The sequence below is a fragment of the Pseudomonas sp. NFACC37-1 genome (genome assembly GCF_900101575.1).
Taxonomy (GTDB): Bacteria; Pseudomonadota; Gammaproteobacteria; order Pseudomonadales; family Pseudomonadaceae; genus Aquipseudomonas; species Aquipseudomonas fluorescens_AA.
In genome coordinates this window covers 57,672-114,116 of sequence record NZ_FMUZ01000015.1, presented here as the reverse complement: position 1 = coordinate 114,116, position 56,445 = coordinate 57,672, and the positions used below count along the sequence as shown (strand labels likewise).

Annotated in this window: 50 protein-coding genes and 2 riboswitches (2 of these 52 running past the window's edge); of the genes, 26 read left to right on the top strand and 24 right to left on the bottom strand. The window is 62.1% G+C overall.

The annotated features are described in order from the left end of the window. The 3 genes from BLP82_RS17085 to BLP82_RS17075 form a co-directional block, all read left to right on the top strand. A protein-coding gene (locus BLP82_RS17085) for a hypothetical protein (RefSeq protein ID WP_092170430.1) crosses the window boundary here: on the top strand, positions 1-368 show its 3' portion. It extends 244 nt beyond the left edge of the window; only the last 368 of its 612 coding nucleotides appear in the window; the start codon falls outside the window, past its left edge; its stop codon occupies positions 366-368. 72 nt (positions 369-440) lie between these two features. Next, complete coding sequence (locus tag BLP82_RS17080; RefSeq protein WP_092170426.1) at positions 441-1,064, top strand: cytochrome b/b6 domain-containing protein; 624 nt, start codon at positions 441-443, stop codon at positions 1,062-1,064. Next, the gene (locus BLP82_RS17075; RefSeq protein WP_092170422.1) at positions 1,057-1,827 is read left to right on the top strand and encodes a molybdopterin-dependent oxidoreductase; all 771 of its coding nucleotides are present in this window, start codon (positions 1,057-1,059) and stop codon (positions 1,825-1,827) included. Before BLP82_RS17080 ends, BLP82_RS17075 begins: the two co-directional genes overlap by 8 nt. A 49-nt stretch (positions 1,828-1,876) precedes the next feature. Here the strand turns inward: BLP82_RS17075 and BLP82_RS17070 are convergent, their stop codons facing one another. Then, positions 1,877-3,889, bottom strand: a complete 2,013-nt coding sequence (locus BLP82_RS17070; RefSeq protein ID WP_092170418.1) for a DKNYY domain-containing protein — start codon at positions 3,887-3,889, stop codon at positions 1,877-1,879. A gap of 124 nt (positions 3,890-4,013) precedes the next feature. On the opposite strand from BLP82_RS17070, the gene BLP82_RS17065 reads away from it, so the two are divergent. Beyond that, entirely contained in the window at positions 4,014-4,250 is a 237-nt protein-coding gene (locus tag BLP82_RS17065; RefSeq protein ID WP_072405200.1) for a type II toxin-antitoxin system ParD family antitoxin, read from the top strand. Further along, positions 4,247-4,564 (top strand): type II toxin-antitoxin system RelE/ParE family toxin, encoded by a 318-nt coding sequence (locus BLP82_RS17060; RefSeq protein WP_063320410.1) that lies wholly within the window; start codon positions 4,247-4,249, stop codon positions 4,562-4,564. Before BLP82_RS17065 ends, BLP82_RS17060 begins: the two co-directional genes overlap by 4 nt. 274 nt (positions 4,565-4,838) lie before the next feature. Here BLP82_RS17060 and BLP82_RS17055 read toward each other — a convergent pair whose 3' ends face one another. From BLP82_RS17055 to BLP82_RS17040, 4 genes are all read right to left on the bottom strand, one after another. After that, positions 4,839-5,102 (bottom strand): hypothetical protein, encoded by a 264-nt coding sequence (locus BLP82_RS17055; protein ID WP_092170414.1) that lies wholly within the window; start codon positions 5,100-5,102, stop codon positions 4,839-4,841. A gap of 186 nt (positions 5,103-5,288) precedes the next feature. Beyond that, positions 5,289-6,425 (bottom strand): FAD-binding oxidoreductase, encoded by a 1,137-nt coding sequence (locus BLP82_RS17050; protein WP_092170487.1) that lies wholly within the window; start codon positions 6,423-6,425, stop codon positions 5,289-5,291. 9 nt (positions 6,426-6,434) lie between these two features. Continuing rightward, complete coding sequence (locus tag BLP82_RS17045; protein WP_092170409.1) at positions 6,435-7,691, bottom strand: aromatic ring-hydroxylating oxygenase subunit alpha; 1,257 nt, start codon at positions 7,689-7,691, stop codon at positions 6,435-6,437. Between the two features lie 139 nt (positions 7,692-7,830). Next, a complete protein-coding gene (locus BLP82_RS17040; RefSeq protein WP_092170404.1) occupies positions 7,831-8,769 on the bottom strand; it encodes a LysR substrate-binding domain-containing protein in 939 nt (312 codons plus the stop codon). Positions 8,770-9,137: 368 nt separating this feature from the next. Here BLP82_RS17040 and BLP82_RS17035 point away from each other — a divergent pair, with 368 nt between their 5' ends. Continuing rightward, positions 9,138-9,842, top strand: a complete 705-nt coding sequence (locus BLP82_RS17035; protein ID WP_060738128.1) for a TetR/AcrR family transcriptional regulator — start codon at positions 9,138-9,140, stop codon at positions 9,840-9,842. Next, positions 9,832-10,617, top strand: a complete 786-nt coding sequence (locus tag BLP82_RS17030) for a pyrroline-5-carboxylate reductase family protein (RefSeq protein ID WP_092170399.1) — start codon at positions 9,832-9,834, stop codon at positions 10,615-10,617. The genes BLP82_RS17035 and BLP82_RS17030 overlap by 11 nt, the downstream gene beginning before the upstream one ends. A 98-nt stretch (positions 10,618-10,715) precedes the next feature. On the opposite strand, the gene BLP82_RS17025 is transcribed toward BLP82_RS17030, so the two are convergent. Continuing rightward, on the bottom strand, positions 10,716-11,237 hold the full coding sequence (locus BLP82_RS17025) for a DUF4142 domain-containing protein (protein ID WP_092170395.1): 522 nt from the start codon (positions 11,235-11,237) through the stop codon (positions 10,716-10,718). 217 nt (positions 11,238-11,454) lie between these two features. Between BLP82_RS17025 and BLP82_RS17020 the strand changes: the two genes are divergently transcribed. Beyond that, entirely contained in the window at positions 11,455-11,697 is a 243-nt protein-coding gene (locus BLP82_RS17020; RefSeq protein WP_092170391.1) for an HP1242/YdcH family protein, read from the top strand. A 216-nt stretch (positions 11,698-11,913) separates the two neighbouring features. Here the strand turns inward: BLP82_RS17020 and BLP82_RS17015 are convergent, their stop codons facing one another. The 4 genes from BLP82_RS17015 to BLP82_RS17000 form a co-directional block, all read right to left on the bottom strand. After that, positions 11,914-12,777 carry a LysR family transcriptional regulator gene (locus BLP82_RS17015; RefSeq protein ID WP_092170387.1) on the bottom strand — a complete coding sequence of 288 codons (864 nt, stop codon included), beginning with the start codon at positions 12,775-12,777 and terminating at the stop codon, positions 11,914-11,916. 64 nt (positions 12,778-12,841) lie between these two features. Beyond that, on the bottom strand, positions 12,842-14,560 hold the full coding sequence (locus BLP82_RS17010; protein ID WP_092170383.1) for a hydrogenase maturation protein: 1,719 nt from the start codon (positions 14,558-14,560) through the stop codon (positions 12,842-12,844). A gap of 217 nt (positions 14,561-14,777) precedes the next feature. Beyond that, positions 14,778-15,092 carry an SCP2 sterol-binding domain-containing protein gene (locus BLP82_RS17005; protein WP_060738123.1) on the bottom strand — a complete coding sequence of 105 codons (315 nt, stop codon included), beginning with the start codon at positions 15,090-15,092 and terminating at the stop codon, positions 14,778-14,780. A gap of 51 nt (positions 15,093-15,143) precedes the next feature. Continuing rightward, complete coding sequence (locus BLP82_RS17000; protein WP_092170378.1) at positions 15,144-15,854, bottom strand: histidine phosphatase family protein; 711 nt, start codon at positions 15,852-15,854, stop codon at positions 15,144-15,146. 226 nt (positions 15,855-16,080) lie between these two features. Between BLP82_RS17000 and sohB the strand changes: the two genes are divergently transcribed. Further along, positions 16,081-17,112, top strand: a complete 1,032-nt coding sequence (sohB, locus tag BLP82_RS16995) for a protease SohB (protein WP_092170373.1) — start codon at positions 16,081-16,083, stop codon at positions 17,110-17,112. A gap of 107 nt (positions 17,113-17,219) precedes the next feature. Here the strand turns inward: sohB and BLP82_RS16990 are convergent, their stop codons facing one another. From BLP82_RS16990 to metH, 4 genes are all read right to left on the bottom strand, one after another. Then, positions 17,220-17,714: a DUF934 domain-containing protein gene (locus BLP82_RS16990; RefSeq protein ID WP_063322008.1), complete on the bottom strand. Its 495-nt coding sequence runs from the start codon at positions 17,712-17,714 to the stop codon at positions 17,220-17,222. Next, positions 17,698-19,356, bottom strand: a complete 1,659-nt coding sequence (locus tag BLP82_RS16985; RefSeq protein ID WP_092170368.1) for a nitrite/sulfite reductase — start codon at positions 19,354-19,356, stop codon at positions 17,698-17,700. Before BLP82_RS16985 ends, BLP82_RS16990 begins: the two co-directional genes overlap by 17 nt. A gap of 546 nt (positions 19,357-19,902) precedes the next feature. After that, positions 19,903-20,121: a DUF2970 domain-containing protein gene (locus BLP82_RS16980; protein WP_092170364.1), complete on the bottom strand. Its 219-nt coding sequence runs from the start codon at positions 20,119-20,121 to the stop codon at positions 19,903-19,905. A 141-nt stretch (positions 20,122-20,262) separates the two neighbouring features. Beyond that, the gene (metH, locus tag BLP82_RS16975; RefSeq protein ID WP_092170360.1) at positions 20,263-23,973 is read right to left on the bottom strand and encodes a methionine synthase; all 3,711 of its coding nucleotides are present in this window, start codon (positions 23,971-23,973) and stop codon (positions 20,263-20,265) included. 156 nt (positions 23,974-24,129) lie between these two features. Between metH and BLP82_RS16970 the strand changes: the two genes are divergently transcribed. Continuing rightward, positions 24,130-26,421: a fatty acid cis/trans isomerase gene (locus BLP82_RS16970; protein WP_092170355.1), complete on the top strand. Its 2,292-nt coding sequence runs from the start codon at positions 24,130-24,132 to the stop codon at positions 26,419-26,421. A 115-nt stretch (positions 26,422-26,536) separates the two neighbouring features. Further along, a complete protein-coding gene (gene nfuA / locus BLP82_RS16965) occupies positions 26,537-27,121 on the top strand; it encodes a Fe-S biogenesis protein NfuA (protein WP_003182850.1) in 585 nt (194 codons plus the stop codon). Positions 27,122-27,326: 205 nt separating this feature from the next. Here nfuA and cobM read toward each other — a convergent pair whose 3' ends face one another. The 4 genes from cobM to BLP82_RS16940 all read right to left on the bottom strand — a co-directional run bounded on the left by cobM (position 27,327) and on the right by BLP82_RS16940 (position 29,447). Next, positions 27,327-28,073, bottom strand: a complete 747-nt coding sequence (cobM, locus tag BLP82_RS16955; RefSeq protein WP_092170346.1) for a precorrin-4 C(11)-methyltransferase — start codon at positions 28,071-28,073, stop codon at positions 27,327-27,329. A 77-nt stretch (positions 28,074-28,150) separates the two neighbouring features. Next, on the bottom strand, positions 28,151-28,555 hold the full coding sequence (locus tag BLP82_RS16950; protein ID WP_092170342.1) for a cobalamin biosynthesis protein: 405 nt from the start codon (positions 28,553-28,555) through the stop codon (positions 28,151-28,153). After that, on the bottom strand, positions 28,552-29,247 hold the full coding sequence (locus BLP82_RS16945) for a CbtA family protein (protein ID WP_092170337.1): 696 nt from the start codon (positions 29,245-29,247) through the stop codon (positions 28,552-28,554). Before BLP82_RS16945 ends, BLP82_RS16950 begins: the two co-directional genes overlap by 4 nt. Before the next feature lie 11 nt (positions 29,248-29,258). Then, the gene (locus BLP82_RS16940; RefSeq protein ID WP_014338677.1) at positions 29,259-29,447 is read right to left on the bottom strand and encodes a CbtB domain-containing protein; all 189 of its coding nucleotides are present in this window, start codon (positions 29,445-29,447) and stop codon (positions 29,259-29,261) included. Between the two features lie 100 nt (positions 29,448-29,547). Then, positions 29,548-29,771: riboswitch (cobalamin riboswitch) on the bottom strand. A 112-nt stretch (positions 29,772-29,883) separates the two neighbouring features. Continuing rightward, a riboswitch (cobalamin riboswitch) is annotated at positions 29,884-30,099 on the top strand. Positions 30,100-30,196: 97 nt separating this feature from the next. On the opposite strand from BLP82_RS16940, the gene cobW reads away from it, so the two are divergent. The 14 genes from cobW (at position 30,197) to BLP82_RS16870 (ending at position 46,203) form a co-directional block, all read left to right on the top strand. Continuing rightward, positions 30,197-31,261 carry a cobalamin biosynthesis protein CobW gene (cobW, locus tag BLP82_RS16935; protein WP_060738114.1) on the top strand — a complete coding sequence of 355 codons (1,065 nt, stop codon included), beginning with the start codon at positions 30,197-30,199 and terminating at the stop codon, positions 31,259-31,261. Between the two features lie 3 nt (positions 31,262-31,264). Continuing rightward, complete coding sequence (cobN, locus tag BLP82_RS16930) at positions 31,265-35,038, top strand: cobaltochelatase subunit CobN (protein WP_092170334.1); 3,774 nt, start codon at positions 31,265-31,267, stop codon at positions 35,036-35,038. Between the two features lie 210 nt (positions 35,039-35,248). Beyond that, positions 35,249-36,247 (top strand): magnesium chelatase ATPase subunit I, encoded by a 999-nt coding sequence (locus tag BLP82_RS16925; RefSeq protein ID WP_092170330.1) that lies wholly within the window; start codon positions 35,249-35,251, stop codon positions 36,245-36,247. A gap of 53 nt (positions 36,248-36,300) precedes the next feature. Beyond that, complete coding sequence (locus tag BLP82_RS16920) at positions 36,301-36,906, top strand: vWA domain-containing protein (RefSeq protein ID WP_256574163.1); 606 nt, start codon at positions 36,301-36,303, stop codon at positions 36,904-36,906. A 193-nt stretch (positions 36,907-37,099) separates the two neighbouring features. Continuing rightward, on the top strand, positions 37,100-38,746 hold the full coding sequence (locus BLP82_RS16915; protein ID WP_092170325.1) for a phospholipase D-like domain-containing protein: 1,647 nt from the start codon (positions 37,100-37,102) through the stop codon (positions 38,744-38,746). Between the two features lie 55 nt (positions 38,747-38,801). Further along, positions 38,802-39,143, top strand: a complete 342-nt coding sequence (locus BLP82_RS16910) for a YdcA family protein (RefSeq protein ID WP_092170322.1) — start codon at positions 38,802-38,804, stop codon at positions 39,141-39,143. Positions 39,144-39,538: 395 nt separating this feature from the next. Then, the gene (locus BLP82_RS16905; protein WP_063321992.1) at positions 39,539-40,387 is read left to right on the top strand and encodes a transporter substrate-binding domain-containing protein; all 849 of its coding nucleotides are present in this window, start codon (positions 39,539-39,541) and stop codon (positions 40,385-40,387) included. A 54-nt stretch (positions 40,388-40,441) separates the two neighbouring features. Then, on the top strand, positions 40,442-41,104 hold the full coding sequence (locus BLP82_RS16900; protein ID WP_018608019.1) for an amino acid ABC transporter permease: 663 nt from the start codon (positions 40,442-40,444) through the stop codon (positions 41,102-41,104). Between the two features lie 9 nt (positions 41,105-41,113). Continuing rightward, positions 41,114-41,776 (top strand): amino acid ABC transporter permease, encoded by a 663-nt coding sequence (locus BLP82_RS16895; protein ID WP_092170319.1) that lies wholly within the window; start codon positions 41,114-41,116, stop codon positions 41,774-41,776. Further along, positions 41,773-42,564 (top strand): amino acid ABC transporter ATP-binding protein, encoded by a 792-nt coding sequence (locus BLP82_RS16890; RefSeq protein ID WP_092170316.1) that lies wholly within the window; start codon positions 41,773-41,775, stop codon positions 42,562-42,564. Before BLP82_RS16895 ends, BLP82_RS16890 begins: the two co-directional genes overlap by 4 nt. A 25-nt stretch (positions 42,565-42,589) precedes the next feature. Next, positions 42,590-42,976: a RidA family protein gene (locus BLP82_RS16885; protein WP_092170313.1), complete on the top strand. Its 387-nt coding sequence runs from the start codon at positions 42,590-42,592 to the stop codon at positions 42,974-42,976. A gap of 128 nt (positions 42,977-43,104) precedes the next feature. Continuing rightward, the gene (locus BLP82_RS16880; protein ID WP_058543922.1) at positions 43,105-43,869 is read left to right on the top strand and encodes an IclR family transcriptional regulator; all 765 of its coding nucleotides are present in this window, start codon (positions 43,105-43,107) and stop codon (positions 43,867-43,869) included. A 41-nt stretch (positions 43,870-43,910) separates the two neighbouring features. Further along, positions 43,911-45,128: an amino acid deaminase gene (locus BLP82_RS16875; protein WP_092170308.1), complete on the top strand. Its 1,218-nt coding sequence runs from the start codon at positions 43,911-43,913 to the stop codon at positions 45,126-45,128. A 154-nt stretch (positions 45,129-45,282) separates the two neighbouring features. After that, positions 45,283-46,203: a sugar kinase gene (locus BLP82_RS16870; protein WP_092170304.1), complete on the top strand. Its 921-nt coding sequence runs from the start codon at positions 45,283-45,285 to the stop codon at positions 46,201-46,203. Between the two features lie 123 nt (positions 46,204-46,326). Here the strand turns inward: BLP82_RS16870 and BLP82_RS16865 are convergent, their stop codons facing one another. After that, positions 46,327-46,602 (bottom strand): peptidylprolyl isomerase, encoded by a 276-nt coding sequence (locus tag BLP82_RS16865; RefSeq protein WP_003182808.1) that lies wholly within the window; start codon positions 46,600-46,602, stop codon positions 46,327-46,329. Positions 46,603-46,650: 48 nt separating this feature from the next. After that, a complete protein-coding gene (locus BLP82_RS16860) occupies positions 46,651-49,188 on the bottom strand; it encodes a hybrid sensor histidine kinase/response regulator (protein WP_092170299.1) in 2,538 nt (845 codons plus the stop codon). 132 nt (positions 49,189-49,320) lie between these two features. On the opposite strand from BLP82_RS16860, the gene BLP82_RS16855 reads away from it, so the two are divergent. After that, positions 49,321-50,439 carry a PilT/PilU family type 4a pilus ATPase gene (locus BLP82_RS16855; protein ID WP_092170479.1) on the top strand — a complete coding sequence of 373 codons (1,119 nt, stop codon included), beginning with the start codon at positions 49,321-49,323 and terminating at the stop codon, positions 50,437-50,439. A 168-nt stretch (positions 50,440-50,607) separates the two neighbouring features. Here BLP82_RS16855 and BLP82_RS16850 read toward each other — a convergent pair whose 3' ends face one another. From BLP82_RS16850 to BLP82_RS16835, 4 genes are all read right to left on the bottom strand, one after another. Further along, on the bottom strand, positions 50,608-52,563 hold the full coding sequence (locus tag BLP82_RS16850) for an acetoacetate--CoA ligase (protein WP_092170295.1): 1,956 nt from the start codon (positions 52,561-52,563) through the stop codon (positions 50,608-50,610). Positions 52,564-52,789: 226 nt separating this feature from the next. Beyond that, positions 52,790-53,566, bottom strand: a complete 777-nt coding sequence (locus BLP82_RS16845; RefSeq protein WP_092170292.1) for a 3-hydroxybutyrate dehydrogenase — start codon at positions 53,564-53,566, stop codon at positions 52,790-52,792. Positions 53,567-53,573: 7 nt separating this feature from the next. Next, positions 53,574-54,965 carry a GntP family permease gene (locus tag BLP82_RS16840; RefSeq protein WP_092170288.1) on the bottom strand — a complete coding sequence of 464 codons (1,392 nt, stop codon included), beginning with the start codon at positions 54,963-54,965 and terminating at the stop codon, positions 53,574-53,576. Positions 54,966-55,257: 292 nt separating this feature from the next. Further along, positions 55,258-56,445: the 3' portion of a sigma-54 interaction domain-containing protein gene (locus BLP82_RS16835; protein WP_092170285.1), read on the bottom strand. 228 nt of this gene lie beyond the right edge of the window; only the last 1,188 of its 1,416 coding nucleotides appear in the window; its start codon lies off the right edge, out of view; it ends in the stop codon at positions 55,258-55,260.

Below are 56,445 nucleotides of genomic sequence, written 5' to 3'. Positions count from 1 at the left end.
TGGGCTCTGCAGCCATTCCACAGGCCGACGGTTCGCTGAAGGCGCTGGAAGTCACCGTATTCGAGTCCAGCCTCAAGGGCAGCGGTGAAGGTCACTATGGTTGGCAAAATGCGGATGGCAGCACAGGCACCATGACCAACGGCACCGTGGGCAAATTGTCCAAAGCCAATGGCCGCACGCTGACCGTCAATTACAAGGGCGGCGAGAAGCAACTCGTCGTGCCGCAAGATGTACCCATCGCCTACGTGGAACCAGGCAAAGCCAATGAGTTGGTCAAAGGCGCGAAAATTGTCGTGTTCCCGGCCGAGGGTGGCACAACCGCACGCGGTATTGCCGTCGGTAAGGATGGGTTCCAGCCACCGATGTAATCACCTGAACAGGTTGGAGCGACGCCGTCCGGCATCGCTCCAGCGCACGGATGGTTTCTGAGTGGGAAAAACATGAGTAAAGAATCAATCCATTCCTGGCCTGTCCGCCTCGCCCATTGGCTCAACGCCATCAGCATGACCTGCATGTTCATGAGCGGTTGGGCGATTTACAACGCCTCTCCGTTGTTCGCCTTCAAGTTTCCGGTGGCGTTGACGGTGGGCGGCTGGCTTGGCGGCTCACTGGCCTGGCACTTTGCGTTTATGTGGCTGCTGTTCATCAACGGCCTTGTCTATGTGCTGTACGGATTGATCAGCCGCCATTTCAAACGTGATTGGTTGCCGATCAGCCTCCCAGCGCTAAAACATGATTTGACCGATGCACTGCGTTTTCGACTGGTGCACGAGAAGGGCGTTTACAACGCGGTGCAGCGCTTGATGTATTGGATGGTGCTGGCGGCAGGGGTACTGGTCGTCGTCTCGGGGCTGGCGATCTGGAAGCCCATCCAACTGCAAGAACTGGTCGCGCTCCTGGGCGGCTACGACATTGCCCGGTACGTGCATTTCGCGGCGATGGTGGTGATTGGCGCGTTCGTGATTGTGCATTTGATCTTGGTGATGCTGGTGCCGAAGACCTTGCTGCCCATGATCACGGGCGGTGTACGGCCCATTGAAAGCGGAAAAACCGACCATGATTGAGCCCGAAAAACGCGCTATTCAGCGCATCAAGCTTGAGCCCGCACAGCAGCTTCAGTTGGAAAACGTCCAGCGCCGGAACTTTCTTCGGGGTGGCTTGACCATCGGCGCGATGGCGATGCTGAGCGGTTGTAACCTGCAGGACGGCGATCAGGTCGATAAGGTGCTGTGGGCGATGTCGCGCTGGAACGACCGGGTTCAGGCCTGGCTGTTCAGTGGGCAGAAACTGGCGCCGACCTTCACCAAGGCGCAAATGACCACGCCATTTCCATTCAATGCATTCTACGGTCAGGACGATATCCCGGAAGTGGATCTGCCCAGTTATTCGCTGGCCGTCTCCGGACGGGTACGGGACAAGGCGCCGTGGACCCTCGAAGGCTTGCGCAAACTGCCGCAGCGCACTGACATTACGCGTCTGATCTGTGTTGAAGGCTGGAGCGCCATCGGGCAGTGGGGGGGCGTGCCGCTGAAAACCTTCCTGGAACACATCGGGGCCGACACCACGGCTAACTTTGTCGGCTTCAAGTGTGCCGACCGTTATTACTCCAGCCTGGACATGCCGACGGCATTGCATCCGCAAACGCTACTGGCACTTGATTACGGTGAAGTCGCCTTGCCGCCGGAGTATGGCTATCCACTACGGGTTCGAGTACCGACCAAGCTGGGCTTCAAAAACCCCAAGCACATCGTTGAGATTTTCGTCAGTCATGATAATCCAGGCGGATATTGGGAAGATCAGGGCTATAACTGGTTTAGCGGGATCTGATGAAGCAAACGTGTGAACAACTGGAAAAGGCTACAGTCGATACCCTCTGTTACGCCGGCAGACCAAGCGATTCCCGATACTGCGCTTCATCGACCTCGGTCAGCGTCGCATAACCGTCGTAATGGTAGACCCGATGCCTGTCACGGGCGTAGCGCTCATTCAGGAACTCGAGGGTGGCCAGGTCGATCCGCTTGGCGCTCAACGGGCGTCGATGGCAGAACAATTTGCGCGTGCCCAACTGCAAAAAATCAGGGTGGGGCACGCGGACCTCATCGGGGTCGAACGCCACGTCCAGCGGCTTGCCTTCCGAGAAGATCAGCGTAGGGCTGACAGCATAAGTGCCGAGAATGCGGGTATCCGAAGGAGGTAGCTTTTTTTTCGCCTCGCCGTAGTAATACACCGTGTCCTGATCCTTGGCCCAGCCATGGCCGCAGGATTCGAACGTAGCCGCTTGGGCCCTACGAATCGGTTCCGGGGGATGGTAAAAAACCCGGTGGCAGAACACCGTCTTGCCGTCGGTCAGGTAGGGTGGGCCGAGTGAGCGAAAATGTTCCGCCGATTCCGGGGAAAAACGTTCGGGGACTTCCGTGTCGGCGTTATGGAATGGGATCAGATACAAACCGTTGGCATCGCCGCACAGATGCGTGTCCAGCAATTTGAAACTCGCTGCGTCCAGCCCGTTGATCACACGTCCATGGAAGTACACCTGGTCACCCAGTTCGAAACCGAGACCGATGGCCTGTAGCGGCAACGTGTCCGTGTATGTTTGCGCGGCTTCAGGTGGTGCCTGCAAGCGGTGCCACCAATACCCTTGCAACTGTGGATGGGCTTCGAAGTAAGGCGCCCACGCCGCTTGCATGGCCGCATCGATGATGCCGCCAGAGCCCAGCGGGCCGTGCTTGTCACCTGCCAGCACGGGCGAGTCATCCTGGTCATTACGACAGGGCTGGGTCACGACGAAGCTCTCCACGTCGACATCGAGGCGTTTCTGGCGCCTGTAGACGTGTTGGTGATCACGGTAGTAATCGAACCCCAAGTGACGAAAACTCGGGCCATGGGCATCGCGCAGGCGGGTCCCGGCGGCGTAGACGTACTGGTCGTCCACGGCAAAATACTCATCCTCGTATTCGCGGGCGCTGAGCACGCGACCGCACGCATCGAATGCTGGCTGCCAGCACTGGAGCAGGTGGAAGTCTCCCACGTAGCGAATGGTTTTTCCGGTCAGGTAATAGGCGCGTTGCTTGTCCTTGGCGTAGCGTTCGTTAAGCACGGTGAAGGTCGCCAGGTCGGCATTGTCGATGCGGTAGAAGTATTCATAGGCAATGCTCGAGCCTTGCTGCGCTTGCACGATGATCGACTGCCCATCGGTTCCCCAGCGTTGGGCGAGCATCCGGAAGGCGTCCGGGTTGGCGACCGGCAGCGGCGTGCCGTCCTTCTGGTGCAGGGGCTTGAAGCCCCTATAGACTTGATCGTCGATCACTCGATAGGACGGGTGGTTGCAATAGCGCACCCGCGCCGTGGCGCTGGCGATAATGTGCCCCTGCAAAAAGAGATGCGCACCGTCGCAGAACAGCGCGGACGCTGAAGTCACCGAGGCCGGGGACGAGGCCAGCAGGGCCAGCCTGTCGGGTTGCGCCTCGTGGATTTGGGTGATCGCGTACTCGCCGAACCAATAGGCACCGGTTGCGTCACGCCAGTACTGGTGGCCGAGGCTTTCCAGGCCCTTGTCGAACCGAAACGGCAAGGGCTGCAGCGCATGGTAGCCGTGGCGCTCCCGGTAGGCCGGAAGCAGGTAGTAATCACGCAGGGCTTCGCGCAACACCCAAGGGTTGCGTCGATGCCGCCAAACCGGCTGACCGGCCAGCAAGGGCGAGTGCGGATAGCGCCCCGCGCTGGCACATTGTGCCAACTCGCCGGGCTGTGTGCCTTGAGGGTTGAGCATGATGTACACATCAGGCACTTGCCCATCGCCCAGCAGCACACCGTCCATGAATGCGAAGCCTTGATGCCATTCAAGGTTCAGCGGTTCCCAGTCAGCAATAGCAGTCTCTATGTCTGTCATGTCATTGCGATCTGCACGTTTCATGGTTGGCCAAAGACGACAAGCTTCACCCGAGTTCGACCCCTGGCGAGGCTGGCCCAAGAGTGTATACTTTGGCAAATTTTGTCAAAAAACAGGCAAAGTCATGAGTACCATGAACATCTCCCTGCCGGACGCTCTCAAATCATTCATAGATGATCAGGTTAGCCAGAGAGGCTACAGCACCAGTAGCGAATATGTGCGGGAGCTGATTCGCAAGGATCAGGATCGGCAGCACCTGCGTGGCTTGATACTGGCCGGGGCGGAGTCTGCTCCCACTGCTCCTGTGAATGGCGACTACTTCGAATCCCTTCGGGCCAAGGTGCGCAAGGGGAGAGGATGAAGGCGAAACCCGTCATTGCGCGAGCTCTTGCCAGCCAGGATGTAGAGGACGCCATCAACTATTACCTAGGCGAGCAGGCAGAGCAGGCGGCACTCAATTTCATCGACGCCTTGGAAAACGCCTATATGCACATCAGCCGCCATCCGGCATCGGGTATGTCCAGGTACGCCCATGAGCTGGATGTCCCCGGATTACTCTGCTGGCCGCTGAAACGTTATCCCTATCTGGTGTTCTACGTGGAGTGCAACGAACACATTGACGTATGGCGAGTTCTACACGCCATGCGGGACATTCCTGAATGGATGTCATCATGAATCAAGCGAACCCGTTGGCGACAATGACATAGCCCAATCTGCAAAGATTGGGCTTTTTTACGCCTGAAAATAGGGACCACCAAACCAAAGATCCCCGCTGCCACGCTCAAAAAATGAACTTGAACAGCGCAATCACCACGATCAGGCCAATCAGGAAAATGATACCTACGGTGCCGCCAAGGAATTTCAACATAGTAACGCTCTCATCAGGTGGGCTTAATCGTCTAGACCACCACCGATAATGCTCGTTTCGTCGAATATTCATGCGTGATGATCAATGGACCGCAAAGGACCTTGGCACTGGCACGTGTTCGAATTTGGAAATGGTCTTGATCCAGTAGCGGCGGTAGTCCGTCTGGTCCGGTGCCAGCGGCTTGTGGCTGGACCATGGGTGTTTCTCCCTCAGGCTGGCGCGGTACGCTTCCCATTCTTTCTGCTCGGCCACTTCCCGGGCTTTGCTCCGGTCGTCGAACCAGCCCAGCACGTAGGCTTCGCCCTGGTCCGTGCCGTGCGCTATCAGCAAATAAATCTCTGTCATGACTGACCTACCGTTCTGTCCTGCGCCCCAGTGGCGGGGTCTTATCCTGGGTATCGGCCGTTATCGGCGGTTTTTGAGATTGATCGCAGAAAAACGCTGAGCCCAGAGGTGCGCCTGACGAATTTTCGAAATGGCGATAAATGGCCCCCACGCTCACTGGCGCAAGCGCTGGTGCCTGAGGCAAGGCTAAAGATCAAGGACCAAGTCTGAGGTGGGTTTGCTGCAGCACAGCAAGCGCAGGCCTTTGTCGATTTCCCGCTGCCTGATGCCGCCGTTGTGATGCATGTCCACCGTGCCCTGGAGCAGGGCCGTCTTGCAGGTGCCACAAACGCCCTGGTTGCAGGAGGAGGGCACGATCGCGCCGGCTTTCCTGGCGGCAGACAACACGGTCTGATGGCCCGGCATGCTGAACGTCTTGCCCGAGCGCGACAGGGTCACGGTGAAGACGTCCTGTTGATTGAGCGAAGCCGCCTGCTCGATCAAAGGTTCTTCATTCAGTGCGGCAATGTCGAAGCTTTCCTGGTGATAGTGGGCGAAGTCGAATGCCGCCTCCCTGAGCAGCGACTTGACCGCTTCCATGTAACCCTGGGGGCCGCAGGTAAAGATTTCCCGTTCCTGGTAGTCCGGCACGTGCTGGCTCAACAACGACAAATCGAGCCGGCCTATCGGTTGCTGCCATTGAACGGTGTCGCCGAGACCTTCGCAAACACTGATGACCCGCAACCCCGGCATGGTGGCCTGCATGCGCGTCAGTTCTCCGTGGAAGATGATGTCGGTGGGCGTGCGGGCGCTGTGCACGAAAACGATGTCGAGGTTGCCGGCCATGTCGCAGGCGGCCTGGGTCATCGACATCAGGGGCGTTACACCGGAACCGGCGGACAGGTACAACCACTTGGTCGCCGGATGGCCGACCGGTGTGAAGCTGCCCGCCGGGCCGCAGGCCCTCAGGTTGTCGCCGGGCTTGAGGTGGTCATGCAGCCAGTTCGACACCGCGCCCCCCGGTACGCGCTTGACGGTAATGGAAAACGCAAACGGCCGGGTCGGGGAGGACGACAGGGTGTAGCAGCGGGCAATGGTCTGCCCGCCAATGACCGGTGAGATCGTGATGAATTGACCGGGCTCGAAGCTCAGGGCGCTGAAGTCCGCACAGCGGAAAATGAAGGTTTTGACGTCATGGGTTTCCTGGCGCACAGCGCAGCATTGCAGGGTTTTCTGTTCACCGCTGTGCCATTGCGCACCGAACGTGCCCCAGGTGGCCGGGTCGGTAAAACGTTGGAGCACGCTGGCATGTCCAGGGCGCGTCAGGTTTTCGTAAGTCGTCATGATCATTGCTCACACGCCATGGGCGGCCAGACGCGCCGCGTACCAGCGAGAGAACTGGTCGACATAGGTTTCGGTAAAGGCCGAGAACGGCCCGGGCGTGTAGGCAGGATCCTGGGTACCGCTGTGGGTGATGCCGACGAGGCTGGCGTCCTGCTGGTTGGTCGCGACCCAGACTTCGGTCAGCTTATCCACTTGGTAATCGACGCCTTCGACGGCATCGGCATGGACCAGCCATTTGGTGCGCACCAGGGTTTTATCGGGCGCCAGCGGGATGATGTAGGAGACCACGGCATGGTCGCTCATGATGTGGGTCCACGAGTTGTGCGTCCAAAGATGCACGTCGCCCAAGTCGCGGCGCGTGAGCTCGCCAAACAGCCGGGTGCACGCCACGCGGGTGTCCAGGGTCTGGGATTCGCCGTTGCCGGCAATGGTCAGTCGCTGCGAGCGAAACTGGGTCACGGCGTCTTCGCCCAGGTGCTCGACGGCATCGCAGATATAACCTTCGCGCTCCCAGTTGGCCTTGGTCTCGGCATTGCGGCGGTGATACTCCGCCAGCGCCTGGAGTGAATCCTCCCCCAGCCCGTCGGTGCAGAAACCGAAATCTTCGGGCAGGAAAGAGGCAGTCAATTCCGGGTGGGTGGCGGCGCAGTGATAACACTCGCGGTTATTTTCGATCACCAGTTTCCAATTGCCGTTCTCGATGATTTCCGATTCGTAGGCGATCTTGGAATGGGCGAGGTCATATTGGGCGAAACGCGGTGTCATGACCTGGTCAAGGTACAGGATGTCTTCCGGCGGTTCGTCGCCCAGGCAGACGAAGACATGGGTGCCGACGACTCGAGTGTGCACCGGGATCAGGCTTTTGCATTTAGGGTCGAAGTCCTGGCCCATGTGTGCCGCATGTTTCAGGCTGCCATCCAGGTCGTATGTCCACTGGTGATAGGGGCAGACCAGCATGCCCACCGTTGACTTGCCAGCCTGTTTCAAGCGCGCCCCGCGGTGCCGGCAAACGTTGCGAAAGGCCTGCACATGCTCATCATCGTCGCGCACCAGGAGGATGGAGGATTTGCCGATATCGAGGGTGGAGACATCCCCAGGTTCGGGGACGTCGCTGGTGACCCCCACCAGAATCCAATGCCGGGTGAAAAAGATATCGACATCGGTTTCAAAAATATCCTGGCGACCAAACAAACCGCCCGGCATGCCATGGCCCGGCGTGCGGTCGGTCAGAAGTTCACGATGGGTCTTCACGGTATTAATTGTCATTATGGGTCTCGCTCAAACGCAAAGTTGATCAGGCGGCGAGTACAGTTTGGAAAGGTGGGATAAGACCGTCAACGCGCTTTATTTTCACGCTCGCATAACTTTGCGTTATGCGTAAAAGTGGTCTTGAACATCTATGTAATCAATGGCTTAGATGGCTGTCATCGCGCAGCCAATCGATCAGTGCCTGGGTGATGGGCTCAAGTTTCCGACCGTTCGGAATAACCAGGTAATAAGCGTCTTTTGGCTTGACCACGTAGGGCGTAATTCTGATCAGTTCACCACTGTTGAGCCGGTGCGCGATCAGCCGGCTCCAGCCCAGTGCAATGCCATGGCCTTGAATAGCCGCCTCGATCGCATCGTTATAGGAACTGCAGCGAAATGAATAGTTGAGCTTGGGGCGCATATCGCCCAGTTCCCGGCACCAACGGTTCCAGGTCATCCAGCCTTCCAGGGTGGAGTCCGAATCAATCAGCGCCGTGTCCAGGAAATCGGTAACGGATGAAGGGGCTGCGTTGGCGGCAAGCCAGGCGGGCGCGCAAACGGGAAACACTTCTTCATCGAACAGGAAAACCGAACTGCCATCCTCCCATTTTCCATTGCCGAAACGGATGGCCAGGTCGACGTCATCGCGGTATGAACTGGGCGAGACCTGTTGCGTCAGCAAGCGCAACTTCAACTTCGGTTGCAGGGTGCGCAGTGCAATCAACCGGGGGAGTATTCTCAAGTGAGAAAACGCTTCCGTGCAGGCGATGGTGATCTCCTGTTCACCAATGCCCTCGGCAATTTTGTCGAAGACACTGGCCATGCGATGAATGGACTCCGCGACGACCAGATGCAGGACGTAGCCTTCGTGCGTCAGCTTGATCGACCGATGAAGGCGGTGGAACAGCTTGGTCTCCAGGGTCTCTTCCAACAACCGGATCTGTTTGCTGACGGCGGCCTGCGTCACGCCCAGCTCTTGGGCGGCCAGGGTGAAACTGGCCAGCCGCGCTACGGCTTCGAATTCCAGCAACGCCGTCATCGACGGTATCAAACGCCGATAGCCCTTGACCTTTTTATCGATATCGCTGGGTTGCATAGGTGTGTTCCAACGCTGTGCCTGATGACTCACGCCATCGTAGATCAGATGAAGGGGGTGACGAAGGCAGTCGTTCCGGCATTCTTTGGCCGGATGGCGAAGTTCTTTCAGCGGCGTTCAGCAAAAAATCATAATGGCGGCTCGTTGTTGTTTTAGAGTCCTTGCCTCTTGGAGATACAACCCGGCGCGCCTCACGGACAGGTTGTTTCATGCCTGGGTCCGGCTTGTTTAATGGGGACGGTGGTCGGATCTCCATGATGCTGGACTTTAAGTACTCAAGACGGCCGGGTCAATAAAATGTACTCATGTGTACATTAAGGGATCGTCAGGGTACATTTCTATCTCGTATTTGAAGAAGGAGGCGCACGATGCCGCAGGTAGGGAAGGCCCGTAGCAAGGCCCAGGACGCAGGTTGGCGCGGCTCGCCGGAGGGTTGGCTGGAAGCGGCCTACGTGGCCCTGAAAGAGTCGGGCATCGATGCGGTTCGGGTCATGCCGCTGGCCAAGCGCCTGGGGTTGTCACGCACCAGCTTCTACTGGTTTTTCGAGGACCGTGAGCAACTGCTGGCTGCTTTGCTGTCGCGTTGGCGGGAGACCAACACGGGGGGGCTGATCCGGCAAAGTGAAAGCTATGCCGAAAGCATTTCCGAGGCGATCCTGAATGTGTTCGAGTGCTGGCTCAACCCGCAATTGTTCGATTCGCAATTCGAGTTCGCCGTGCGCAGCTGGGCGCTTCAGTCTGCTGAAGTGGCCCAAGAGGTGGCGGTGGTGGACGAGCAGCGCATGAACGCCCTGGCGAACATGTTCAAGCGCTTTGGCTACGACAGCCAAGGAGCTGATGCCCGGGCCCGAACGATCTATCTGACGCAGATCGGTTACATCACCATGAACACGACAGAGTTGATCACCGTGCGCTTCCAGCGCATCCCGCATTACGTGAGCATCTTCACCGGCAAAGTCCCCAAGCAGCGGGAGCTGGATCGTTTCTACGGGAAGTTCGGTTATGCCGAAAAAGAACCCGGGGTCTTTGTGCCCCTGACCGACACGTTCGAAGGTCACGGCGATGATCAATGAGAACGTGGGGATCATTGGCGGCACCGGCTGGTTGGGCGGCGCGATTGCCAAGGCAGTCCTGGAGAAGGGGCTGGTGCCGGCGGGCAACCTGATCATTTCCAATCGCTCGGGCAACCACCCGCTGGCTCAACAAGGTGCTTGCCTGGTCACGGACAACCAGGACCTGGTGGATCGCAGCGACGTGGTGATCATCGCCGTTCGCCCCGAGCATTTCGCCAGCCTGGGCATCAATGCGACGGGTAAGACGGTGATCTCCCTGATGGCCGGGATCACGGCGCAGGCGATTGCAACGCAGACTTCGGCTTCAGCGGTCGTGCGGGCGATGCCCAACGCGGCGGTGGAAATCGGCCAGTCCTTTACGCCTTGGTATGGGTTGGGTGCGATAGCGCTGCCGCTGAAAAGCCTCGTGCAACAGCTGTTCGAGTGCGTGGGCACTGCGGTTGAGGTCGAAAAAGAAGATTACATTGACTACCTCTCCGCGCTCTCGGGCACTGGCCCGGCCTTTCCGGCCTTGTTGATGACGGCGCTGGCCCGCCAGGCGATGCTGGCCGGCATACCGGGCGACATCGCACAGTTGGCCGCGAAAAGTGTCGTGGTCAACAGCAGCCAGTTGCTGGCGAGCCGTGATGCCCAGCAGATGATCGACGCCTTGGTGGCTTACCGGGGTGTCACGGCCGCCGCCTTGCAGGTGATGAGCCGGGGGGATTTCGAAGAACAGGTGGGAAGGGCGTTGCAGGCGGGTGCCGCGGTTGCGCGCAAGGGGCTTGAGGCCTGATAGAAGTCCGGTGTACGAAAACGGCGCCTTCCAGTCTTGGGAGAAGCGCCGTTTTTCCTTGAACGAGCCCTATGGCGGCTCAAGTAGCGGGTTTACCGTTACTTGCTAGGATGGGCCGCCTGGAGTTTCTTGGCTTCATCCAGGTGATGTTGCAGGTCCGGCAGCATCTTCTGGGCGAACGCCTTGAGTTCGGTGTTGCCAGCTTTCTTGTCGTCGGTAACGGTCTCGGCTTCTTTCTTGAACAGGGCGATGGTTTCTTCGTGGGCCTTGACCTGGTTGTTGGCGAAGGCCGCATCAAAGGACTCATCGCGCACCTCGAGAATCTTCGCCTTGGCTTTCTTCATCAACGTGGTGTCGTCGGGCACTTCGATGTCATGTTTTTTCGCCAGCGCCTTCAGCTCTTCGTTGGCCTTGGTGTGGTCGGTGATCATCTTGTTGGCGAACGCCTTGATGTCCGCCGATTGGCTTTTTTCCAAGGCCAGTTTGCTGGTTTCGATTTCCGCGAGGCCACCGGCCGCCGCTTCGTCGACGAAGTCGTTGGAAGTCGCGGCCCAGGCCATGCCCATGCTGGTACTCAGGGCAACTGCCAGGCCGAGTTGACGCAGGATGAATTTGTCCATAAGTAAGTCTCCATACAGGTTGAACGAGCGATTCTTGTCGTCTCTGATCAATGGAGGGTTATGCCCAGGCAAAGGTTTGATCGCCAAGCGATCCGGGACGACGAACGGTCACCGCTGGTCGGATTGGCGGTCGACAGAACCCCGTTCAAGAGGCCATCCTGATAATCGACGGGCGTTGAAAGGACGCCTGCCACCGATCCATCAAAGGAGGTGTTCCATGCCGGTGTCTCACGATTTGTGCCAGGATCTCAACTACACAAAAGATCAAATCCAGCAAAAACGCAGCGAGAATCCAAGGCTCGACTCGTTACTTCAACAATACTCCCAACTTGATGCCAAGGTGGTCGATGCCGAGAAGCCGTCCTCCGCCGCGCTGCCCGCCGACGTTTTGGAGACGCTCAAGAAGAAGCGATTGCTGATCAAGGACGAGATCGTGGATCACATGCAGAGCGAGTCATAGAACCCGACCCTTAGTATCGCGAAGGGCTTTTGTAGCCAGGAATTGCTCCCGCTGGGTTGCGACGGTAGGAGCTGCCGAGTGCAACGAGGCTGCGATCTTTCCACCGGCGATTGAGTCGCAAGAGAAAGATCGCCTGCTTCGCCAGCGCCTGAAAAGCGGGAGCAATCCCTGGCCATGTCAGGTTTTCATTCCAGGCAAGTCTTGCTTGAGCAGGTGTCAGGTCAATGGATCCCAGCGCTGCGACCAGTCGCTGCCGGACTTGACGATCTCTCGCAGCACATCGAATGCCTGCTGCAACGCCGCTGAATCCCGATCGCGGGAATAGACCAGGTACGTCGGGTAATTGAACTCCGGTGCCTTGGGCACCCGTTCCAGGATTCCGCTGTCCAGGTAGCTCTGTACGACCCGCGTGCGGAAGTAACCGCTGCCGCCGTTTTCCAGGATGTATTGCAGGGCCAGCGGGCCGAGGTTGAAGGTCACGGCGGCCTTGGCCTTGTCTGGCAGCGCGGTGTCGTGTTGGCGCCGGAAGTCCGCGCTCCAGTCGATATACACGTAGGGTTCGGGACGGGCGGCCAGGCGCACCAGGATGAGTTTTTCTTCCAGCAGTTGTTCTACTTGCAGGCGCGGCCAGTATTCGGGCTGATAGACCACCGCCGCATCCAGCAGGCCCAGTTCCAACTGTTGCAGCAGCTTCTCGCCATCGCGAATGTCCATGCGCAGGGCGTGACCGGGGATCTTCTGGCGCAGCTCTCCGGCCCAGGCGAGCATCAAGGGGTTGCACAGGCTGACCTCGCCTCCCAGGTGCAGGACGTTGCGATAACCCTCGGGCAGCGGCAGGTCACGGCGGGCCGCTTCCCAGGTTTGCACCAACTGGTTGGCGTAGACCACAAAGGCTTCGCCGTCGGCGGTCAAGCGGGCGCCGGCACGATTGCGCACGAACAGCGCGCAGCCGAGCTGGCTTTCGAGCTTCTGGACCCGGGCGGTGATCGCCGTTTGGGTCACGTGCAGCTTTTCGGCGGCTGCGGCGAGGCTGCCGTGGCGGACGATTTCCAGGAAAGTGCGGGCGAGGTCGATGTCCATGTTCAGGCCGATGCGGGGAAAGCGGGCATTGTAAGAGCTGCCAAGCCTTCCCCGATACCGGGAGTTACTGGACGGCCTGGGCCTGTCTTGTCCGCGCCCAGGGTGCAACCAGGCGTTCGGGCGTACCGCAGGCCTTGTGCTTGAAGACGAAACGACGGCATTTGTCGGCGAAGCCGTGGCGATTGTCCACCATGTCGAGGCGCATCTGTGCGAGTTCGTCATCGCGACACGCCTGGATCGCCGACAGGCTCCGTTCGGCCTTGCATGTCCGGATGCTTTCATAGGTCGGATCGAGCAGCGCGCGGTTGGCTCGCTGCAGCAGCCACAGGCCGAACTCGTCGGGGCAACGCGGGCCGATCTCCTGGACCATGCCGTAGCGCAACGCCTGCAAGGCGCTGATGGGCAGGCAGTTCTGGGTGAGCTTCCAAGCCATGTCCGGACCGACCGCGCGGGGCAGGCTGTAGGTCCAGTATTCAGAGCCGTACAGGCCCATGGTCGCGTAATGGGGGTTGAGCACAATGTCATGGCGCGCCAGCACGATATCGGCGGCCAGGGCCAGCATCACACCGCCGGCCCCGGCGTTCCCCGTCAGGCCGCTGACCACCAGTTGCCGGGCGCTGAACAGCTCCAGGCAAACGTCGTCGATGGCTTGTATGTTGGCCCAGGCTTCCAGGCCCGGCTCGGCGGCGGCCTGGATCACGTTCAGGTGCACGCCGTTGGAAAAGCTGCCGCGCCCACCACGGATCAACAGCACCTGGGTGTCCCGGGACTTGGCCCAGCGCAATGCCGCCGCCAGGCGCTGGCATTGCTCAGTGCTCATCGCCCCGTTATAGAACTCGAAGGTCAGCTCCCCGACATGGCCGCACTCCCGGTAACGAATGGGTTGATAGGGTTCGTCGCTGAACGGCTGCCGGTCCAGGGAACTGTCGAGCACCGGGATGCCTTCGAGGTGGTTCGACAGTACATGGCGCGCCGGGCGCTTGAAGGTCTGTTCGCCGGGTTGCGGCTTGCGGCGCAGTGCGCCGATCCACAGGCTGGCATCCCCCGTCGCCACCAGCACCGCATCGTCACGCACGGCCAACAGCTCGCCGGGCCGGCCGTGGCGAACGTCCGGATGGGCGTCGTACAGGTAAAACTGTTCGCCGGCCAGGCTTGCGAGCACGCCGGGCTGACCGTCCGCGGCGTCGATGCAACGCTTGATGAAACCGCTGCTGTCGTGCCAGCTGAAGCTGCGATCATCCTGGGTCATGTTCGGTTGCAGGCGCCCGATCACGTCATGGCGGCCATAGTCCAGTGGCACCGGGACGAAACCGCAACGGTATTTTTCCACGACCTCGCGGATGCAACGAATGGCCGCGTCGCTGACCGGACCGTTATACAGCTCCGATTTACGCAGGCCTTTGGGCAGGTCGAATTCCCACGTGGCCCACACGGGCCCGGCATCCATTTCCTCCACCGCCTGCAATGCGGTGACCCCCCAGCGTTCGGATTGCCGGGTGATCGCCCAGTCCAGGGCACTGGCACCGCGATCGCCGACAATCCCCGGATGAATGATCACCACCGGGCGCCGTGGGTTGCGCCACAACTGCTCGGGTACGCGGTCCTTGAGAAACGGACAGATCACCAAGTGGGCGCCGCTTTCTTCGATTTGCCGGCAGACCGAGGCCGGATCGGTGAACAGCACGACGCTAGGGCGATAGCCGGCCTCGCGCAGGTCCAGCCAGGCGCGTTGGGTCAGGCCGTTGAAGGCACTCGACAGCAAAATGATCTTCAGTGTGGGCATGAGTCTCTCTTCCGTGAGATGAGCAGGCGCCGGCTCCCGATGAGCCGTCCCTGGCTTGATGGAAGCGCTACATTAGCGACTGGGGGAGGAGCGACAACTGACAGGGATCAAGGTTGTGAGTGCAAGGCAGAATCAGCGGAGGGCAGAAACACGAATCCCGCCATGGGGGCGGGATTCGTTGGCAATCAAAAGGCTCGCGAGGAAGGCGAACTCAATCTCAGGCTGGGAACAGCTCGGACAGTTTCATGGCCAGCATCATGTCGCCTTCGGCGCGCAGCTTGCCACCCATGAACGCTTGCATGCCGTCGGTGCTGCCGTCGACGATGCCTTGCAGGGTTTCGCCATCCATCACCAGGGTGACCTGGGCGTCCGGGTTTTCACCTTCCTGCAGTTCGCAGGTGCTGTCCTTGACGATCAGCGAGAAATGCTTGGATTCATCGATGCGGAAACCGAATACCAGGTCCAGGCCGGCTGCGGCGGCTGGGTTGAACTTGGCTTTCATGGCTTGTACGGCGTCGGCTACGGAGGTCATGGTTTCGATCCTTATTTGGGTGGTACAGCAAGGGTCTACAGTAATCCGGACTCAGCGAAAGGTGATGAGGTCCGGGGCCTTCAACAGTTGCAGGTGGGCATGGCTGTTGAAGGAAGCCAGGGCCACCTCGCGGCCCCTGAATTTCAGGTGGTTGAGCGAGGTGTTGACGATTTGCCAGTTCAGTTCGAAGGCCTGTCGGGCCGGTATCCGGGTGATCAGGTGGAGCAGGGCGGTGATGGTGCCGCCGGAGGTGAACACGGCGATCTTGTGGGTGTTGTCGGCTTGCTCCAGGATGCGCTGCAGGCCGGCCTGGACCCGCTCGACGAACCCCAGCCAGCTTTCGAGACCGGGCGGGTCATACCGGCCGCTCAGCCAGCGCTCGACGATCAGCACGAAGATACGCTGGAATTCGGCGCGGTTCTGCGCGGCGTTGCGCAGGATATGCACCGCCTCGGGTTCCTGGGGGAGCATGTCCGGCAACAGGGCGCGAATGACCGCATCGGCATCGAACTCGTTGAACGCCGGGTCGATTTCCAATTCGGGGACCGGCATGCCGGCGGCGGACATCTGGCCCAGCGCACCGACGGCGGTATCCTGTTGGCGCCGCAGGTCACCGGAGAGGCAGCGGTCGAATACGACACCGAGCTCGGCAAGGTGGTCGCCGAGCACTTGCGCCTGGCGTACGCCATTGGGCGAGAGGACATCGTAGTCGTCCGCACCAAAGGAGGCCTGGCCATGTCGAATCAGATAGATACTGCCCACGTCCGCGTCATCCCGGTACGTTGAAGGTTTGGCGAGGTTATGGGGATGGCGGTGAGCTGTCAATGAAAAAACATACGCTTGTTTGAAATGCCCGTTGCAGCCTTGCCCTGCCTCGCTCGCGTCAAGGTAACCATAGGTTTCTTGGCTGGTCGCGACGCAGGCGCATGGGTATGCTGGGCCTGTCACGCGCCTGCGTTCAGTGGCGCATTGCATTTAAGGAGTTGCTGTGGAGTTTTTCATCGAGTACGCCGGTTTCCTGGCCAAGACCGTGACGCTGGTGATCGCCATCCTGGTGGTGCTGGCCAGTTTTGCTGCGCTGCGCAGCAAGGGGCGGCGTAAGTCGGCCGGCCAGTTGCAGGTGAGCAAACTCAACGATTTCTACAAGGGGCTGCGCGAGCGCCTGGAACAGACGTTGCTGGACAAGGATCAGCTCAAGGCCTTGCGCAAGGCCGAAGGCAAGGCTCAAAAGGCCGGGAAGAAAAACAAGGACAAGCCGGCGGCCAAGCCCCGGGTGTTCGTGCTGGACTTCGACGGTGACATCAAGGCCTCGGCCACTGAGAGCCTGCGTCATGAAATCACCGCGCTGCTGACCCTGGCGACGCCGAAGGATGAAGTGGTGCTGCGCCTGGAAAGTGGTGGCGGCATGGTCCACAGCTATGGCCTGGCCTCGTCGCAACTGGCGCGGATCCGTCAGGCTGGCGTGCCGCTGACCGTCTGCATCGACAAGGTGGCGGCCAGCGGCGGCTACATGATGGCGTGCATCGGCGAGAAGATCATCAGCGCTCCCTTCGCGATCCTGGGCTCCATCGGCGTCGTCGCGCAATTGCCCAACGTCAACCGGCTGCTGAAGAAACATGACATCGATTTCGAAGTGTTGACGGCCGGCGAATACAAACGCACGTTGACGGTGTTCGGCGAAAATACCGAGAAGGGCCGGGAGAAGTTCCAGGAAGACCTGGACATCACCCATGAACTGTTCAAGAACTTCGTGTCCAACTACCGCCCGCAACTGGCCATCGATGAAGTGGCGACCGGTGAGGTCTGGTTGGGTGTCGCGGCGCAGGGCAAGGGCTTGGTGGACGAGCTGAAAACCAGCGACGAGTACCTGGCCGAACGGGCCAAGGGTGCCGAGCTGTACCACCTGCACTACGCCGAACGCAAAAGCCTGCAGGAACGCATTGGCATGGCGGCCAGCGGTTCGGTGGATCGCGTGCTGCTCAGTTGGTGGAGCCGCCTGACCCAGCAGCGGTTCTGGTAATCCGCGCAGCCCGCTCCCACAGGGGGCTGGGCCGCCACGGTGGGGACCATCAAATGAAAAAGCCCTGAACCGGCACACCCGGATCAGGGCTTTTTCATGGGGCTGTTTCAGCGACGACGGAACAGTGGCAGCGGTTCGTCAGTGGCAGCCTGGTAGGTCACCGAGAAGTCCTTGAGGCTTTCGAGGGCCTCAAAGGGGTCTTTGTCGGCGCGCAAGGCAAAGGCGTCGAAACCGCAGCGGCGCATGTAGAACAGTTGGTCGCGCAGCACGTCGCCAATCGCCCGCAATTCACCCTTGAAACCATAGCGGTCACGCAGCAGGCGGGCGTTGGAGTAGCTGCGTCCGTCGGTGAAGGCCGGGAAGTTCAGGGCGATGACCTGCAACTGGTTGGCGTCTTCGCCGATTTCTTCCGCTTCCTCGTCGGCGTCCAGCCACACACCCAGGCCGCCGTCGCGGGCCTTGAGGGCATGGGCATGATCGCGCCACAGGGCCAGTGGCACGATCAGGTCGTCGCAGTTGGAGATGCCATCGAGGGTCGCGTCCTTGGGCAACAGGTGCCAGGTTTCGTCGATGACCTCGTTGTTCTTAATGATTCGCTGCATAGACGCGTTCCTTGAAGAGGTCGATGCCAATACGTTGGTAAGTGTCGATGAAGCGCTCGTCCGCGGTACGTTGTTCGATGTACACGTCGATCAGCTTCTCGATCACGTCAGGCATGTCATCCTGGGCAAACGACGGGCCGAGGATCTTGCCCAGGCTGGCGTCGCGGCTGCCGCTGCCGCCCAGGGAGACCTGGTAGAACTCTTCGCCTTTCTTGTCCACGCCCAGGATGCCGATGTGGCCGACGTGGTGGTGACCACAGGCGTTCATGCAGCCGGATATGTTCAGGTCCAGCTCGCCGATGTCGAACAGGTAGTCCAGGTCATCGAAACGACGCTGGATCGATTCGGCGATAGGGATCGACTTGGCGTTGGCCAGGGAGCAGAAGTCGCCGCCCGGGCAGCAGATCATGTCGGTCAGCAGGCCGATGTTCGGGGTGGCGAAACCTTGTTCGCGCAGCTCGCCCCACAGGGTGAACAACTGGCTCTGTTCAACGTCCGCCAGGATGATGTTCTGCTCGTGGGAGGTGCGCAGCTGGCCGAAACTGTAGCGCTCGGCCAGGTCGGCCACGGCGTCCAGTTGCTTGTCGGTGATGTCGCCCGGTGCCACGCCGGTGGGTTTCAGGGACAGGGTCACCGCGACATAACCCGGCTTCTTGTGGGCCAGGGTGTTGCGGGTGCGCCAGCGGGCGAAGCCCGGGTGTTCCTTGTCCAGGGCTGCCAGTTCGGCGTCCTGATTGCCCAGGGCCTTGTAGTCTGGATCGACGAAATGCTTGGCCACACGATGGACTTCGGCTTCGGTCAGGGTCGTCTGGCCGCCACGCAGGTGAGCCATCTCGGCTTCGACCTTCTCGGCGAACACTTCAGGCGTCAGGGCCTTGACCAGGATCTTGATCCGCGCCTTGTACTTGTTGTCACGACGGCCGTAGCGGTTGTACACCCGCAGGATGGCGTCGAGGTAGCTCAGCAGGTCCTGCCACGGCAGGAACTCGTTGATGAACGCGCCAACCACCGGGGTACGCCCCAGGCCGCCGCCCACGAGCACACGGAAGCCCAGTTCGCCGGCTGCGTTGTAGACCGTCTCCAGGCCGATGTCGTGGACTTCGATGGCCGCACGGTCCGAACTCGAACCGTTGATGGCGATCTTGAACTTGCGCGGCAGGTAGGCGAATTCCGGGTGGAACGTCGTCCACTGGCGAACGATTTCGCACCACGGCCGCGGGTCGATCAACTCGTCGGCCGCGACACCGGCGAACTGGTCGGTGGTGACGTTGCGCAGGCAGTTGCCGCTGGTCTGGATCGCGTGCATCTGCACGGTGGCCAGCTCGGCCAGGATCTCGGGCACATCTTCCAGGGCCGGCCAGTTGTACTGGACGTTCTGCCGGGTACTGATGTGGGCATAGCCCTTGTCATAGTCCCGGGCAATTTGCGCCAGCTTGCGCACCTGGCGTGAAGTCAGCTGGCCATAAGGCACAGCCACGCGCAGCATCGGGGCGAAGCGCTGGATATACAGGCCATTCTGCAAGCGCAGAGGGCGGAATTCTTCTTCGCTCAGCTCGCCTGCCAGATAGCGTCGGGTCTGATCACGGAACTGCTTGACGCGGTCCTCGATGATTCGCTGATCGTACTCGTCATATACGTACATATAAGTCTCGGTCTCAGGCTTGGGCCGATCAGAAACAGCTGCATGTTGGCTCGCTGGAATCGGGTTCTGCCTCGGCAATTCTGCGCGCACGGCCGCGCACTCCTAGAGGAGCCGGTGCAAGATACCTGTTTTGAGTTATGCGCAAAAGTGATGTTTGAGTATATGTAAAGAACCAAATCGACTAATGAGATTGATTATTGCCTAACCCACATTTGTCGTACGGGCAATCATCGTCTTAACTGTGGTCGAGTCCCTATGCAATCACCTACAAAACCGACAAGAGGCGATGCAATGAGCAATCCGACCAAAGCAAGGAAAAGCGACAGTACTGTTGATGCCTGGGCCATTTTGTTTCTGATTATCCTGGTGGTGGGCACCGCAGTGTTCTGGGTCAGTCACCAGTAAACGGTTTATCCCTGGCGATGAAAAACCTGTGGGAGCGAGCTTGCTCGCGATAGCGGTGGTTCAGTCGGATTGATGTCGACTGGTGCACCGTGATCGCGAGCAAGCTCGCTCCCACAGGGTCATATGTTGTGTTGGAGAGCGTTACAACCCCGCCAGATGCACCACCAGCTTGACGATGCCAAACAGCGTCAAGGCGAAAATCACCGTGAACGTGATCCCCAATATCACGAAGTGACTCGGCTTGCCGTGGGTGAAATCCCGGGCGCGGTTCTTGCCACTCTGTACGCCGAAGGCGGCGGCCAGCACGCTGTGCATCATCTGCCACAGGGTCGGCGGCTTGTTGTCGACTGGATCGTCCATAAATCCCTCGTCTGCCATGTGTGTGGGACAAGCATAGACAAAAAAAGATCGCAGGCTTCGCCGGTGCCTACGGGAACACACAAAACCCTGTAGGAACTGGCGAAGCCTGCGATCTTTTAAGGGCGCTTATTTTAAGGGGGCTTAGTTGTCGTAGCCCAGGTTCGGTGCCAGCCAACGCTCCGTCACGCTCAAATCCTGGCCCTTGCGCGCGGTGTAGCTCTGGACCTGGTCCTTGTCGATCTTGCCCACGGCGAAGTATTGCGCCTGGGGATGGGCGAAATACCAGCCGCTGACCGCTGCCGCCGGGAACATGGCGTAGTGTTCGGTGAGGAACACGCCGCTGCGGCCGGCTTTCAGTTCGCTGGCCTCGGGATCGAGCAGGCGGAACAAGGTGGCCTTCTCGGTGTGATCCGGGCAGGCCGGGTAGCCGGGGGCAGGGCGGATGCCGGTGTACTGCTCCTTGATCAGCGCCTCGTTGTCCAGGCTCTCGTCCTGGGCATAACCCCAATGCTCCTTGCGCACCTGCTGGTGCAGCCATTCGGCGCAGGCTTCGGCCAGGCGGTCGGCCAAGGCCTTGACCATGATCGAGTTGTAATCGTCGCCGGCCTCCTGATAGGCCTTGGCGACTTCTTCGGCGCCGATGCCGGCGGTGGTGATGAAGCCGCCGACGTAGTCGGTCACGCCGCTGTCCTTGGGCGCGACGAAGTCGGCCAGGGAAAAGTTCGGCTTGCCGTCGGTCTTGATGATCTGCTGGCGCAAGTGATGCAAGCGCGCCAGTGGCTTGCCATCGTCGCCGTAGACTTCCAGGTCGTCGTCATGCACCTGGTTGGCCGGCCAGAAGCCGAACACGGCGCGGGCGCTGATGAGTTTCTCGTCGATCAGCTTGCGCAGCATCGCCCGGGCATCCGCGTACAGCGCGGTGGCGGCTTCGCCGACCACTTCGTCGGTGAGGATGCGCGGGTATTTGCCGGCCAGGTCCCAGGAGATGAAGAACGGTGTCCAGTCGATGTATTCGGCCAGGACGTTCAAGTCGATGTTGTCCAGCACCTTGGCGCCGGTGAAGGTCGGCTTGACCGGCTGGTAGCTGCTCCAGTCGAACTGTGGCTTCTTGGCCACGGCAGCGGGGTAGCTCAGGCGCTCGGTGCGGGCGCTGCGGTTGGCCGTGCGCTCGCGTACTTCGATGTAGTCCTGGCGGGTTTTCTCGACGAACGCCGGCTTGAGCTCCTTGGACAGCAACTGGGTCGCCACGCCCACGGCGCGGGAGGCGTCGGTGACGTAGATCACCGCGTCGTTGCTGTACTTGGGTTCGATCTTCACCGCCGTGTGGGCCTTGGAGGTGGTGGCGCCACCGATCATCAGCGGCAGATGGAAGTCCTGGCGCTGCATCTCCCGCGCCACATGCACCATCTCATCCAGGGACGGGGTGATCAGGCCGGACAGGCCGATGATGTCGCATTTCTGCTCCTTGGCCACCTGCAGGATCTTCTCCGCTGGCACCATCACGCCCAGGTCGACGATGTCATAGCCGTTGCAACCGAGCACCACGCCGACGATGTTCTTGCCGATGTCGTGGACGTCGCCCTTGACCGTGGCCATCAGGATCTTGCCCTTGGCCTCCGGCTTGTCGCCTTTTTCCGCCTCGATGAACGGAATCAGGTGGGCCACGGCCTGCTTCATCACACGGGCGGACTTGACCACTTGGGGCAGGAACATTTTGCCGGCACCAAACAGGTCGCCGACGATGTTCATGCCAGCCATCAGCGGGCCTTCAATGACCTCGATCGGCCGGGCGAACGACAGTCGCGATTCTTCGGTGTCTTCGACGATGTGGGTGGTAATGCCCTTGACCAGCGCATGCTCCAGGCGCTTGTTCACTTCCCAGCCGCGCCATTCCTCGGTTTCCGCTTCCTTGACGCTGCCGTCGCCCTTGTACTTGTCGGCGATGGCGAGCAGGGCGTCGGTGCCTTCGGGGGTGCGGTTGAGGATCACGTCCTCCACGGCGTCACGCAGTTCCACCGGGATCTGGTCGTAGATCTCCAGTTGGCCGGCGTTGACGATGCCCATGGTCAGGCCCGCGCGGATCGCATACAGCAGGAACACCGAGTGGATCGCCTCGCGCACCGGGTTGTTGCCACGGAACGAGAACGACACGTTGGACACGCCGCCGGAGGTCAGCGCGTACGGCAGTTCGTCGCGGATGTAGGCACAGGCGTTGATGAAGTCCACGGCATAGTTGTTGTGCTCTTCGATACCGGTGGCGACGGCGAAGATGTTCGGGTCGAAGATGATGTCTTCCGGCGGGAAGCCGACTTCATTGACCAGGATGTCGTAGGAGCGCTTGCAGATTTCCTTCTTGCGCGCCTCGGTGTCGGCCTGGCCGGCTTCGTCGAAGGCCATTACCACCACGGCGGCGCCGTAGCGTTTGCACAGTTTGGCGTGGTGGATGAACTGCTCGACGCCTTCCTTCATGCTGATGGAGTTGACGATGCCCTTGCCCTGGATGCACTTGAGGCCGGCTTCGATCACTTCCCACTTGGAGGAGTCGATCATGATCGGCACGCGGGAAATGTCCGGTTCGCCGGCAATCAGATTGAGGAAGGTCACCATGGCCTTCTTCGAATCGAGCATGCCCTCGTCCATGTTGATGTCGATCACCTGGGCGCCGGCCTCGACCTGCTGCAGGGCCACTTCCAGCGCTTCGGTGTAGTTGTCCTCGCGGATCAACCGGGCGAACTTGGCGGAACCGGTGATGTTGGTCCGCTCGCCGACGTTGACGAACAAGGAGCTGCGATCGATGGTGAACGGTTCCAGGCCCGACAGGCGGCAAGCCCTCGGGATCTCTGGAATCTGTCGCGGCGCGTAGCCGGCCACGGCCTTGGCGATGGCTTCGATGTGCGCCGGGGTGGTGCCGCAGCAACCGCCGACAATGTTCAGGAAGCCGCTCTGGGCGAACTCTTCGATGACCTTGGCCGTCTCGGCCGGCAGTTCGTCGTATTCGCCGAACTCGTTGGGCAGGCCGGCGTTGGGGTGGGCCGATACGTGGGTGCTGGCCTTGTTCGACAGCTCTTCCAGGTACGGGCGCAGTTCGCTGGCGCCGAGGGCGCAGTTCAGGCCCACGGAGATCGGCTTGGCGTGGGCCACCGAGTTCCAGAAGGCTTCGGTGGTCTGGCCGGAGAGGGTGCGGCCGGAGGCGTCGGTGATGGTGCCGGAGATCATGATCGGCAGTTCGACGCCCAGTTCTTCGTAGACCCCTTGCACGGCGAAGATCGCCGCCTTGGCGTTCAGCGTGTCGAAGATGGTCTCGATCAGGATCAGGTCGGCGCCGCCTTCGATCAGGCCCTTGGTGGCTTCGGTGTAGTTCTCCACCAGTTCGTCGAAGGTCACGTTGCGGTAGCCGGGGTTGTTTACGTCCGGCGACAGCGAGCAGGTGCGGCTGGTCGGGCCGAGCACGCCGGCGACGAAGCGTGGCTTGTCCGGGGTCTCCAGGGTCTTGGCGTCGGCCACCTGGCGGGCCAGGCGCGCGCCTTCCAGGTTCAGCTCGTAGGCCAGGGCCTGCATACCGTAGTCGGCCTGGGACACCTGGGTGGCGTTGAAGGTGTTGGTTTCCAGGATGTCGGCACCGGCATCCAGGTAGGCCTTTTCGATGGCACCGATCACGTCCGGGCGGCTCAGGACCAGCAGGTCGTTGTTGCCCTTGACGTCGCTCGGCCAGTCGGCAAAACGCTTGCCGCGGTAGTCCTGTTCTTCCAGCTTGTAGCTCTGGATCATCGTGCCCATGCCGCCGTCGAGGATCAGGATGCGTTCCTTGAGGGCTTGCTGGAGAAGATAAAGGCGAGCGCTGCGATCGGACATAGGACTACCTGGAAAAAAAGACCATTACGAAGGCCGGGATGATAGCAAACCTGCGCAGGATTTGATCATGAGGGGCTTTTGCATGAATATCGCTCATGTTTGCAAGGCGATGCTGGCCCGGTAGAATCGCCGGACTATCTCTTAGGGACCCGAGACATGCCGTACCGCGTCTTATTCGGCAGTCTGTTGCTGTCGTTGTCTTTTAGCGCAGCCGCCGGGAATCCCGTTCCGGCGATCTCCTACACCCGCGACATCCAGCCGATCTTCACGGAAAAATGCGTGGCCTGTCATGCCTGCTACGACTCCGCCTGCCAATTGAACCTGGGCAGCGGCGAAGGGGCGGCACGGGGCGCGAGCAAGCTGTCGGTGTATGACGGCGAGCGGCGCCAGGCGGCCGAGCCGACCCGTTTGTTCTACGATGCCTCCGGCCAGCGCGCCTGGCAGCGCAAAGGCTTCTATTCGGTGCTCGACGCCCAAGGCAGCCAGGCGGCGTTGATGGCGCGAATGCTGGAACTGGGGCACCGCACGCCGCTGCAACCCAACGCCAAGCTGCCGGAGGAGATCGTGTTGGGTCTCAATCGAGAGAACAGCTGCGCGATGCCGGATCAATTCGACGAATATGCGGCAGCCCATCCCAGGGAAGGCATGCCGCTGGCGGTCACCGGCCTGACCGACCAGCAATACCAGACCCTGCAGCGCTGGCTGGCCGCCGGCGCCCCCATCGACCAGCAGGCCTTGGCCCCGAGCGCCGCCGAAGCCTTGCAAGTGGTGCAGTGGGAAAACCTGCTCAACGCCCCCGGCGCCCGGGAAAGCCTGGTGGGGCGCTGGTTGTTCGAGCACTGGTTCCTGGCGCATATCTATTTCAAGGACGGCGAGCCGGGGCATTTCTTCCAATGGGTGCGTTCGCGTACGCCCACCGGGCAGCCCATCGACCTGATCAACACCCGCCGCCCGAACGACGATCCCGGCACCCGCGTCTATTATCGGCTCTGGCCGGTGCAAGGGGTGATCGTGCACAAGACCCACATCACCTACGGCTTGAGCGCGGCGAAGATGGCGCGGATCAAGAGCCTGTTCTACAGCGGCAAGTGGCAGGTCACCGCGTTGCCGGGGTACGGTCCGGAGCGCCGGGCCAACCCGTTTTCCACCTTCGAAGCGATTCCGGCCCAGGCCCGCTACCAATTCATGCTCGATAACGCCGAGTATTTCGTGCGGACGTTCATTCGCGGGCCGGTGTGCCGGGGCCAGATCGCCACGGACGTGATCCGTGACAATTTCTGGGCGCTGTTCCAGGCCCCTGAACACGATCTGTACATCACCGATCCGAACTACCGCGGCCAGGCCACACCGCTGTTGGCGATGCCGGGGCAGAACGACGATGTGGGCAGCGTCCTCAGCCTGTGGCTCGATTACCGTGACAAGCGCAACGAGTACGAGGCCTTGCGCCGCGACAACTATGCCGAGCTGCCGGCTCCGAGCTGGTCGACGCTGTGGGCCGGCAACGACAACGCGCTGCTGAGCATTTTCCGGCATTTCGACAGCGCTTCGGTCACCAAGGGGCTGATCGGGGAGGTGCCGCAGACGATGTGGCTGTTCGACTTCCCGTTACTGGAGCGTACCTATTATCAGTTGGCGGTGAATTTCGACGTGTTCGGCAACGTCTCCCACCAGGCCCAGACCCGGTTGTATTTCGATTTGATCCGCAACGGTGCGGAGCAGAACTTCCTGCGCCTGATGCCGGCCGACTCCCGGGAAGGCTACCTCGACGACTGGTACCAGGCCGGTGGCAAATTCAAGATGTGGCTCGATTATGAGGCCATCGACAATGACAAACCGACCGCCCTCAAGCTTGACGAGCGCGATCCCAAGGGTGATTTCGCCCAGCAACTGCTGACCCGTTATGGCGAGCTGAACGCGCACCCCGATCCGATCAACCGTTGCGACGGTGCCTACTGCTCGCGCCCGAACATCGACCCTGCGCTGCAAAACGCCGAGCAGGCCCTCAGTCGGCTGGTGTCGCGACCGGCGGCGGGGCTCAAGGTGATCGACCAACTGCCGGAAGCGACCCTGTTGCGCATCGAAACCGCCAGCGGCCAACGTGAGGTCTACAGCCTGCTGCGCAACCGGGCCCACAGCAACGTGGCGTTCCTGCTGGGCGAGGAGACGCGCTATCAGCCGGGGCTGGACACGCTGACGGTCTACCCGGGCGTGCTCAGCAGCTATCCGAACTTCATGTTCAACATTCCGGCCGGGCAAGTGCCGGCATTTGTCGAGGCCATGGAACGTGCCCAGGATGAGCCGGCGTTCGAGCGGATCGTCGAGCGCTGGGGGATTCGCCGCAGTCACCCGCAGTTCTGGTATTACTTCCATGACCTGAGCCAGTACATCCAGGAAACGGAGCCCGTGGAAAGCGGTGTGCTGGACATGAATCGCTACCAGAACCTCTGATAGGCCTGTCCGGCGGCAAACCCCGTGCCGTCGGACGCTTTCCTGACAAAAATACTAGGACTTTGTCCGGCGCGATGATTGGCGTAAACTGCCGTCAAGCCTGCGAGGAGTTTCCATGACCGCCATTACCATTACCGATGCCGCCCACGATTACCTGGCCGACCTGCTGTCCAAGCAGAACACCCCGGGGATCGGGATCCGCATCTTCATCACCCAGCCCGGCACCCAGTACGCAGAGACGTGCATTGCCTACTGCAAGCCGGGAGAAGAAAAACCCGAAGACACCGCGTTGGGGCTCAAGAGCTTCACCGCGTACATCGACTCGTTCAGCGAAGCCTTCCTGGACGATGCGGTGGTCGACTACGCCACCGACCGCATGGGCGGCCAGCTGACCATCAAGGCACCGAACGCCAAGGTGCCGATGGTCAATGCCGACAGCCCGGTCAACGAGCGCATCAATTACTACCTGCAAACCGAGATCAACCCGGGGCTGGCCAGCCACGGCGGCCAGGTTTCGTTGATCGACGTGGTGGAAGACGGCATCGCCGTGCTCCAGTTCGGCGGCGGCTGCCAGGGCTGCGGCCAGGCTGACGTGACCTTGAAGGAAGGCATCGAGCGCACCTTGCTCGAGCGCATTCCGGAGCTCAAGGGCGTGCGTGACGTGACCGACCATACGCAGAAAGAAAACGCCTACTACTGATAGGTGTTCGCTGCGGATAGTGTGTGGCGAGGGAGCAATCTCCCTCGCCACACTGGTTTCAGTCGTCAGCCTGTATCCACCCCCCCTGTGGGAGCGAGCTTGCTCGCGATAGCGGTGGGTCAGCCTGCGATGATGTTGAATGTGCCGTCGTTATCGCGAGCAAGCTCGCTCCCACAGGGATCGGGGTTGGCTCTTGCCGATTGCCTCAGGGCCGGTAGAGATGCGCATGTCCGGCGCTGTACAGCGACGATTCGCTGAACACGTCATTGCCCAGCACACGCCCCACCAGGATCAGCGCCGTCCGGCGGAAACCCTTGGCTTGCACCTTCTCGGCAATATCTGCCAGCGTCCCCATCACCCAATCCTGATCCGGCCATGTCGCCCGGTGGATCACCGCAATCGGGCAATCCGCGCCGTAGTGGGGCCGCAGTTCGTCGACGATTTTTTCCAGGTGATTGACCCCCAGGTGAATCGCCATGGTCGCCCCGTGCTGTGCCAGGTTGCCCAGTTCTTCCCCAGCGGGCATCGGGGATTTATCGGCGTAACGGGTGAGGATCAGGCTCTGGGAGATGTCCGGCAAGGTCAGTTCGGCACCCAGCAGGGCGGCGCAGGCTGAGGTCGCGGTCACGCCCGGGATGATTTCGAAAGGGATGTCCAGTTCCCGCAGGCAACGAATCTGTTCGCCGATGGCGCCGTACAGGCTCGGGTCGCCGGAGTGCACCCGGGCCACGTCCTGGCCCTTGAGATGGGCGCTGTTGATCAATTCGATGATCTGTTCCAGATGCAGCTCGGCGCTGTTGATCACCTGTTCGGCACAATGGCCTTCGAGGACGGCGGTCGGCACCAGCGAGCCGGCGTAGATGATCACCGCGCACTGGCGGATCAGTCGCTGGCCTTTGACCGTGATGAGGTCCGGGTCGCCGGGGCCGGCGCCGATGAAGTACACGGTCATGACCGGCTCCTGTGGAAGGTGGGTGAGCGTCGCCCAGATGAAGATCGCTCATGATCCTGGGCGGCGATTATCGGGATTTACGCCACGACCGCCAATGCCAACGTGCTCATGGGGCCTGTTTGGCGGGGAATCAGCAGCGTTGCGGGTGTCGTGCCCAATTGGTCGGCCAAGGCCAGGGCGGCGCTTTCGGCGATGCCGTAGCAACCGGTTCGCGCGAAGGCGATCTCGGAGCGATGACTAAGCCGCTGTTCGTAACCGACCAACTGTCCGGCACTGAAACAGGTCAGCGGCAGGGCCAGTTGCCCGGCCAGTTCCAGCAGCCCGGGCTCGTCACGCTTGAGGTCGATACTGGCCAGGGCCCGGACCTGGTGAAGTTCGATGCCGTGGGCCAGCAACGTCTGGTCGAGCAAGGCCCGCAGCGTGCTGGCCGGGCAACCGCGTTGGCAACCGAGGCCGATCACCAGCATCGCCCCAGTGTTCATGCGTCGTGGTGGGCTTGACCGTCACGGCGAAACAGCCAGGCGCTGATCAGGCCCAGGGCCAGCCAGAAGGCGACGTTCGTCACCTGCGAGGCGATCTTGAACTGGCTTTCCAGCGCTTCGGGCGCCAGCATCGAGTGGACTTCGGGCTGCGGCGCACCGATGAGGTGGGGCACCAGCAACGTCGCCACGCCCAGCAGCTTGAGCAGCCAGTGCCGGCCGAAGGCGATCAGGGCAATGCCCACCGCCGTGGACGCCGCGGTGCCGATCCACCACATCTGCCGCTGGGCCAGGTCGGCCGCTGCGGTGCCGGGCAATTCCGGGGGCAGGCCGAGGGTGGGTGCCAGGACGAAAGTGGCATAACCGGCCAGGCCCCAGAGCAGGCCCTGGGAGGTGCGAGTCGGTGCGCGCAAGGTGTACAGGCCCGCCAGCATCAGGGCAAAACCCACGGCGACCACCAGGTTACCGCCGGTGGTGGACAGCACGCGCTGCCAGCCATCTTCCGGTTCCCAGGCCTCGGCATCATGGGTGTGGGCCACACCGTCGGTGTGCTCATGGACCTCGGTCGCCGGGGCCTTCTCGAAGGTTTCCGCCTGGAGAATCAGCGGCGATACCCAGAAACTCTGCAACAGGGTCAGCAGCAGGGCGGCCAGCAAGCCACTGAAGCCGGCGGTCTGCGCGATACGCTTGATCATGTCGTCAGTTCTCAATGGCACGGGAAGGCGGCGCTGTGGCGGGTATCGTGGGCGGCGTTGTGCACCGCTTCGATGTGGGAGAAACCGGCGAAATAGACCAGCCCCGCGCCCAGGATCGAAGCCAGGATCGCGGCGCTCAGGCGTTGGCTCAGGGTGGTGGTGCTGCTGGCGGTGCGGGCGGTGCTGCTGATGGTCGACATGGCGCTTCCCTCTGTTTTTGTTCCGTGGGGATGCGAGCGCAATGAGACCCCGGGCGAAAGACCGCCAAGGTTCGAACAGCGCCCGCCCACCGCGGGTTTGTTGATGCTTTGAGTCATGGGCCGGTCTCCGGGCTCGCGAGGGGCAGGGGCTGAGCCTTGCCTGCAAGCGTCACCTTCCCATGTCCGGGGACACAGTGGTTCAGACGCTTCGCTCGCTTACCGTTGCGGGGGCAGCACCGGACTGACGTGGCTTTGGAGTAAAGCACACGATTCACCGGTTTCCCGTTTCACCCTGTGAAGGGCACCCGTAACTAGGCGCACAGGAGAGCATGGGTGGGGCGGGGCCGTCAATGCACAGGGGGCCGCTGCGCAGCCCATCGCGAGCAAGGACACCGCAGAACTTACTTGCGGAGATTGACCCGCCCCCACACCCTGCGTAGCCTTGCGCCTTCGAGGTTCTTCGGCCTGTGCCGAAGCTAAGAAGGGAACGCGGTCCAAGCCGCGGCTGCCCCCGCAACTGTGAACGGTGAGGTTTCTGCAAGGCCACTGTGCATGCCCTTTTACCAAAGGCGCACGGGAAGGCGCAGCCATTGCCAGTCGAAAGACTGGCCCGCCGTCAGCCAGGAGACCTGCCTCGAGACAGATTCTCACTACAACCGGGCGGGGTGATCCGGTGGCGAAATCTTCCGTGCACACCTGTGCCCGCGGTTGTCGTCCCGTTTGCCCGCCACCTTGCCAAAGGGCATCCGATGAAAACACTGGCCAAACTCCCCGTCACCATCGTCACCGGCTTTCTCGGCTCGGGTAAGACCACCTTGCTGCGGCACATGCTCGACAACGCCCAAGGCCGGCGCATCGCCGTGATCGTCAACGAGTTTGGCGAGCTGGGTATCGACGGCGAGATCCTCAAGCAGTGCGCCATCGGTTGCACCGAAGAAGAGGCCAACGGCCGCGTCTATGAACTGGCCAACGGCTGCCTGTGCTGCACGGTGCAGGAAGAATTCTTCCCTGTGATGCGAGAGCTGGTGGCCCGGCGTGGCGACCTCGACCATATCCTGATCGAAACCTCCGGCCTGGCCTTGCCCAAGCCACTGGTCCAGGCTTTCCAATGGCCGGAAATCCGCAGCGCCTGCACGGTCGATGCGGTGATCACCGTGGTCGACAGCCCAGCCGTGGCCGCCGGCACCTTCGCCGCCTTCCCCGACCAGGTCGATGCCCAGCGCAAACTCGACCCGAACCTGGATCACGAATCGCCGTTGCACGAGCTGTTCGCCGACCAACTGGCGAGTGCTGACCTGGTGATCCTCAACAAGGCTGACCTGATCAGCCCTGAAGACCTGGCCAAAGTTCGCCTGGAAGTCGCCGAAGAGCTGCCGCCGGCGGTCAAGGTCATCGAAGCCAGCAGCGGTCGCCTGCCGCTGGACGTGTTGATCGGCCTGGGCGCCGGTTCCGAAGAGCACATCGACGGCCGCCACAGCCATCACGACCATCACCACGATGGCGACGATGACGACCACGATCATGACGCCTTCGATTCCATCTCCATCGAGCTGCCCCAGGCCGACGAAAGCCTGTTGCTGGACGCGCTGACGCAACTGGTGGTCCAGCACGGTGTACTGCGGGTCAAGGGTTTCGCGGCGATCCCGAACAAGCCGATGCGCCTGCTGATCCAAGGCGTTGGCACGCGTTTCGATAAACATTTCGACCGCCAGTGGGGCGCCGAGGAAGCGCGGGTCACCCGTCTGGTGCTGATCGGCCAGGCGCTGGACGCTGCGCTGCTTGAAGCGCAGTTGCGCGCCGCCCTCAGCGCCTAAGCCATGCACCTGCTCAGGACTCAGCCCGGCGGTTTCGTGTCGGATGACAACATTGCCGACCTGGGGCAAACCCCCGCCGAACTGGTGATCCTGTGCAGCGGCGATTCCAGCCTGGCACTGCTGGCCGAAGCGGCGAAGCAGTTGCCGGGCGATTATCCGGAGTTTCGCCTCGCCAATCCGATGCAGGTGCAGAACCACGCCTCGGTGGATCTGTATTTCGAAGGCGTGCTGCGCCACGCCAAGGTCATCCTGTTGTCGCTGCACGGCGGCATCGGTTATTGGCGCTATGGCGTTGAACGCCTGGTGGAGCTGGCCGGGCGCGGGGTGAAGCTGATCCTGGTGCCGGGGGACGATCGTCCGGACCCGGAACTCAGTGACCTGAGCAACGTGGCCGTCGAAGACCGTGATCGGCTCTGGCAGTTCTTGCGCCAGGGCGGCCTGGGCAATGCCCTGGACCTGTTTCACAACCTTGGCAGTCAATGGTTCGGCCGCGATTATCCGTGGGCCGAGCCGCAGACCCTGCCGCGCACGGCGATCTATCACCCGGAAAAAACCAGCGCCAGCCTCGGCGATTGGCAAGCCGAGTGGAGCGCCGGGCAACCGGTGGCGGCGGTGCTGTTTTATCGTTCCCACTTGCAAGCGGCGAACACCGCGTTCATCGATGTGTTTTGCCAGCGCCTGCGAGCGGCGGGGCTCAATCCGTTGCCGATTGCCGTGGCCAGCCTCAAGGAGCCCGGTTGCCTGGCGCTGGTCGAAGACTGGCTGGACGAGGTGGAGGCCGGGGTGATCCTCAATACCACCGGCTTCGCTCAATCCAGCCCTGAAGCCCCGCACTTGCGACCGTTTCGCCGCAACATCCCGGTGATCCAGGCGATCTGCGCCCAGGACAACGAACCGGGCTGGCGCGCCAGCGAGCAGGGCCTGGGCCCGCGGGACTTGGCGATGCACATTGCCTTGCCGGAGCTGGATGGCCGGATCATCAGCCGCCCCATCAGTTTCAAGGACCTGGCCTGGCGCAGTGAGCGCAGCCAGAGCGACGTGGTCTGCTACCGCGCCGTACCCGAACGCATGGATTTTGTCGCCGAGCTGGCCCGACGTTGGACCACCCTGGCGCGCCTGCCCAATGGGCAGAAGCGTGTGGCGCTGATCCTCGCCAACTACCCGACCCGGGACGGACGTATCGGCAACGGCGTCGGCCTGGATACGCCGGCGGCGGCCTTAAATATCCTGCGGGCCATGCAGGCCGAGGGCTATCCACTGCCGGCCGAACTGCCGGCGAGCGGCACTGCGTTGATCCGGCAATTGCTCGGCGGCGTCAGTAACGACCTGGACAGCCTTGACCTGCGGCCATGCCACCAAAGCCTGGCCCTGGATGCCTACCTGGCCATGTTCGACGCGCTGCCCGAGGCCAATCGCCAAGCGGTGCTGGCGCGTTGGGGCTCGCCCGAGCAGGACCCGATGTTCCGCGACGGCCGCCTGATGGTCGCCGGCCTGCGCCTGGGCCTGACCTTCGTCGGCATCCAGCCGGCCCGGGGTTATCAGGTCGACCCGAGTGCGGTGTACCACGACCCGGACCTGGTGCCGCCCCACGGTTACCTGGCGTTTTATTTCTGGTTGCGCCACACCTATGGCGTCCACGGGGTGATCCACGTCGGCAAGCACGGCAACCTCGAGTGGCTGCCAGGCAAAGGTGTCGGGCTCTCGGAAAATTGCTGGCCGGACGTGCTGTTGGGGCCACTGCCGAATATCTACCCGTTCATCGTCAACGACCCGGGCGAGGGCGCCCAGGCCAAGCGTCGCACCCAGGCGGTGATCATCGACCACTTGATGCCGCCGCTGACCCGGGCCGAAACCTATGGGCCGCTGCGTAACCTGGAGTTATTGGCGGACGAATACTACGAGGCGCAATTGCTCGATCCGCGTCGCGCCCGGGAACTGCAACGGGACATCCTCAACCTGGTGCGCGAGACGAACATCGACCGCGAGCTGCAACTGGATGCCGGCCTCGACAGCGATGCTGACGCCGCGATCTGGCTGCCACGCCTGGATACGTACCTGTGCGACTTGAAGGAGTCGCAAATCCGTGACGGCTTGCACATTTTCGGTGAGTCGCCCAGCGGGCGGCTGCGTATCGACACGTTGCTGGCGTTGCTGCGCATTCCCCGGGGCGATGGCAAGGGTGCGCAGTCGAGCCTGCTGCGGGCGCTGGCGAAGGCGTTCGGGCTGGGCTTCGATCCGCTGGATTGTGCCTTGGCCGAACCTTGGACGGGCGACTGTCCCGAGGCGTTGCGCCGGGTCAGCGCCGAACCTTGGCGCAGCGCCGGCGATACTCGCGAGCGCCTGGAGCTGTTCGCCGTGCAGTTGATCGAGCAGGCGTTGGACGGCGCGGTCGAGCAGCTCGACGCGCCGGGCTGGGAGGTGGTGGGTGGCATCATTGAAAACCTGCGAGCCGTCGTGGCGCCGCGCCTGGACGCCTGCGGTCCGGCGGAAATGCGTGGCCTGCTCGATGCCTTGAGCGGGCGCTTCGTACCGGCCGGCCCCAGCGGCGCGCCAAGTCGCGGACGCCTCGACGTGTTGCCCACCGGGCGCAATTTCTTCTCGGTGGACGTGCGCAACCTGCCCACCACCACGGCGTGGCGCATCGGTTTCCAGTCGGCGAACCTGATCCTTGAGCGGCACTTGCAGGACCATGGCGATCACCTGCGCCAGCTCGGTCTGTCGGTGTGGGGCACCGCCACCATGCGCACCGGCGGCGACGATATCGCCCAGGCCATGGCCTTGATGGGCGTGCGTCCGGTGTGGGCCACGGGTAGCCAGCGGGTCGATGATTTCGAGATACTGCCGTTGAGCCTGCTGGACCGGCCGCGGGTCGATGTGACGCTGCGGGTGTCCGGGTTCTTCCGGGACGCCTTCGCCAACCTGATCCGCCTGTTCGATGCCGCCGTGCAGGCCGTCGCCGCCCTCGATGAACCGGACGACCTGAACCCCTTGGCGGCCAAGGTGCGCAGCGAGCGCGAAGCCTTGCTGGCATCGGGCCTTGAGCCTCAAGACGCGGCGCGCCAGGCCGGCTGGCGGATTTTCGGTGCCAAGCCTGGTGCCTATGGCGCGGGCGTGCAGGGGGCGATCGACGGTCGCTTGTGGCAGAGCCGCGAAGACTTGGCCGAGGTGTACCTGAACTGGGGTGGTTATGCCTACGGCGCCAGCGATGAAGGCACCGCCGCTCGCGAACCGTTCTCCCGGCGCTTGAGCCAGGTGCAGGCGGTGTTGCAGAACCAGGACAACCGCGAGCACGACCTGCTTGATTCCAACGACTATTACCAGTTCCAGGGCGGCATGCTGGCGGCGGTGGAGACCCTCAGCGGGGAAGCCGCGGCCAGCTATCACGGCGATCACAGCCAGCCGGACCTGCCAAAGATCCGTACCCTGAAGGAAGAACTCAACCGCGTCATCCGCTCCCGTGCGGCCAATCCGAAGTGGATCGACGGCGTGAAGCGGCACGGCTATAAAGGCGCGTTCGAGCTGGCCGCGACGGTGGACAACCTGTTCGCCTTCGACGCCACCACGCAACTGATCGACGACCACCAGTACGCCTTGCTGGCCGATGCCTACCTGCTCGATCCGGACACCCGGGACTTCGTCCGCCAGCACAACCCCGACGCCCTGCGGGACATGACCGAGCGCATGCTCGAAGCGCAGCAGCGGGGGATGTGGCAGGAACCGGGGGAGTATCGCGAGGCGCTGGAGAATTTGTTGTTGGACATTGAGGAAGATGGTTGACATGCATAATCAGCAGGTCAGACACCGTCCCTGTGGTGAGGGGATTTATCCCCGCTGGGTTGCGAAGCGACCCTAACCCCAAACACCTCGGTGTATCAGGTAGATTGAGTTGACTCACTTGGGGCTGCTTCGCAGCCCAGCGGGGATAAATCCCCTCGCCACAAGTACTCTGTTCATATTGACGCTATCGACCACCCTTGAGAATTAGATATGACCCAACCCCATTTCCCACTCTCCGCCGTGGTCGGCGCCGATGACCTGAAACTGGCCCTGTGCCTGGCCGCCATCGATCCGAAAATCGGCGGTGTGCTGATCGAAGGCCCACGGGGCATGGCCAAGTCCACCTTGGCCCGGGGCCTGGCGGACCTGCTGGCCAGCGGTCAGTTCGTCACCTTGCCCCTCGGTGCCACCGAAGAGCGGCTGGTGGGCACCCTCGATCTGGATGTGGCCCTGGGAGAGGGGCGCGCGCAATTTTCTCCCGGCGTGCTGGCCAAAGCCGATGGTGGCGTGCTGTATGTCGATGAAGTGAACCTGCTGCCCGATCACCTGGTGGACCTGCTGCTCGATGTGGCCGCCAGTGGCACCAACCTGATCGAGCGCGACGGCATTTCCCATCGGCATCCAGCGCGCTTTGTGCTGATCGGCACCATGAACCCGGAAGAGGGCGAGCTGCGCCCGCAGTTGCTCGACCGTTTCGGCCTGAACGTCGCCCTCGATGGTCACACCGCCCCGGCTGAACGCGGCCAGATCATCCGGCGGCGGTTGGATTTCGACAGCGATCCGCTGGCGTTCTGCACGGAGTGGGATATGGCCCAGCAGCAGTTGCGCGAACGTTGCCAGCGGGCGCGTGACCGTTTGGCTGGGATCGCCTTGGATGATGCGACGCTGGCGCAGATCACCGAGCGCTGTTTTGCCGCCGGGGTCGATGGCTTGCGCGCCGACCTGGTCTGGCTGCGGGCGGCCCGGGCCCATGCGGCCTGGCGAGACGCTGCTGCGATTGCCGATGAGGACATCGATGCGGTCGCCGAATTTGCCTTGCGGCATCGGCGGCGCGGGCATTCGGCACCGGCGTCGTCCCAGGCGCCACAAACGGCTGCGAATGAAACGGCCAAGCCCAACGAAGGCCAAGGCCAGTGGGGCGACCTGCCGGCTCGGGCACTGCCGACCGGTGCCCGACGTGACGTGCCGAGCTGGCCAAAAAAGCCCTAGGCATTCGCCCTCGTTCAACGGCGGGGGCGAATGCCAGACCCCGTGCAGGACAATTGGAGCAAGGACGCCAGGGCCGCAGCAAAGCCGCGGCCAGCGGTGCGGTGAACTGGCCGGGAACGTTACTCAATGGCCGGCCACACCGGCATGCAGACTTGCGCTGGCACGCTCGGCATCGGGCGCCCCATGAGCTGTGGCTGGTCATCGTCGATGCGTCGGCCTCGACCCGTCGTCATCGCGCCTTGAGTGACGGCAAAGGCTTGTTGGCGCAATTGTTCGACGACGCCTACCGGCAACGGGCCCGCCTGGCGCTGTTGACGGCCAGCGGCACGCAGCCGAACTGGCAGGTGCAAGGGCTCAAGGCCTCGGCGGGCCTGCGGGACTGGCTCGATGGCCTGGGCGCCGGTGGCGGAACGCCGTTGCTGGCGGCGCTGGACGAGGCCGGGCGCTGGCTGGTTGCGCGGCGCAGGCGTTACCCGGCGGAGCAGCAGCGGGTGTTGGTGATGACCGACGGACGAGTCAAGGAGGGACTGTCACTGCCCTCCCTGGATTGCCCGTGCCTGTTGATCAACATCGAGCGCGGCCCGATCCGCCTGGGCCGGGCCCGGCAGTTGGCGGGGCAGTTGCAGGCTGAGTATCGGCATATCGATGAGGCTGATTGAAAGGTTCTGTGACTGTCAGGGCCCCATCGCGAGCAAGCTCGCTCCCACACTGTTTTGTGAATACATGAATGATGAACACCCGGCCCTCTGTGGGAGCGAGCTTGCTCGCGATGGCATCCCCTCGGTTCCAATGACCTGCCCACCTGACCCGCATCACTGCACTATGCTCAAGCAGCCCTCACAGGAGTGAACCATGCGCGTACTCGTCACCAACGCCCAGGACGATTTTCGGGTCAAGGCCTATGCCGGCACCAACGGCGTGCTGCTCGCCATGGACCTGGCCGAACCCCGGCGCAAGGGCTTGCTGGGTTTTGCCATCGAGAAACAGCAGGGGGACAAGCCCTGGCTGTTCCTGTTCAACAGCCTGACGTTCCCCGACAAGACCCACACCTTTCCCCAATTCCACGCCACCCCCAGCGACAAGGCACCCCTGCAGAAATTTCGCTGGGCCGATTACGCCGTCAACCCCGGCGTGACGATCCACTATCGCGTGCACCTGGCCTATGGCAGCCCCGATGCACCGCAATTGGGCGAATCCCTGGCCGTCACCGTCACCAGCGACGACGGGCAGCCGGCCGACCAGCGGGTCATCTTCAACCGTGCCGTGGCCGCCAGTCAGGCGTTCCAGCGCAAGTTTCCCGAAGTGGACGCGCTGCTCAATGCCAACAAGCACCTGTCCATCGATGACTGGCCCGACGCACCACGTCGCTGGTTGGAAAACGGCTTGCTGGGTCGCTTGACCGGTTTCATCGACCGGGCGCTGGATGCCCGCTGGGCCTTGGACGTCGCCATTTATGAATACGAATTGCCGGTGATCGTCGACGCGGTGACTGCCGCTCATGCTCGCGGCGCCCAGGTGCGGGTGCTGTATCACGCCGAGCCGGGAGACGACACCACGGCGCGCAACGAAGCCAGCCTCGAAAACATGCCGGCGGCCAACAAGCGTGGGCGGATCACCCACAATATTTTCCATAACAAGTTCATTGTGCTGAGCAAGGTAGAGGTCAACGGCTCATTGCACCCTGAAGCCGTGCTGTGCGGCAGCACCAACTTCACGGCCAACGGTGTCTACCGCCAGGCCAACGTCGTGCATGTGCTGGATGACCCGCGGATCAGCAGCAGCTATTCCCAGGTATTCGAGCAAATCTGGGCAACGCCCCAGGATGTCGATGTCACTCGCCAGTGGCTGACCCTGAACAATGCCATGGCCCCGCAAGAAGCGTTGTTCGCCGGGTTCTCGCCACGCACCGGGGAGGGCGATCTGGATCGCTTCGTCGACATCATCAAGGGGGCGCGAAAGGACCTGTTGTTCGTCACCGCCTTTGTGTTGCCCGACCGCATCCTCGACGCCTTGCTCGGCCAGCCCAATGACGACGTGTTGCGCTACGGCCTGCAAAACACCAAGAGCCGCATCACCGGTTTTCATGCCGACCGCACCGCCGAATTCGCCGCCACCGCGTTGCTCAACACCGGTCTGGAGGGCTGGCTGCGGGAAAACATGAAAGGCCAGAAGGGCAATCTACTGGTGCACACCAAAGCCATCGTCACCGACTTCACCAGTGACACACCGACCATCCTCAGCGGCAGCCACAACCTCAGCGCCGCCGCCAGCAGCGGCAACGACGAGAACTACCTGATCATTCAGGGCAATACCGACCTGGCCGACCGCTACGGGCTGGAACTGCTGCGTTTCTATGAGCATTACCGCTTTCGCTACTTCGCGAAAAAACTCGCCCTCAAGCAGGTCAAGCCACTGGCGGTGGATGACAGCTGGAGTGATGACTATTACCGCGAGGGGGATTTGCGGATGTTGTCCAGGGTGAGGTTTTGCGGGCGTTAGGCGCAGTAGATGATCGGGTGATAGCATAGAGCCACCTATCAGCCAGGAAGCTGTCATGAACCTCTGTCACGGAACGTCCGCTTTACTTCGCACCTGTGTCGCGATCCTGTTGTTGGCCCTGGGCACTTCGGCCCTTGCCGCCAATCAACCGTGTTCCGGCCGCAAGGGCGGGATCGCCGGGTGTGACGGAGATACCTTCCTCTGCAATGACGGCTCCATCAGCGCTTCGAAGAAGTCCTGTTCCGCTGTGCTGGGGCTTCGGAACGAGGCGCGCCCGCAGTCGCTGCTCAAGTCCGCCGACGGTTGCCAGTGCGGCAGTGGCAATTACTGCGTCGGCCCCCGGGGCGGGGTCTATTGCCTCACGCCTGGCGGCAGCAAGAGCTACAAGCGCAAATAGACCAGGCACACTGCCGAACAATTGTGGGAGCGAGCTTGCTCGCGATAGCGTCAGGTCAGTCAACACCAACATTGACTGATACACCGCTATTGCGAGCAAGCTCGCTCCCGCGGGTATCCATTTATAACTCCAGGTGGCTCCGTTTCAGTGCGCCAGGTGCGCCGAGTACCCGGCATGGGGCCTTGTTACCCGCTCGCCGTGGCCAACGGTAGCAATCTCGGCACGATTCCAAGCACCCATCCATTGCCTCTGTTTTTCCCATCTCCCTGATTTCCCTGACTTTCCATTTTTCTCACCCATGCGCCCCAAGCCTGTGGCACACTTTCTGCTGTCTATTCCGTTGTTACATACCATGTTCCGGTATAGCGGAATAAACTCACTCTGGAGTGCTTGCCATGCAACGCCGACCTTCCTTGTTCAAAACATGTGTTTTTCTCTTCGCGGCCACGGTGGCTGCCGTGGGTGTCGCCCAGGCGGCCGACAGCAAGCTGGACAGCGTGCTGCAGCGGGGGAAATTGATCGTGGGCACGGGCAGTACCAATGCGCCGTGGCACTTCCAGGGAGCGGATGGCAAGTTGCAGGGCTTTGATATCGATATCGCGCGCATGGTCGCCAAGGGCCTGTTCAATGACCCGGAGAAAGTCGAGTTCGTGGTGCAGTCGTCCGATGCGCGGATCCCCAATCTGCTGACCGACAAGGTCGACATGAGCTGCCAGTTCATCACCGTCACTGCCAGCCGCGCCCAGCAAGTGGCGTTCACCCTGCCGTACTACCGCGAAGGCGTGGGCCTGCTGCTGCCGGCCAACAGCAAGTACAAGGAAATCGAAGACCTCAAGGCCGCGGGCGATGACGTCACCGTGGCGGTGCTGCAGAACGTCTACGCCGAAGAATTGGTGCACCAGGCGCTGCCCAAGGCCAAGGTCGACCAGTACGACAGCGTCGATTTGATGTACCAGGCGGTGAACTCCGGTCGCGCCGATGCCGCCGCCACCGACCAGTCCTCGGTCAAGTACCTGATGGTGCAGAACCCTGGGCGCTACCGCAGCCCGGCTTATGCCTGGAGCCCGCAAACCTACGCCTGTGCGGTCAAGCGCGGCGACCAGGACTGGCTGAACTTCGTCAACACCACCTTGCATGAAGCCATGACCGGCGTGGAATTTCCTACCTATGCGGCGTCGTTCAAGCAGTGGTTCGGCGTCGAGCTGCCGTCGCCGGCGATTGGTTTCCCCGTTGAATTCAAATGACCCTGTGAGCCCGGGGCGCCCCTTGCGGGCGCTTCGTTGAAGGTACTGTCGACCATGAATTATCAGTTGAACTTTGCTGCCGTCTGGCGCGATTTCGACACCTTGCTGGCGGGGCTGGGCCTGGGGCTTTCCCTGGCGCTGGTGTCGATCGCCATCGGTTGCGTGATCGGCCTGGCCATGGCGTTCGCGCTGCTGAGCAAGCACCGGGTTCTGCGGGTGCTGGCGTCGGTGTATGTCACGGTGATCCGCAATACGCCGATCCTGGTGCTGATCCTGTTGATCTACTTCGCCTTGCCGAGCCTGGGCATCCGCCTGGACAAGCTGCCGTCGTTCGTCATCACCCTCTCGCTGTACGCCGGGGCCTACCTGACCGAAGTGTTCCGCGGCGGGCTGTTGAGCATTCACAAGGGGCAGCGGGAAGCGGGGCTGGCCATCGGCCTGGGCGAGTGGCAGGTGAAAGCCTACGTCACCGTGCCGGTGATGCTGCGCAACGTGTTGCCGGCCTTGTCGAACAACTTCATTTCGCTGTTCAAGGACACCTCCCTGGCGGCGGCGATCGCCGTGCCGGAGCTGACCTACTACGCCCGCAAGATCAACGTGGAGAGCTATCGGGTGATCGAAACCTGGCTGGTGACCACGGCCCTGTATGTCGCGGCCTGTTACCTCATTGCCATGGTGCTGCGGTATTTCGAGCAGCGCCTGGCGATCCGCCGTTAGGAGTCTCCCATGTACGAATCACCCAGTTGGTTGCATGAGTTATGGATCGCCCGGGACACCCTGTGGGCCGGCTTCCTGACCAGTGTGCAGTGTTCGCTGTTGGCGATTGTGTTGGGCACGCTGATCGGCCTGGTGGCCGGCTTGGTGCTGACCTATGGCCGGACCTGGATGCGCGCGCCGTTTCGCTTCTACGTCGACCTGATCCGCGGCACGCCGGTGTTCGTGCTGGTGCTGGCCTGCTTCTACATGGCCCCGGCCCTGGGCTGGCAGATCGGCGCATTCCAGGCTGGCGTGCTGGGCCTGACGCTGTTTTGTGGCTCCCATGTGGCCGAGATCGTGCGCGGTGCCTTGCAGGCGCTGCCCCGTGGGCAGATGGAGGCGAGCCAGGCCATCGGCCTGACGTTCTACCAGTCGCTGGGCTATGTGCTGTTGCCCCAGGCGTTGCGGCAGATCCTGCCGACCTGGGTCAATTCCTCTACCGAGATCGTCAAGGCCTCAACCCTGTTGTCGGTGATCGGCGTCGCCGAACTGTTGCTCAGCACCCAGCAGATCATCGCCCGGACCTTCATGACCCTGGAGTTTTACCTGTTCGCCGGGTTTCTCTTTTTCATCATCAATTACGCCATCGAATTGCTCGGGCGGCACATTGAAAAGCGGGTGGCCTTGCCATGACTGATACTTCGACTCCTTCCAACACTCAACCGCTGTTGGACATTCGCGGCCTGCGCAAACAATACGGCCCGCTGGAAGTGCTCAAGGGCGTGGACCTGAGCATGCAGCGCGGCAACGTGGTCACGCTGATCGGCTCCAGCGGTTCGGGCAAGACCACGCTGTTGCGTTGCGTGAACATGCTCGAAGAGTTCCAGGGCGGGCAAATCATGCTCGACGGCGAATCCATCGGCTATGACGACATGGACGGCAAGCGCGTGCGCCACCCCGAGAAGGTCATCGCCCGGCACCGTGCGATGACCGGCATGGCCTTCCAGCAGTTCAACCTGTTCCCGCATTTGACCGCGTTGCAGAACGTCACCCTGGGTCTGCTCAAGGTGAAAAAACTGCCCAAGGACGAAGCGGTGGCCCTGGCCGAGAAATGGCTGGAGCGGGTCGGCCTGCTGGAGCGGCGCAATCACTTCCCCGGCCAGTTGTCCGGCGGCCAGCAGCAGCGTGTGGCGATTGCCCGGGCGATTGCCATGAACCCCAGTCTGATGCTGTTCGACGAAGTCACCTCGGCCCTGGACCCGGAGCTGGTCGGCGAGGTGCTGAACGTGATCAAGGGCCTGGCCGAGGACGGCATGACCATGCTGCTGGTGACCCACGAAATGCGCTTTGCCTTCGAGGTCTCCGACAAGATCGTATTCATGAACCAGGGCCGCATCGAAGAGCAGGGGCCACCGAAAGAATTGTTCGAGCGGCCGCAATCGCCGCGGTTGGCGGAATTTCTCAAGAACACCCGTTTTTAATTTTATTCAGTAAGGAGAAACACTCATGAGCATTACGCGCTACGGCACCGGCAGCACCGCAGGCGGCGGCCAGCCACGGCCATTCGCCCGCGCCGTGGAAGCCGATGGCTGGCTGCACGTGTCCGGCCAGGTGCCGGCGGTGAACGGCGAGATCATTGTCGGCGGGATCGTCGAGCAGACCCACCAGACCATGAAGAACCTGGTCGCCATTCTCGAAGAGGCCGGTTATGAGCTCAAGGACGTGGTGCGCTGCGGCGTGTGGTTGGAAGATCCGCGGGATTTCTGGAGTTTCAACAAGGTGTTCGGCGAATACTTCAGCCCTGAACACGCCCCGGCCAGGGCCTGCGTGCAGGCGAGCATGATGGTCGATTGCAAAGTCGAGATCGATTGTGTGGCCTACAAGAAGAAGTGATCATTGATCGTTCCCACGCTCTGCGTGGGAATGCCGCCATGGACGCTCCGCGTCCGCTGTCGATGTGACGCAGAGCGTCACGGGATGCATTGCCCACGCAGAGCGTGGGAACGATCAGGAATAATGACATGACCGAAGACACCATCAAACGCCGGGCCCGGGGACTGGATCGGGCGTTCGATATCCTCGATTTCCTCAAGGAAATCGGCCAGCCGCTGCGCCCGAACGATATTGCCAGCGGCATCGGCAGCCCCAAGTCCACGGTCTATGAACTGGTGGCGTCGCTGCTGGAGCGCCGCATCCTTGAACCGGTGGGCAAGGACGGTCACGTCTACCTGGGCCGCCAGTTGTATTTCCTCGGACAGGCGCACCTGCGGCATTTCGACCTGAGCCGCGAGGCTGACCAGGCCTTGCAGGAGATCGTGCGCCAGACCCGCGAAACGGCGCAGATGTGCCTGCTCAACGGGCGCAAATACACCGTCGCGCTGATGAAGGAAGGTGAGCGGCATTTCCGCATTTCATCGGACATCGGTGAAAACGCGCCAATCCCGTGGACGGCGTCCGGACGCCTGCTGCTGGCGCATTTGAGTGACCAACAGATCGTCGACCTGATCGACCCCGACGACTTCATTTTGCCGGACGGCGAGCGCTTGCCCCTGGAGCAATTTCTCAAGGAAATCCGCCAGGCCGGCCTCGATGGGTTCTTTTCCTTCGACAGCGTCGCCGACACCTTCACCCACTGCTTCGCCGCACCGGTCAAAGACCCCGGCGGCGTGGCCATCGCCACCCTGTGCATCGTCGCCCCTCGGGCCGACGCCAAGAACAATTACGCCGACTACCGCCGGGTGCTGATCGAAAGCGCCAACAACCTGGCCCGGCGCATCAATGAATAGATAACCGCGGCTACGAGCGGCCGCGTGCGAGGAGTACGAACATGTCTTCTGTCATTCCCAATGCTGGCGTAGAGAAGGGGGCGGCCACCGTCGGTGCTCATCTGCTCAAGGACGTCAGCCTGCCGGCGTTGGTGCTGCACCGCGCGGCGCTGGAGCACAACATTCGCTGGATGCAAGCGTTCGTCACCGACAGTGGCGCCGAACTGGCGCCCCACGGCAAGACCAGCATGACCCCGGCGCTGTTTCGACGCCAGCTCGATGCCGGTGCCTGGGGCCTGACCCTCGCCACCGCCGTGCAGACCCGTGCCGCTTACGCCCATGGCGTTCGTCGAGTGCTGATGGCCAACCAACTGGTGGGCACGCCAAACATGGCGCTGATCGCCGATCTGCTGGTCGACCCGGCGTTCGAATTCCATTGCATGGTCGATCATCCGGACAACGTCGCAGACCTGGGCGCTTACTTCGCCTCGCGCGGCGTGCGGCTCAATGTGATGATCGAGTACGGCGTGGTCGGTGGTCGGTGCGGCTGCCGGACCGAGGCCGAGGTGTTGGCCCTGGCCGAGGCGATTCGCAGTCAGCCGGCGCTGGCGTTGACCGGTATCGAAGGCTACGAAGGGGTGATCCATGGCGACCACGCCATCAGTGGCATCCGCGCATTCGCGGCATCGTTGGTACGGCTGGCGGTGCAGTTGCAGGACAACGGAGCCTTCTCCATCGACAAACCGATCATCACCGCCTCGGGTTCGGCCTGGTACGACCTGATCGCCGAATCCTTCGAAGCCCAGAATGCCCATGGGCGTTTCCTCAGCGTGCTGCGTCCCGGCAGTTACGTGGCCCATGACCATGGCATCTACAAGGAAGCCCAGTGCTGCGTGCTGGAGCGCCGCAGCGACCTGCACGAAGGCCTGCGTCCGGCCCTGGAAGTCTGGGCTCATGTGCAATCGCTGCCGGAGCCGGGCTTCGCGGTGATCGCCCTGGGCAAGCGCGACGTGGCCTACGACGCCGGATTGCCGGTGCCGCTCAAGCGCTACACGCCCGGATCGGATTCGGTGGTGGGGGACGACGTGAGCGGCTGCAAGGTGACGGCGGTGATGGACCAGCATGCGTTCATGACGGTAGCGGCGGGGGTTGAGTTGCGAATCGGGGACATTATCTCGTTCGGTACTTCACACCCGTGCCTGACGTTCGACAAGTGGCGGGTGGGGTGCCTGGTGGATGAGCAGTTGCGGGTGGTCGAGAGCATGGAGACGTGTTTCTAGGGCTTAAGACCGAGTCGCGGCTTTCGCGAGCAAGCCCGCTCCCACATTGGGACAGGTATGAACACAGAGTTTGTGTTCGCCAAAAATCCTCTGTGGGAGCGGGCTTGCTCGCGAAGACGGCCTGTAAAACACCACCGAAACACCAGGATCATCCATGAGTACACTCAGCCCAAAAAATCGCATCGCCCTGATCGGCGAATGCATGATCGAACTGCAACAACGCGCCGACGGCAGCCTGCTGCAAAGCTTCGGCGGCGATACCCTGAACACGGCGGTGTACCTGTCTCGCGCCTTGGGCGACAGGGGGGCGGTGGATTATGTCACCGCCCTGGGCGACGACAGTTTCAGCGATGCCATGTGTGAGCGCTGGGCCGAAGAAAACATCGGTCTGCAACGGGTCCAGCGCTTGCCCGGCCGCCTGCCGGGTCTGTATTGCATCCAGACTGATGCGGCGGGGGAGCGGCGATTCCTCTACTGGCGCAACGAGGCGGCGGTGCGCGAGTGTTTTACCACCCCGGCCGCCGCGCCGATCCTGGCGGCATTGCCGGATTACGATGTGCTGTATTTCAGCGGCGTCACCCTGGCGGTGCTCGGTGAGCAGGGGCGCGCCAGGCTCATCGAAACCCTGGTCGAAGCACGTCGACGCGGGGCCCAGGTGGTGTTCGACAATAATTACCGGCCAAGACTCTGGGCCTCGATCGAGGCGGCGCGGGCGGCGTATCGCAGCGTACTGCCTTACGTGGAGTTGGCGCTGTTGACCGTGGAAGACGAGCAGGCACTGTTCGGCTATGCGGACACTGACGCGGTATTCGCCGCCTATGGGCAGTTCGGCACACCGGAGGTGGTGCTCAAGCGCGGTGCCGAGGCCTGCCTGATTCGTTGCGATGGCGAGTCTTATGAGATTCCTGCTCAACGGGTCGAGCGTGTGGTGGACACCACGGCGGCGGGGGATTCATTCAGTGCCGCGTACCTGGCGAGCCGCTTGCTGGGTGGTACTCCGGCGGAGGCGGCCGAAGCAGGGCATCTGTTGGCGAGCCGGGTGATCCAGGTGCCGGGGGCGTTGATGCCAAAATAATAAGTGGGCACAAAACCTGTGGGAGCGAGCTTGCTCGCGATAGCGCTGGGTCAGCTTGCAGAAATGTTGACTGAGTCGCCGCCATCGCGAGCAAGCTCGCTCCCACAAGCGCCAGGCTCGGTTTCAATCCCGGTAGAACACCTGCACCAGGTGATAGCCGAATTTGCTCTTGATCGGCCCATGCACCACCCGCAAGGGTTTCTTGAAGATCACCGCATCGATCACGCCGACCATCTGCCCCGGCCTTACTTCACCCAAATCGCCGCCGCGTTTGCCCGAAGGGCAGGTGGAGTATTTCTTGGCCAGCACATCGAAGGCTTCACCCTTGGCGATGCGTTGCTTGAGCTGTTCGGCTTCTTCGGCGGTTTTCACCAGGATATGGCGGGCTTGGGCTTTCATTGCAGCGGTGACCTGAACGGTGCGACGGGGCGGCGATTATGCCTCAAGTCAGCTGTCATGGTTGATCATCGTCCGAATCTTGTTGGCCAGCAGATCAAGAGTGAAGGGCTTGGCGACCATGTCCATGCCCTGGTCGAGGAACCCCTGGCGTTCGGCGGCTTTCTGCGCATAACCGGTCATGAACAGCACTTTCAACCCCGGGCGGTGCTGGCGGGCGATTTCCGCCAGTTGCCGGCCATTCATGCCCGGCAGCCCGACGTCGGTCACCAACAGGTCGATGCGCTGCTCCGATTCCAGCAGGGGCAGGGCCGTCATGGCGTCCTGGGCTTCCAGGGCGGTGTAGCCCAAGGTCTTCAACAGGTCGAGCACCAGCATGCGCACTGCCGGTTCATCCTCCACCAGTAACACGGTTTCCCCGGCGATGGCCGGCGGTACGTCGACCGTCTCCGCCGTGGCGGGTTGTTGGGCCGGCGCAACGTGCAAGCGCGGCAGGTACAACTGCACCCGTGTGCCTTGGCCCGGCACGCTGTCCAGGTTGAGGTGTCCACCCGACTGTTGGGCAAACCCGTAGATCATCGACAAGCCCAGGCCGGTGCCCTGGCCGATGGGCTTGGTGGTAAAGAACGGGTCGAAGGCCTTGGCCAGCACGGCGGGGGTCATGCCGCTGCCGTTGTCGCTGACCGCGATCATCACGTAGTCGCCGACCTTGACCGGTTCGAGGGTGTTGATGTCAGTGCCGTCCAGATAGACGTTGGCGGTTTCGACGATCAATTCGCCGCCGTCGGGCATGGCGTCGCGGGCGTTGATCACCAGGTTGAGCAGGGCGTTTTCCAACTGGCTGGCATCGGTGCTGACCGGCCACAGCTCGGGGGTCAGTTGCAGCCGCAGCACGATGTGATCGCCGGTGGTCCGGCTCAGCAGGTCTTCGAGCGAGCGCACCAGCTCGTTGGCGTCCAGCGGCTTGCGGTCCAGGGACTGGCGGCGGGAAAACGCCAGCAGCCGATGGGTCAGGGCCGCGGCGCGGTTGGCCGAGGACACCGCCGCTTCGGTGAAGCGCCCGATCTCGGCGGTGCGGCCGGCGGCGATGTAGCGTTGCATCAGGTCGAGGCTGCCGAGGATGCCGGTGAGCATGTTGTTGAAGTCATGGGCAATGCCGCCGGTGAGTTGGCCCACGGCCTCCATTTTCTGCGCATGGCGCAGGGCTTCTTCGGCGCGCTCGCGTTCGAACATCTCGCTTTGCAGGCGGTGGTTGGCTTCGGCCAGTTGCCGGGTCCTGGCGATGACCCGTTCCTCCAGCGTTTCGTTGAGGTTGCGCAGGGCTTCCTCGGTTTTCCGGCTCTCGGTCTCATCGATCACGAAGATGTAGAAACCGTTCACCGCCCCGTCCGTCCCGTGGCGAGGCAAGTAGTTGATCAGTGCATGGCGCGGGCGACCGTCGCGATGGTCCATCTGCAAGGTAAAGCTGCACGGTTTGCCGGCCAGGGCATCGGCGATTTGTTGGGCACGGGCGGCATAGGCCTCTTCGCCGAGCACTTCGCGGATGGTCTTGCCGTAGAGCTCTTGCGGGGTCAGGCCGTACCAGTCCAGGTAGGCGCTGTTGTTCAGCCGGAAGCGCTCTTCGCGGTCCACGTAGCTGATGAGGATCGGCATGGCGTTGATGATCAACTGCAGCTCGGTCTGGCTCTGGCGCAGGGCTTGCTCGGTGCGCTTGCGTTCGGTCAGGTCCAGGGCCGCGCCCAGAAAACGCTTGGGCCGGCCGTGGCGGTCCTTGTAGCAACGGCCGCGCACGTAGACCCAGCGTAGTTCATCGTCGGGCTGCAACAGCCGGTACTCTTCGGCGTATTCGGTGCCGTGGGTGATGCAGTGCTTGATGCTGCGGGCAATCATCGCCCGGTCCTCGGGATGCACGCCTTCGAGGTAGGCGCTGATGGGCAGTTGGCGCGACAGGTTCGGGTCGACGCCATGCAGCAGGGCGAAATGCGCGTCGGCAATGAAGCGGTCTTCGCTGATGTCCCAATCCCAGGTGCCCAGTGCGTCGGCGGCGGCCAGGGCCAGTTGCAGGCGCTCTTCGCTTTCGTGCTGGGCCTTGAGGCTGGCCTCGGAGCGCCGTTCGAATTCCATGGCCAGGCGGCGGCGTTCGCTGGTCTCGATGGCGGTGACCAGGATGCCGGCGACGCTGCCGCTTTCGTCATGCACCGGGCTGTAGGTCAGGTCCAGCCAGACATCGCAGAGACGACCGGCGAAAGGCACGCGCCAGTGCTGGTCGCGGCAGGTGTGCGTCTGGCCTTGCAACACGCGGTGGTAAATCCCTTGGGTTGCCCCTTTGAGTTCGGGCCATGCCGCATGGGTCGGCTGGCCGAACGCCCGGGGGTGCTTGTCACCGGTCAGTCGACCGAAGGCGTCGTTGTAGAGATGGGTCAGCTGCGCGCCCCACAGCAAGGCCATTGGCATGGGCGAATGGAGCACGATGTCCACGGCGGTGCGCAGGCTCTGGGGCCAGTTTCGTTCAGTGCCCAATGAGGTCTGGGCCCAGTCCACCTGGCTGACCAGGCGCTGGGCATCATTGCCGGTGGGTGTCGCGTTCATCACGCGATCCCTGGCTGTCGTGTCTGTACCACGGCGTCTACTATCCTGTGAGGAAAGTAAGTGCGGGTGGGTCTGAAGGGTTTCATGTTCGGCTCAACTTGTTTCATTGATGTCTCGCGGAAGTTTCAGTCCATGGAAATCGATCCGTTGTTGCGAATCCTGGCGAGCCAGAATGGTTCCGACCTTTACATGTCTACGGGAGCGCCGCCGTGCGCGCGTTTCGAGGGCGTACTCAAGCCCTTGGGGCACGAGGCCTTCAAGGTCGGCGACATTGCCCGGCTCGCCGAGTCTTTGATGGACGCCGAACAGCGCCTTGAGTTCGATCGGGAACTGGAAATGAACCTGGCGATCTCCCTGGCCGGCGTCGGGCGGTTCCGGGTCAATGTCTTCAAGCAGCGCAATGACGTGTCCATGGTGATCCGCAACGTCAAGCTGGACATCCCGCGCTTCGAAGACCTGAAACTGCCCCGGGTGCTGTTGGACAGCATCATGCAGAAACAGGGGTTGATGCTGTTCGTCGGCGCGACAGGTTCGGGCAAGTCGACTTCCCTGGCGGCGCTGATCGATTACCGCAATCGCAACAGCAGCGGCCACATCATCACCATCGAGGACCCGGTGGAGTATATCCATCGGCACAAGAAATCCATCATCAACCAACGGGAAGTCGGTGTCGACACCCGCAGTTTTCATGCGGCCCTGAAAAACACTTTGCGCCAGGCGCCGGACGTGGTGCTGATCGGCGAAATCCGCGATCGGGAAACCATGGAGCATGCCCTGGCGTTTGCCGACACCGGGCACTTGGTGATTTCCACCTTGCATGCCCATAACGCCAACCAGGCCCTGGACCGGGTGATCAATTTCTTCCCGGAAGAGCGCCGGCCGCAGTTGTTGAACGACCTGGGCAACAACCTCAAGGCGTTCGTTTCCCAACGCCTGGTGCGCACCCGTACCGGCCAGCGGCGGGCGGCGGTGGAGGTCATGCTGGGTTCGCCCACGGTGGCCGACCTGATCCGGCGCAACGAGCTTGGCGAGCTCAAGGGCATCATGGAAAAGTCAGAGGAACTGGGCATGCAAACCTTTGACCAGGCCTTGTTCAACCTGGTGGTCGAAGGCGCCATCGATGAGGAGGAGGCGCTGAAAAATGCCGATTCGGCGAACAACCTGCGGTTGCGTTTGAAGCTGCATACCGAGTCGGGGGCGCTGGCGCCACCGGCCGATCCGGCGGCGGGCGAGTGGGGGCTTATGGATTGATCGGGTTGGAGACCGCCCCTGTGGCGAGGGGATTTATCCCCGCTGGACTGCGAAGCAGTCCCGATACAGTCGGCTCAATCAGTCCGACATGCGGGGGTATCAGGTTCAGGGGCCGCTTCGCGCCCCAGCGGGGATAAATCCCCTCGCCACAACAACTGCCTGTTACGCTCAGTCGGCAAGCTCCGGCCTATCTCGAAACTGCTCCAGCGCCTCGGGGTTGGCCAGGGCATCGGTGTTCTTCACCGCCTCGCCATGCACCACGTTACGCACCGCCAACTCCACCACCTTGCCGCTGATGGTTCGCGGAATATCACTGACCGCGAGGATCTTCGCCGGTACATGCCGTGGTGTGGTGTGGGTCCGGATGACCTGGCGAATCCGTTGTTCCAGGGCTTGATCCAGCGTCACGCCATCGCGCAGGCGCACGAACAGCACCACCCGGACATCGCCTTGCCATTGCTGGCCGATGGCAACGCTGTCCAGCACCTGCTCGACCTTTTCCACCTGCCGATAGATTTCCGCCGTGCCGATGCGCACGCCGCCAGGGTTGAGCACGGCGTCGGAGCGCCCATGGATCAACAGGCCACCGTGAGGCAGTTCCTCGGCGTAGTCGCCTTGGGCCCACACCCCGGGGAACTGGGCGAAGTAGGACGCGCGGAGTTTTTCCTGCCGAGGGTCGTTCCACAAACCAATGGGCATCGCCGGGAAATGCCGGGTGCACACCAACTCACCTTTTTCGCCGATGACCGGATTGCCGGCCTCGTTCCAGACCTGCACGGCCATGCCCAGGCTCTTGCCCTGCATTTCGCCCCGGCGCACCGGGGACAGGGGGTTGCCGTTGACGAAGCAGGAGACGATGTCGGTGCCGCCGGACATCGAGGCCAGGCAGACATCGGCCTTGATGTCCCGGTACACATAATCGTAGCTATGGGGCGCCAGCGCCGAACCGGTGGACAGGAGGGTTTTCAGGCTGTCCAAACGGTGCGTCTGCCGGGGCTTGAGGCCTTCGCTTTCCAGGGCGGCGAGGAATTTGGGGCTGGTGCCGAAGACGCTGATGCGCTGCTGATCGATCAGGTCCAGCAAGCGCTCGGGGCCGGGGTGGAACGGCGAGCCATCGTAGAGCACCACCGCGCTACCCACGGCGAGGGCCGACACCAGCCAGTTCCACATCATCCAGCCGCAGGTCGTGTAGTAGAACAGTCGATCCTCGGGACCGAGATCGACGTGCAGGCCATGTTCCTTGACGTGTTGCAGCAGCACGCCGCCAGTGCCGTGGACGATGCACTTCGGCACGCCGGTGGTGCCGCTGGAGTACAGGATGTACAGCGGGTGGTCGAACGGAACGCTGACGAATGCCGGTTCGCCACCGCGTTGATAAAAGTCGTTCCACAACGCGACCGCGGCCGGGGTCTTGAAGTCTTCGAGGCGGGCGTCAGGCTGGGCATAAGGCAACACGATCAGTTGTTGCAGCGACGGCAGCCGTTCGAGGATTTCATTGACCTTGGCCCGTTGGTCGATGACCTTGCCGGCGTAGCGATAAGCGGCGCAGGTGATCAGCACCTTGGGCTCGATCTGGCCGAACCGGTCGATGACGCCCTGGGTGCCGAAGTCCGGTGACGAGCATGACCAGATGGCGCCCAGGCTGGTGCTGGCGAGCATGCCCACCAACGTCTGCCAGGTGTTGGGCATGCAGGCGGCGACCCGGTCGCCCCGGGTGACGCCAGCGGCTTGCAGGCTCTTCTGCAGGCCGGCGACATGGGCGGCGAGTTCGGCCCAGGTCAGTTGTTCCTGGTCGCCGTTTTCATCGATGGCGACCACCGCGACAGCTCCGTCGCGGCGACGCATCAGGTGTTCGGCGAAGTTCAGGGTCGCCCCCGGGAACCATTGGGCACTGGGCATTTGCGGGCCTTCCACCAGGACCTCGCTGGGCGGTTGGTGAAAGCGAATCTCGAAGAAGTCGACGATGGCCTGCCAGAAGGCCCCGCGCTGGTCGATGCTCCAGGCGTGCAGGGCGGGGTAGTCGTTCAGTTGCAGGTGATGCCGCGCGTTGACGAACTGGCGAAAGGCGTTCATGCGCGACTGGGCGATGCGTTCGGGGCTGGGTTGCCAGAGGAGGTCGGACATGGGGGGCCTCTTGTTTTTTTATGTACACACTATAGAGCGAGCCAATCCCGTGGCGAGGGGATTTATCCCCGTTGGGCGGTAGGAGCTGACGAGTGCAGCGAGGCTGCGATCTTTCCACTGCCCGTTGAATCTCGAGCGAAAGATTAAAAGATCGCAGGCTTCGCCAGCTCCTACAGGGTATGCCCCAGCGGGGATAAATCCCCTCGCCACAAGGAGTCGCAGGACCTTACTGGGCCAACCACCCACCATCGATATTCCACGCCGCGCCCCGCACCTGGCTGCCGGCTTCGCTGCACAGGAACAGCACCAGTTCCCCCAGTTGCGGCGGGGTGACGAATTCCAGGGCCGGTTGTTTCTCAGCCAACAGATCATGCTGCGCTTGTTGCGGGTCAACGCCGGCGGCAATGCGGTCGTCGATCTGTTTTTGCACCAGTGGCGTCAGCACCCAGCCCGGGCAGATGGCGTTGCAGGTCACGTTGCTGGTGGCGGTTTCCAGGCCGACCACCTTGGTCAGGCCGATCACCCCATGCTTGGCCGCGACATACGCCGCCTTGCCCACCGAGCCGACCTGGCCATGCACCGAGGCGATGTTGACGATCCGGCCCCAGCCCTTGGCCCGCATGCCCGGCAGGCTCAGGCGGGTGGCGTGGAACACCGAGGACAGGTTGATGGCAATGATCGAGTCCCAGCGCTCCACCGGGAAATCTTCCACGGCGGCCACGTGCTGGATCCCGGCGTTGTTCACCAGGATGTCCACGCCGCCGAACTCGCGCTCGGCGTAGGCGAGCATGTCGGCGATCTGCGCCGGGTCGCTGACATCGGCCGGATGATGACCGACCTTGCCGCCGAACTGTTTGATCTCGGCGATCACCGCCGAGGCATCGCCGAAGCCGTTGAGGATCAGGTTGGCGCCGGCCTTGGCCAGGCTCAGGGCGATGCCCAGGCCGATGCCGCTGGTAGAACCGGTGACCAGGGCGGTCTTGCCCGAAAGAGGAGTTGTCATGGGAACCTCACACAATGCCAGTGGCGTAGAACACAGCGATCACGAAGAACACCGCGAGGGTCTTGATCAGCGTAATGCAGAAAATGTCTTTGTAGGCTTCGCGGTGGGTCAGCCCGGTTACCGCCAGCAGGGTAATCACCGCGCCGTTGTGGGGCAGGGTGTCCATGCCGCCGCTGGCCATGGCAGCCACCCGGTGCAGCACTTCCAGGGGAATGTTGGCGGCGTGGGCGGCGCTGATAAAACTTTCAGACATCGCCGCCAAGGCGATGCTCATGCCGCCCGAGGCGGAGCCGGTGATGCCCGCCAGCAGCGTGACCGTCACCGCTTCGTTGACCAGCGGATTGGGAATGTTCTTGAGCCAGTCGGCCAGCACCAGGAAGCCTGGCAAGGAGGCGATGACCGCACCGAAGCCGTATTCCGAAGCGGTGTTCATCGCCGCCAGCAACGCACCGCCCACGGCGCTCTTGCTGCCTTCGGCCAGTTTGCTGCGAATGGCCCGGAAGCCGAACAGCAAGACCATGATGATGCCCACCAGCAACGCCGCCTGCACTGCCCAGATGGCAGTGAGCTTGGCGATGTCGCTGGTCACCGGTGTCGCCATGCCCGGCAGCGCCAGGCTGTGGGTCTTGCCGTACCACTGTGGGATCCACTGGGTGAACAGCAGGTTCATGATGCCCACCGCCAGCAGTGGCGAAACGGCGATCCACGGGTTCGGCAGCTTGATGTCTTCGGCGGTTTCCGGCTCGTTGCGCAGTTCGGTGCCATAGCCTTCGCCCACACGCTGGGCCTTGTTGCGCTGACGTTGCAAAAACAGCATGCCGAGGCTGAACACGAAGATTGTACCGATCACCCCCAGCCAGGGTGCGGCCCAGGCGGTGGTGTTGAAGAACGTGCTGGGGATGATGTTCTGGATTTGCGGCGTGCCGGGCAGGGCGTCCATGGTGAATGAGAATGCGCCGAGGGCGATGGTGGCCGGGATCAGACGCTTGGGGATATTGCTCTGGCGGAACATCTCGGCGGCGAACGGGTACACCGCGAAGACCACGACAAACAGCGACACGCCGCCATAGGTCAGCAAGGCGCAGACCAGTACGATCACCAGCATGGCCTGGCGCGTCCCCAGCAAGCGAATCGCCGCGGCGACGATGGAGCGGGAGAACCCCGACAGCTCGATCAGCTTGCCGAACACCGCGCCCAGCAGGAATACCGGGAAATACAGTTTGATGAAGCCGACCATTTTCTCCATGAACACCCCGGTGAATGCGGGGGCGACGGCGGAAGGGTCGGTGAGCAGGACGGCACCGAGGGCGGCGATGGGGGCAAAGAGGATAACGCTGTAGCCACGGTAGGCGGCGACCATCAGCAGCGCGAGGGCTGCCAAGGCAATGATCACACTCATGGTGTGTCTCCTGGATTGTTATTGTTGTGGTGACGCTGTGGGAGAGGCTTTAGCGAGTTTTGTGCCAGGTGTGTAACTATTTGAAATATAAGGAGATTGTTTTATTTTTTAGGGCGGGAGTGAGGGTTTTGTCTCTGTTTTGAGATTTTTAGGGGATGGGCTGGCCTCATCGCGAGCAAGCTCGCTCCCACAGGTTCTTGAGTTACGCGGTCAACTGTGGGAGCGAGCTTGCTCGCGATGGAGCGCAAAGCGCTCCAAAACCGGCAGTCTATATTTTGAGATTCAAGTCTCTCTATTGAGACTCGGCAATGCCCAACGCCACCATTTTCTTGTACAACGTCGATCTCCCCAGCCCCAACCGCTCGGCCGCTTCCACCACTTTGCCGCCGCATTGCGCGAGGGTGGTTTCGATCAGTTGTCGGTCGAAGCGCGCCCGGGCCTGGCTGAAGGTTTCCTGGGGCAGGGGTTCGTAGCTCACGTCCGCCGGGCGTGTTACCGGCATGAAGGTCCCAATGGCCGCGCGGATGTCCGCTGCCGTGAGCACCAGGTCATCGCTGAGCAGCGCAGCCCGTTCCAGCACATTGCGCAGCTCGCGGATGTTGCCCGGCCAGGCGTGTTGTCGCAGCAGGTCGAGTGCGGCGGGGTTCAGTTCGTGCTGGCTGCGCAACTCCTCCAGGATCGCTTCGCCCAAGGCTGGCAAATCATCCAGGCGTTCGCGCAACGGTGGGACCTGGATCGGCAATACGTTGAGGCGGTAATACAGGTCGGCGCGGAACTCTCCGCGCTTGATCGCCGCTTCCAGATCCATGGAAGTGGCGGCGATGATTCGCACGTCGCTTTGCAGCACCTCGTTGGAGCCCACCGGTTCGTACTCTTTTTCCTGGAGCACCCGCAACAGTTTGCTTTGCAGCGGCAGCGGCATGTCGCCGATCTCGTCGAGGAACAGCGTGCCGCCTTGGGCAATCTGCAGCTTGCCGGCACGGCCCTTGCGGTCGGCCCCGGTAAAGGCCCCCGGGGCGGTGCCGAAAAACTCGGCTTCCAGCAGCGATTCAGGAATCGCCGCGCTGTTGATGCTGACGAACGCCTTGTGCGCCCGCGGCGAAGCGCTGTGGATGGCCTGGGCCAGCAGTTCCTTGCCGGTGCCGGTTTCGCCCAGCAGCAGCACCGGCGAATCGGCGCTGGCGCTACGCCGGGCACGGCGCTTGACCTCAAGGCCGGCGCTGCTGGTGCCAATGAAATGGGCGAAGTTGTACTTGGTTTGCCGCGCCCGTAGCAATGAGCGGGTGGAGGCCAGTTCTTCCTGCATGCTCAGGTAGCGCTTGAGCATCGGCGACAGGCTGTGCAACTCATCGAACAAGGCAAAGCCGATGGCACCGATCACCGCGCCCGCGCTGTCGTGTATCGGCAGGCGCATCACCACCAGCGGCTCCTTGGGCGTGTCCTGCATGTCCAGCAGGATCGGGCGCCCGGTGCGCACCAC

Excerpts from the sequence above, each read along its gene's own strand:
- BLP82_RS17080 (WP_092170426.1), top strand. The coding sequence starts at position 441 with ATGAGTAAAGAATCAATCCATTCCTGGCCTGTCCGCCTCGCCCATTGG.
- BLP82_RS17075 (WP_092170422.1), top strand. The coding sequence starts at position 1,057 with ATGATTGAGCCCGAAAAACGCGCTATTCAGCGCATCAAGCTTGAGCCC.
- BLP82_RS17070 (WP_092170418.1), bottom strand. The coding sequence starts at position 3,889 with ATGACAGACATAGAGACTGCTATTGCTGACTGGGAACCGCTGAACCTT.
- BLP82_RS17065 (WP_072405200.1), top strand. The coding sequence starts at position 4,014 with ATGAGTACCATGAACATCTCCCTGCCGGACGCTCTCAAATCATTCATA.
- BLP82_RS17060 (WP_063320410.1), top strand. The coding sequence starts at position 4,247 with ATGAAGGCGAAACCCGTCATTGCGCGAGCTCTTGCCAGCCAGGATGTA.
- BLP82_RS17055 (WP_092170414.1), bottom strand. The coding sequence starts at position 5,102 with ATGACAGAGATTTATTTGCTGATAGCGCACGGCACGGACCAGGGCGAA.
- BLP82_RS17050 (WP_092170487.1), bottom strand. The coding sequence starts at position 6,425 with ATGACGACTTACGAAAACCTGACGCGCCCTGGACATGCCAGCGTGCTC.
- BLP82_RS17045 (WP_092170409.1), bottom strand. The coding sequence starts at position 7,691 with ATGACAATTAATACCGTGAAGACCCATCGTGAACTTCTGACCGACCGC.
- BLP82_RS17040 (WP_092170404.1), bottom strand. The coding sequence starts at position 8,769 with ATGCAACCCAGCGATATCGATAAAAAGGTCAAGGGCTATCGGCGTTTG.
- BLP82_RS17035 (WP_060738128.1), top strand. The coding sequence starts at position 9,138 with ATGCCGCAGGTAGGGAAGGCCCGTAGCAAGGCCCAGGACGCAGGTTGG.
- BLP82_RS17030 (WP_092170399.1), top strand. The coding sequence starts at position 9,832 with ATGATCAATGAGAACGTGGGGATCATTGGCGGCACCGGCTGGTTGGGC.
- BLP82_RS17025 (WP_092170395.1), bottom strand. The coding sequence starts at position 11,237 with ATGGACAAATTCATCCTGCGTCAACTCGGCCTGGCAGTTGCCCTGAGT.
- BLP82_RS17020 (WP_092170391.1), top strand. The coding sequence starts at position 11,455 with ATGCCGGTGTCTCACGATTTGTGCCAGGATCTCAACTACACAAAAGAT.
- BLP82_RS17015 (WP_092170387.1), bottom strand. The coding sequence starts at position 12,777 with ATGGACATCGACCTCGCCCGCACTTTCCTGGAAATCGTCCGCCACGGC.
- BLP82_RS17010 (WP_092170383.1), bottom strand. The coding sequence starts at position 14,560 with ATGCCCACACTGAAGATCATTTTGCTGTCGAGTGCCTTCAACGGCCTG.
- BLP82_RS17005 (WP_060738123.1), bottom strand. The coding sequence starts at position 15,092 with ATGACCTCCGTAGCCGACGCCGTACAAGCCATGAAAGCCAAGTTCAAC.
- BLP82_RS16990 (WP_063322008.1), bottom strand. The coding sequence starts at position 17,714 with ATGCAGCGAATCATTAAGAACAACGAGGTCATCGACGAAACCTGGCAC.
- BLP82_RS16985 (WP_092170368.1), bottom strand. The coding sequence starts at position 19,356 with ATGTACGTATATGACGAGTACGATCAGCGAATCATCGAGGACCGCGTC.
- BLP82_RS16980 (WP_092170364.1), bottom strand. The coding sequence starts at position 20,121 with ATGGACGATCCAGTCGACAACAAGCCGCCGACCCTGTGGCAGATGATG.
- metH (WP_092170360.1), bottom strand. The coding sequence starts at position 23,973 with ATGTCCGATCGCAGCGCTCGCCTTTATCTTCTCCAGCAAGCCCTCAAG.
- BLP82_RS16970 (WP_092170355.1), top strand. The coding sequence starts at position 24,130 with ATGCCGTACCGCGTCTTATTCGGCAGTCTGTTGCTGTCGTTGTCTTTT.
- nfuA (WP_003182850.1), top strand. The coding sequence starts at position 26,537 with ATGACCGCCATTACCATTACCGATGCCGCCCACGATTACCTGGCCGAC.
- cobM (WP_092170346.1), bottom strand. The coding sequence starts at position 28,073 with ATGACCGTGTACTTCATCGGCGCCGGCCCCGGCGACCCGGACCTCATC.
- BLP82_RS16950 (WP_092170342.1), bottom strand. The coding sequence starts at position 28,555 with ATGAACACTGGGGCGATGCTGGTGATCGGCCTCGGTTGCCAACGCGGT.
- BLP82_RS16945 (WP_092170337.1), bottom strand. The coding sequence starts at position 29,247 with ATGATCAAGCGTATCGCGCAGACCGCCGGCTTCAGTGGCTTGCTGGCC.
- BLP82_RS16940 (WP_014338677.1), bottom strand. The coding sequence starts at position 29,447 with ATGTCGACCATCAGCAGCACCGCCCGCACCGCCAGCAGCACCACCACC.
- cobW (WP_060738114.1), top strand. The coding sequence starts at position 30,197 with ATGAAAACACTGGCCAAACTCCCCGTCACCATCGTCACCGGCTTTCTC.
- cobN (WP_092170334.1), top strand. The coding sequence starts at position 31,265 with ATGCACCTGCTCAGGACTCAGCCCGGCGGTTTCGTGTCGGATGACAAC.
- BLP82_RS16925 (WP_092170330.1), top strand. The coding sequence starts at position 35,249 with ATGACCCAACCCCATTTCCCACTCTCCGCCGTGGTCGGCGCCGATGAC.
- BLP82_RS16915 (WP_092170325.1), top strand. The coding sequence starts at position 37,100 with ATGCGCGTACTCGTCACCAACGCCCAGGACGATTTTCGGGTCAAGGCC.
- BLP82_RS16910 (WP_092170322.1), top strand. The coding sequence starts at position 38,802 with ATGAACCTCTGTCACGGAACGTCCGCTTTACTTCGCACCTGTGTCGCG.
- BLP82_RS16905 (WP_063321992.1), top strand. The coding sequence starts at position 39,539 with ATGCAACGCCGACCTTCCTTGTTCAAAACATGTGTTTTTCTCTTCGCG.
- BLP82_RS16900 (WP_018608019.1), top strand. The coding sequence starts at position 40,442 with ATGAATTATCAGTTGAACTTTGCTGCCGTCTGGCGCGATTTCGACACC.
- BLP82_RS16895 (WP_092170319.1), top strand. The coding sequence starts at position 41,114 with ATGTACGAATCACCCAGTTGGTTGCATGAGTTATGGATCGCCCGGGAC.
- BLP82_RS16890 (WP_092170316.1), top strand. The coding sequence starts at position 41,773 with ATGACTGATACTTCGACTCCTTCCAACACTCAACCGCTGTTGGACATT.
- BLP82_RS16885 (WP_092170313.1), top strand. The coding sequence starts at position 42,590 with ATGAGCATTACGCGCTACGGCACCGGCAGCACCGCAGGCGGCGGCCAG.
- BLP82_RS16880 (WP_058543922.1), top strand. The coding sequence starts at position 43,105 with ATGACCGAAGACACCATCAAACGCCGGGCCCGGGGACTGGATCGGGCG.
- BLP82_RS16875 (WP_092170308.1), top strand. The coding sequence starts at position 43,911 with ATGTCTTCTGTCATTCCCAATGCTGGCGTAGAGAAGGGGGCGGCCACC.
- BLP82_RS16870 (WP_092170304.1), top strand. The coding sequence starts at position 45,283 with ATGAGTACACTCAGCCCAAAAAATCGCATCGCCCTGATCGGCGAATGC.
- BLP82_RS16865 (WP_003182808.1), bottom strand. The coding sequence starts at position 46,602 with ATGAAAGCCCAAGCCCGCCATATCCTGGTGAAAACCGCCGAAGAAGCC.
- BLP82_RS16860 (WP_092170299.1), bottom strand. The coding sequence starts at position 49,188 with ATGAACGCGACACCCACCGGCAATGATGCCCAGCGCCTGGTCAGCCAG.
- BLP82_RS16855 (WP_092170479.1), top strand. The coding sequence starts at position 49,321 with ATGGAAATCGATCCGTTGTTGCGAATCCTGGCGAGCCAGAATGGTTCC.
- BLP82_RS16850 (WP_092170295.1), bottom strand. The coding sequence starts at position 52,563 with ATGTCCGACCTCCTCTGGCAACCCAGCCCCGAACGCATCGCCCAGTCG.
- BLP82_RS16845 (WP_092170292.1), bottom strand. The coding sequence starts at position 53,566 with ATGACAACTCCTCTTTCGGGCAAGACCGCCCTGGTCACCGGTTCTACC.
- BLP82_RS16840 (WP_092170288.1), bottom strand. The coding sequence starts at position 54,965 with ATGAGTGTGATCATTGCCTTGGCAGCCCTCGCGCTGCTGATGGTCGCC.